At 46.6% G+C, this 57671-nt stretch carries 40 protein-coding genes, 2 rRNA genes and 1 riboswitch (1 of these 43 running past the window's edge); of the genes, 31 read left to right on the forward strand and 11 right to left on the reverse strand.

The window, feature by feature from the left end; genetic code table 11:
- The 5 genes from J2X75_RS15590 to J2X75_RS15610 form a co-directional block, all read left to right on the forward strand.
- Positions 1 to 94 (forward strand): 23S ribosomal RNA (locus J2X75_RS15590); the annotation flags it as partial.
- A 75-nt stretch (positions 95 to 169) separates the two neighbouring features.
- Positions 170 to 286, forward strand: a 5S ribosomal RNA gene (gene rrf / locus J2X75_RS15595).
- Positions 287 to 473: 187 nt separating this feature from the next.
- A complete protein-coding gene (locus J2X75_RS15600; RefSeq protein WP_017690540.1) occupies positions 474 to 1097 on the forward strand; it encodes a deoxynucleoside kinase in 624 nt (207 codons plus the stop codon).
- Complete coding sequence (locus J2X75_RS15605; protein ID WP_192132572.1) at positions 1094 to 1750, forward strand: deoxynucleoside kinase; 657 nt, start codon at positions 1094 to 1096, stop codon at positions 1748 to 1750. Before J2X75_RS15600 ends, J2X75_RS15605 begins: the two co-directional genes overlap by 4 nt.
- Positions 1751 to 2078: 328 nt before the next feature.
- A complete protein-coding gene (locus J2X75_RS15610; RefSeq protein WP_310337685.1) occupies positions 2079 to 2561 on the forward strand; it encodes a hypothetical protein in 483 nt (160 codons plus the stop codon).
- Between the two features lie 555 nt (positions 2562 to 3116).
- On the opposite strand, the gene J2X75_RS15615 is transcribed toward J2X75_RS15610, so the two are convergent.
- From J2X75_RS15615 to J2X75_RS15645, 7 genes are all read right to left on the reverse strand, one after another.
- The gene (locus J2X75_RS15615; protein WP_307539762.1) at positions 3117 to 3860 is read right to left on the reverse strand and encodes a MerR family transcriptional regulator; all 744 of its coding nucleotides are present in this window, start codon (positions 3858 to 3860) and stop codon (positions 3117 to 3119) included.
- Between the two features lie 495 nt (positions 3861 to 4355).
- Complete coding sequence (gene thiE, locus J2X75_RS15620; RefSeq protein WP_310338477.1) at positions 4356 to 5021, reverse strand: thiamine phosphate synthase; 666 nt, start codon at positions 5019 to 5021, stop codon at positions 4356 to 4358.
- A complete protein-coding gene (gene thiD, locus J2X75_RS15625) occupies positions 5021 to 5833 on the reverse strand; it encodes a bifunctional hydroxymethylpyrimidine kinase/phosphomethylpyrimidine kinase (protein ID WP_310337687.1) in 813 nt (270 codons plus the stop codon). The genes thiE and thiD overlap by 1 nt, the downstream gene beginning before the upstream one ends.
- Complete coding sequence (gene thiM, locus J2X75_RS15630; RefSeq protein WP_310337688.1) at positions 5830 to 6642, reverse strand: hydroxyethylthiazole kinase; 813 nt, start codon at positions 6640 to 6642, stop codon at positions 5830 to 5832. The genes thiD and thiM overlap by 4 nt, the downstream gene beginning before the upstream one ends.
- Before the next feature lie 990 nt (positions 6643 to 7632).
- The gene (locus J2X75_RS15635) at positions 7633 to 8706 is read right to left on the reverse strand and encodes an ABC transporter substrate-binding protein (protein ID WP_310337690.1); all 1074 of its coding nucleotides are present in this window, start codon (positions 8704 to 8706) and stop codon (positions 7633 to 7635) included.
- 159 nt (positions 8707 to 8865) lie between these two features.
- Complete coding sequence (locus tag J2X75_RS15640; protein ID WP_397383741.1) at positions 8866 to 9678, reverse strand: ABC transporter permease; 813 nt, start codon at positions 9676 to 9678, stop codon at positions 8866 to 8868.
- Entirely contained in the window at positions 9665 to 10432 is a 768-nt protein-coding gene (locus tag J2X75_RS15645) for an ABC transporter ATP-binding protein (RefSeq protein WP_310337692.1), read from the reverse strand. The genes J2X75_RS15640 and J2X75_RS15645 overlap by 14 nt, the downstream gene beginning before the upstream one ends.
- A 176-nt stretch (positions 10433 to 10608) precedes the next feature.
- Positions 10609 to 10711: riboswitch (TPP riboswitch) on the reverse strand.
- Positions 10712 to 10860: 149 nt separating this feature from the next.
- Between J2X75_RS15645 and J2X75_RS15650 the strand changes: the two genes are divergently transcribed.
- The 15 genes from J2X75_RS15650 (at position 10861) to J2X75_RS15720 (ending at position 31484) form a co-directional block, all read left to right on the forward strand.
- Entirely contained in the window at positions 10861 to 11010 is a 150-nt protein-coding gene (locus J2X75_RS15650) for a hypothetical protein (RefSeq protein WP_310337693.1), read from the forward strand.
- Between the two features lie 70 nt (positions 11011 to 11080).
- Positions 11081 to 11779, forward strand: a complete 699-nt coding sequence (locus J2X75_RS15655) for an aspartate/glutamate racemase family protein (RefSeq protein WP_310337695.1) — start codon at positions 11081 to 11083, stop codon at positions 11777 to 11779.
- A gap of 131 nt (positions 11780 to 11910) precedes the next feature.
- Positions 11911 to 12786 (forward strand): radical SAM/SPASM domain-containing protein, encoded by an 876-nt coding sequence (locus tag J2X75_RS15660; protein ID WP_105601077.1) that lies wholly within the window; start codon positions 11911 to 11913, stop codon positions 12784 to 12786.
- 265 nt (positions 12787 to 13051) lie between these two features.
- Positions 13052 to 15886 carry an S-layer homology domain-containing protein gene (locus J2X75_RS15665; protein ID WP_310337698.1) on the forward strand — a complete coding sequence of 945 codons (2835 nt, stop codon included), beginning with the start codon at positions 13052 to 13054 and terminating at the stop codon, positions 15884 to 15886.
- A 338-nt stretch (positions 15887 to 16224) separates the two neighbouring features.
- Positions 16225 to 16893, forward strand: coding sequence for a pectate lyase (locus J2X75_RS15670; RefSeq protein ID WP_036606151.1), 669 nt, complete (start codon positions 16225 to 16227; stop codon positions 16891 to 16893).
- A gap of 512 nt (positions 16894 to 17405) precedes the next feature.
- The gene (locus J2X75_RS15675; RefSeq protein ID WP_036672660.1) at positions 17406 to 17999 is read left to right on the forward strand and encodes an ECF transporter S component; all 594 of its coding nucleotides are present in this window, start codon (positions 17406 to 17408) and stop codon (positions 17997 to 17999) included.
- Entirely contained in the window at positions 18000 to 19571 is a 1572-nt protein-coding gene (locus J2X75_RS15680; RefSeq protein WP_310337706.1) for an ABC transporter ATP-binding protein, read from the forward strand. It begins immediately after the preceding gene.
- Positions 19546 to 20340 carry an energy-coupling factor transporter transmembrane component T family protein gene (locus tag J2X75_RS15685; protein ID WP_310337707.1) on the forward strand — a complete coding sequence of 265 codons (795 nt, stop codon included), beginning with the start codon at positions 19546 to 19548 and terminating at the stop codon, positions 20338 to 20340. Before J2X75_RS15680 ends, J2X75_RS15685 begins: the two co-directional genes overlap by 26 nt.
- Positions 20341 to 20446: 106 nt before the next feature.
- Complete coding sequence (locus tag J2X75_RS15690) at positions 20447 to 22750, forward strand: outer membrane protein assembly factor BamB family protein (RefSeq protein WP_310337708.1); 2304 nt, start codon at positions 20447 to 20449, stop codon at positions 22748 to 22750.
- Between the two features lie 131 nt (positions 22751 to 22881).
- On the forward strand, positions 22882 to 23691 hold the full coding sequence (locus J2X75_RS15695) for a methionine ABC transporter ATP-binding protein (RefSeq protein WP_310337709.1): 810 nt from the start codon (positions 22882 to 22884) through the stop codon (positions 23689 to 23691).
- Positions 23688 to 24359, forward strand: a complete 672-nt coding sequence (locus J2X75_RS15700; protein ID WP_310337712.1) for a methionine ABC transporter permease — start codon at positions 23688 to 23690, stop codon at positions 24357 to 24359. The genes J2X75_RS15695 and J2X75_RS15700 overlap by 4 nt, the downstream gene beginning before the upstream one ends.
- Positions 24360 to 24423: 64 nt before the next feature.
- Positions 24424 to 25263, forward strand: a complete 840-nt coding sequence (locus J2X75_RS15705) for a MetQ/NlpA family ABC transporter substrate-binding protein (RefSeq protein ID WP_076213139.1) — start codon at positions 24424 to 24426, stop codon at positions 25261 to 25263.
- Positions 25264 to 25726: 463 nt separating this feature from the next.
- Positions 25727 to 27685 carry a methyl-accepting chemotaxis protein gene (locus tag J2X75_RS15710; protein ID WP_310338482.1) on the forward strand — a complete coding sequence of 653 codons (1959 nt, stop codon included), beginning with the start codon at positions 25727 to 25729 and terminating at the stop codon, positions 27683 to 27685.
- Positions 27686 to 27756: 71 nt separating this feature from the next.
- Positions 27757 to 28062 carry a PAS domain-containing protein gene (locus tag J2X75_RS15715; RefSeq protein ID WP_036672654.1) on the forward strand — a complete coding sequence of 102 codons (306 nt, stop codon included), beginning with the start codon at positions 27757 to 27759 and terminating at the stop codon, positions 28060 to 28062.
- Between the two features lie 194 nt (positions 28063 to 28256).
- On the forward strand, positions 28257 to 31484 hold the full coding sequence (locus tag J2X75_RS15720; protein ID WP_310337717.1) for a hybrid sensor histidine kinase/response regulator: 3228 nt from the start codon (positions 28257 to 28259) through the stop codon (positions 31482 to 31484).
- Between the two features lie 21 nt (positions 31485 to 31505).
- On the opposite strand, the gene J2X75_RS15725 is transcribed toward J2X75_RS15720, so the two are convergent.
- Together J2X75_RS15725 and J2X75_RS15730 are read right to left on the reverse strand one after the other, a co-directional pair.
- On the reverse strand, positions 31506 to 32180 hold the full coding sequence (locus J2X75_RS15725; RefSeq protein ID WP_307539723.1) for a response regulator transcription factor: 675 nt from the start codon (positions 32178 to 32180) through the stop codon (positions 31506 to 31508).
- A gap of 134 nt (positions 32181 to 32314) precedes the next feature.
- Positions 32315 to 33178, reverse strand: a complete 864-nt coding sequence (locus J2X75_RS15730; RefSeq protein ID WP_091015984.1) for a helix-turn-helix transcriptional regulator — start codon at positions 33176 to 33178, stop codon at positions 32315 to 32317.
- 138 nt (positions 33179 to 33316) lie between these two features.
- On the opposite strand from J2X75_RS15730, the gene fabF reads away from it, so the two are divergent.
- On the forward strand, positions 33317 to 34549 hold the full coding sequence (fabF, locus tag J2X75_RS15735) for a beta-ketoacyl-ACP synthase II (protein ID WP_310337720.1): 1233 nt from the start codon (positions 33317 to 33319) through the stop codon (positions 34547 to 34549).
- Positions 34550 to 34676: 127 nt separating this feature from the next.
- On the opposite strand, the gene J2X75_RS15740 is transcribed toward fabF, so the two are convergent.
- Positions 34677 to 35906 (reverse strand): nitrate/nitrite transporter, encoded by a 1230-nt coding sequence (locus J2X75_RS15740; RefSeq protein ID WP_133386829.1) that lies wholly within the window; start codon positions 35904 to 35906, stop codon positions 34677 to 34679.
- A gap of 424 nt (positions 35907 to 36330) precedes the next feature.
- Between J2X75_RS15740 and nirB the strand changes: the two genes are divergently transcribed.
- From nirB to J2X75_RS15780, 8 genes are all read left to right on the forward strand, one after another.
- Complete coding sequence (gene nirB / locus J2X75_RS15745; RefSeq protein ID WP_310337722.1) at positions 36331 to 38499, forward strand: nitrite reductase large subunit NirB; 2169 nt, start codon at positions 36331 to 36333, stop codon at positions 38497 to 38499.
- A gap of 39 nt (positions 38500 to 38538) precedes the next feature.
- Entirely contained in the window at positions 38539 to 40671 is a 2133-nt protein-coding gene (gene nasC, locus J2X75_RS15750) for an assimilatory nitrate reductase catalytic subunit NasC (RefSeq protein WP_310337724.1), read from the forward strand.
- A 335-nt stretch (positions 40672 to 41006) separates the two neighbouring features.
- Positions 41007 to 41432 carry a hypothetical protein gene (locus J2X75_RS15755; RefSeq protein ID WP_310337726.1) on the forward strand — a complete coding sequence of 142 codons (426 nt, stop codon included), beginning with the start codon at positions 41007 to 41009 and terminating at the stop codon, positions 41430 to 41432.
- A gap of 24 nt (positions 41433 to 41456) precedes the next feature.
- Positions 41457 to 46427: a DUF4132 domain-containing protein gene (locus J2X75_RS15760; protein ID WP_310337728.1), complete on the forward strand. Its 4971-nt coding sequence runs from the start codon at positions 41457 to 41459 to the stop codon at positions 46425 to 46427.
- 590 nt (positions 46428 to 47017) lie between these two features.
- A complete protein-coding gene (locus J2X75_RS15765) occupies positions 47018 to 49729 on the forward strand; it encodes a glycoside hydrolase family 3 C-terminal domain-containing protein (protein ID WP_310337730.1) in 2712 nt (903 codons plus the stop codon).
- A gap of 148 nt (positions 49730 to 49877) precedes the next feature.
- Positions 49878 to 51443: a glycoside hydrolase family 30 protein gene (locus J2X75_RS15770; protein ID WP_310337732.1), complete on the forward strand. Its 1566-nt coding sequence runs from the start codon at positions 49878 to 49880 to the stop codon at positions 51441 to 51443.
- A gap of 153 nt (positions 51444 to 51596) precedes the next feature.
- Positions 51597 to 52061: an acetyltransferase gene (locus J2X75_RS15775; RefSeq protein WP_397383749.1), complete on the forward strand. Its 465-nt coding sequence runs from the start codon at positions 51597 to 51599 to the stop codon at positions 52059 to 52061.
- 46 nt (positions 52062 to 52107) lie between these two features.
- On the forward strand, positions 52108 to 53094 hold the full coding sequence (locus J2X75_RS15780) for a WXG100 family type VII secretion target (RefSeq protein WP_310337737.1): 987 nt from the start codon (positions 52108 to 52110) through the stop codon (positions 53092 to 53094).
- 266 nt (positions 53095 to 53360) lie between these two features.
- On the opposite strand, the gene J2X75_RS15785 is transcribed toward J2X75_RS15780, so the two are convergent.
- A complete protein-coding gene (locus J2X75_RS15785) occupies positions 53361 to 54149 on the reverse strand; it encodes a formate/nitrite transporter family protein (RefSeq protein ID WP_017690511.1) in 789 nt (262 codons plus the stop codon).
- A gap of 381 nt (positions 54150 to 54530) precedes the next feature.
- Here J2X75_RS15785 and J2X75_RS15790 point away from each other — a divergent pair, with 381 nt between their 5' ends.
- Both J2X75_RS15790 and J2X75_RS15795 read left to right on the forward strand, forming a co-directional pair.
- Positions 54531 to 56921 carry an S-layer homology domain-containing protein gene (locus J2X75_RS15790; protein ID WP_310337740.1) on the forward strand — a complete coding sequence of 797 codons (2391 nt, stop codon included), beginning with the start codon at positions 54531 to 54533 and terminating at the stop codon, positions 56919 to 56921.
- Between the two features lie 36 nt (positions 56922 to 56957).
- Positions 56958 to 57671, forward strand: the 5' end (the start) of a protein-coding gene (locus tag J2X75_RS15795; RefSeq protein ID WP_310337742.1) for an Ig-like domain-containing protein. 3630 nt of this gene lie beyond the right edge of the window; 714 of the gene's 4344 nt are visible here — the first part of the coding sequence; the start codon lies at positions 56958 to 56960; its stop codon lies beyond the right edge, outside the window.

Below are 57671 nucleotides of genomic sequence, written 5' to 3' on the forward strand. Positions count from 1 at the left end.
AGACCCCTTGAAGACGACGAGGTAGATAGGCTGGGGGTGGAAGTGCAGCAATGCATGGAGCTGACCAGTACTAATCGGTCGAGGGCTTATCCAATAGCAAGTGATAATTCGCATGTTTCGTTTCGAATCTAGTTTTCAGAGAACAACACTCTGAAATGTAAGCTACGCGTTTGGTGGCGATGGCGGAGGGGTTCCACACGTCCCCATCCCGAACACGACCGTTAAGCCCTCTAGCGCCGATGGTACTTGGACCGCAGGGTCCTGGGAGAGTAGGACGCCGCCAAGCAATCTAAAGACACACTTGATGATATCGAGTGTGTCTTTTTTATGTTTTAATGTAATTCATAATTTCCGATTTGACTTGTTATATACATAAAATACTGGCGTTCCAATCCTTAAAGCTGTGATACAATAGGTGAGGTCTATATAGAAAACGGAAACACGCATAAGTACGAGGAGGAACAGTGAACACGATGAAATCAGCCCCGTTTATTGCCGTGGAAGGTCCGATCGGAGCGGGGAAAACAACGCTGGCAACGATGCTTTCCCATGAATTGAATCTTCCGTTAGTTAAAGAAATCGTAGAAGAGAATCCATTTCTGGCTTCCTTTTATCAGGATATCGACGAGTGGAGTTTCCAATTGGAAATGTTTTTTCTGTGTAATCGGTTTAAACAACTGGAAGACACGGGCGCTCATTATGTAGAGCAGAATACCCCAGTCATTTCAGACTATCATATCTATAAAAATATGATTTTTGCCGATCGTACCTTAAAGGGAACGAAACGGGATAAGTATCGTCAAATCTATCATCTGTTAACAGATGATCTGCCAAAGCCCAATCTGGTGCTCTATATTGAAGCTGAACTGGATACGTTGATGTACCGCATTAACAAGCGTGGACGCTCATTTGAGCAGGATATGGACCCGGCATATATGGAACAACTGATCGCTGATTACAAAACAGGCATGGACTATCTGGCGAATAGCTCAAATCCACCAGTAATCATTAAAGTCAATGCGGAGCAACTCGATTTTGTGGAACATCCTGAGCACTTCAGGCAGATTGTTAATCAGGTAAAGGAGTATATCATATGAATAACTATGGCATTCCATCGAATGCATTAATTACGGTAGCAGGTACGGTTGGGGTGGGTAAATCCACGTTAACGGCTGCGCTTGCACAGCGTTTGAATTTCAAGACTTCTTTGGAGCAAGTGGATCATAATCCATATTTGGAGAAGTTCTATCATGACTTTGAGCGTTGGAGCTTCCATCTGCAGATTTATTTCCTGGCAGAGCGCTTCAAGGAACAGAAGAAGATTTTTGAACTAGGTGGGGGATTCGTTCAGGATCGTTCCATCTATGAAGATACGGGCATTTTTGCACAAATGCATGCAGATCAAGGAACCATGTCTGCTACAGATTTCGAGACATACAGCAGTTTGTTTGAAGCGATGGTAATGACACCGTATTTCCCACATCCAGACGTGCTGATCTATCTGGAAGGTAGTCTGCCTTCGATTTTAAACCGAATTACGGAACGTGGACGCGAGATGGAGATTCAGACGGATCGTTCGTACTGGGAGCACATGCACGAGCGCTATTCCGTGTGGATTGATCAGTTTACGGCTTGCCCTGTGCTACGTCTGAACATTGATGAGTATGATGTGCATGATCCGGCATCGGTGGATGCCATTTTGGCACAGATTGCTGCTGTCATTCAGCCTTCCAAGGAAGTACAAAGGTAAGATAGAGAGAGCTTTTCAATGTAGTTTTCTCGGTTACATTGGTTATATCTATGATACAGATATGGACAACATCCCTTCTACGGCAATTATGCTGTTGGAGGGATGTTTTTTTATGTGCCAAGGGAATGATTATGAGATGTTTGTGGATAAAACTAAAATGATATATTCGAGCGAATAAGGAAATGGATGCTTAATATATCTTTTCTATTATATAAATACATGGTCACCAAAAGTAGAAAAATGTTGAATAATAGGTCTTTTTGTGGTTTCATAGGAAAGGTGAATTCTGGAAAAGAAGCATATGCATGACTCAGGAGGGAAAGACAACGTGGAAGAGAAACAAGGAGTTAAAATCGGTATGCCGATCATTGGTGGTTTAATTGCAGCCATTCTGGGAGGCATCGTATGGGCAGCTATTGCTGCAATGACCGAGTATGAGGTAGGATTAATTGCGATTTTGATTGGAGCACTCACAGGCTACGCGGTTGTGTTGTTCTCCAATAAACGAATTGCGACAGTACATAAGATTATTGCCGTACTGTTTGCGCTCGTAGGCATTTTGTTGGGGAAATATCTGACGGTGGTTTATTTTACTTCTGAACTGTTTGGTGATGTAAGCGTGATGGAACTCGTGTTTGATAGCGAGATGATCAGTGCGTTTGTGGAAACCTTCCAGGAATATTTCAGTCAACCGATTGATTTGTTATTCATCGTGCTTGCGATTGTATCTGCATGGCAGATTCCTGGCCGGATGGCGAGAACTAGTCTAGCTACGGATGCATCTTCATCGGAACACGCGCCAAGAGCTTAATCGGATAGACGCTGGACGCTAGCAGCAAAATGAAGGACGTTTGACAGAAGAAACTTAATGCTCATCATCCTAAGCATCTGGTGAAGTTATATCGAAGGACGGGGAGCAGAACGTAGTAAAGAGCATCTACTTTAAAAGATATTCATAAAGTACTCAGAGTGAGCAGCAGTTAGGCATGTTCACATTGCGGCTGAGTTACTTGCATATACAAAAGGGACGATACGCCTTAGGGCGTACGTCCCTTTTGTATATCCACTGGGTAGTAAGTGGGATACGGCTCATAACTGTTGCAACAACTCGGATCGATTTAAATTACTTACCACTTAACCCTAGTATATATCCAACATGTTCATAAGGTTAATTACAAGAAAGATGTGGTCACTCCAGAAGGTAGGTCCAAATATCCCAAGGGTCATTTACTGCGAATAAAGCTGATGACGAGAATATTTTACCTTTACAGGACAGGGGTGTAACTTCCAGACTATCGTTTACAGTGCACATCTGAAGGCATATGAGAGTTGAATAATACTGTATGTGGTTGAAGACAGGTCTATATTATTTGTTTTGGTCAGCAAATACAGCCATGGCATCTCTCATAAATACTGCCAATCCATCGCCAAACTGATCAATATTACGTGTGAAACGTTCATCGTCCACGTACATCTGACCAAGTCCTCTGAAGGCTTCAGGTGAGTAGCTTCCCATTTGATTTAGCCAAGTGTACCACTCTTGGATGCCGGCCTGTGCCTCCACAGATGCTGGTTCTGTGTGACGAAGTGAAGCCAGACGTTTGTAGATTTCGTTCATTTGTTCGGATAGAGCCTTCTGATCTGTGGTTGATTTACTGTGCAGCGTCTGATTGGCGTGATCGACGGCATGGTCTCCCCAACGTTCCCGCGCTTCTTGTTCATACGGATTCTGGCTAAAATCAAATCCTTCGAATTGTTCTTTGGCTGTCATTTTAATTTCTCCTCTCACGTGTAAAACCGTTCTATCAATGGTAGCAATCATCTGGTCCAAGCGTTGGCGCTTCTCCAGCAGTATAAGTCGATGCATTTTAAGTGCTTCTTCCGGATTGAAGGAGGGGTTGGTTATAATGTTTTTGATCTCCTTCAGAGAGAAGTCGAGTTCCTTGAAAAACAGTATCTGCTGCAACCGTTCCAGGTTGGCATCTGAATATAATCGATATCCGGCAGAAGTCACTTCGTCCGGGGTTAATAGTCCGATCTCATCATAATGATGCAGTGTGCGCACACTGATCGAGGCAAGTTCGGCAACTTCTTTTACCTTCATGGCCATGTGTGAAACCTCCTTACAACATCGATTCTACAGTGTCACGTTACGTGAGAGTCAACCGTTGAAAATGAAAAAACAAGATGCGAGCATGGAGGCTGCATCTTGATCATGGATTGGTGACTAAGTATGACTATATAAGTTGAACTAAAGATTATTTACACAGACACTATGATGACAGAATAACCTTCCAATCGCTGTTATCCCCAGATTTTTTTCGATCCCCCTTTCTCAAGGGAAAATCCGGGGATAAAGGCGAACGCTTCGCTTTTTCAGGTTTTTTCTGTCCTCTCCGTTATCGTGTAAATGATTAGTTCAACATATATAAATTATTGTATCATTCAGTCACTGTAGGGGAGCGGATGCGCTTCTAAGTCGAAGACATAGACTGCCGCACCGCAGGGGGGAGGCTCCTCTGTTATGGAGAGGAGAGCGAGCGGTTATGGGCTGCACCATGTATTCGGTGCAGCCCACGGGGCTGGCAGTGCAGGGAGAGCAGGGCTACGCCTGCATCCCGCGCACTGCCGCAGCGAACTGCACAGCCGCTGCGCGCACATCGGCCGCGCCCGCGATGGCGGAGATGACGGCTACGCCGTCGGCTCCAGCCGCCATCACGGCGGCCGTGGTATCGGGCGTAATGCCGCCGATACCCACAATCGGAACTGCGATGTCTGCGGCGCGCAGTTCCGCCACCCCTGCGGGGCCCAGCACAGCGTGGGCATCCGCTTTGGAGCGCGTCGGGTACATGGGCCCGACGCCAAGGTAGTCGGCGCCCGCCTGCACCGCACGGCGCGCCTCATCCACAGAGTGGGCGGATACGCCAAGCATCCGCCCATCTCCAATGCGGGCGCGTACTAGCGCCGCGTCCGCATCTTCCTGGCCGACATGCACTCCGTCGGCCTCCACCGCTACAGCCAGCTCCACATCATCGTTCACGATGAACGGGACCCCGTGCTGGCTGCACACCTCGCGAAGCCGCATCGCAAGCGTGATGCTAGCTTTGCCAACCAGGGCGCCAGTTCCCTTTTCGCGGAACTGGAAAAGCGTGATGCCGCCAGCAATGGCCTGGCGCAGCACTTCTACAGGGTCTTGCGTTGTATTAACGCTGCCCATCACCAAATACACCTGCATCGCGCGGCGTACCGCTTCTACATCCCAAGGGCGCATCACTGCTCACCCCGCTGTCTGCGCTGATACGCAAAATGATTTGTCGGCCCATGCCCGGCCCCAATCCCCAGCTCATCTTCGATAGCTGCCTGAATGAATGCTCGCGCGGTCGTAACGGCAGCCAGAATAGGTGAACCCTTGGCTAACTCTGCGGTAATGGCCGCAGAGTACGTGCATCCTGTTCCGTGTGTATGACGTGTTACCACACGAACATTCTCCAGGTAATGAAAAGACTGCCCATCGTAGAGCACATCCACGATCATGCCACTTCCTTCATCATGACCACCTTTGACCAAAGCATACGTTGAGCCCATCTGTACAATCCGTCTTGCGGCTTCTTCCCGCTGACTCAGATTCGTGATAGACATCTCGGTAAGCAATTCCGCTTCCGGAATATTAGGTGTTGTGATCAGGGCATGGGGCAACAGCTCCGTAACCAGCGCTTGTACAGCTTCCTGCTGGAGCAGAGGGGCACCGCCTTTGGCGACCATCACGGGGTCGATGACCAGATTAGACCAACGGTAATGCTGCCATTTCTCAGCAACTAGCTGAATAATCTCAGCACTATATAACATGCCGGTCTTCGTTGCGGTTGGTTGAAAGTCTTCGCCGGTCGAGTCCAATTGCTGGGCAATGCCATCGTAAGGGATGGGGAAAACGCCCTGCACACCTGTGGTATTTTGGGCAGCAATAGCGGTGATAACGGTCATGCCGTATACGCCAAGCTCCTGGAATGTTTTCAAATCAGCCTGAATTCCTGCGCCGCCCCCATTATCGGAGCCTGCAATGGTTAGCGCTTGAGCAATGCTCATATTGCACCTCCACGGATCTGACGGATTTGTGCGCGTTCTGCCAAGAGGTCTGGTGTTACTTGTGCCAGTTGATTCAACAATTCAATCTGGAAGCTGCCCGGCCCCTGATGAGCTGTCCGCTCTGCCGCCAGTTCAGCTGCTACACCATAAAACGCGAGCGCTTCAACAACACTGCCTAGAAGATCGGCTCCTGATTCCGCTATGGCTGTAAAAGCACCAATCACCGAACTGAGCAGACAGCCAGCACCTGTGACCTGAGTGAGCAGGGCATGACCATTACTCGTAAGGAATGTGGATTGTCCATCAGTAATGATATCTTCTTTTCCGGTAATGACCACGACACAGCCAAGTTTATGCGCTGCCCGCTCCGCAATGCCGATTCGGTCGCCCTCACCTGATCCTGCGTCCACACCTTTAATACTCCAACTCTCGCCGATGACATTAGCGACCTCTGCCACATTGCCGCGCAGTACCGTGAGGCGAAGCTCACGAACGAGCATCTGCACGGTTTCTGTACGATAGGTGGTTGCACCAACTCCAACCGGATCAAGCACCACAGGCACGTGATGCGCATTAGCCGATTGGCCTGCCAGACGGATCGCCTGAACGACTTTGTCATCGAGTGTACCGATGTTGAGTACCACGGCTCCTGACATCTTGGCGACATCAGCGACCTCTTCATGAGCATAGGCCATAAAAGGGGACGCACCTAGTGCAAGCAGACCATTGGCTGTGAAGGGAGCCACGACAAGGTTGGTGATATTGTGTACCAGCGGATTTTGCGTACGAACACGTTCCAGATAAGACATATAATTTCCTCCTTGTTATGAAGTAACCCCATCGGTAGAAGACCGATATGAAGGGTCACTCAGCAGAATAATAGGATATGAGTCTTCTTGTTGAGTAGGGGCGCAGAGTGTAATGACAACGAGAGGCATTAAGCATAAAAGCAGAAACGTAAGATATAAATCAATTTCATAACTCACTAAAAATGGATTTTTGTACCTGAATATAGATGAATTGAATCATTCTGATCGATATCTAGCCTTGATTGAAATAGCTAAAAGGTAGATTCAATATAAAATGTAAATTCGCAGATAGACAACCGTACAAATACGAAACAGTACAAAACGAAACGATACAAAATACAGAAAGTGAACCCAGGGTCTTTCTCCAAACTCAGGCAAGAGATAGTGTGATGGATGTTAGCGTCTAACCAGTGTCTTGAAGTCCAGGCTGGTCGATACCCAACTGATTGGGGCACGACTGGTCAGACGATGTTTCTAAAGAACACAGGACGTCTTATTTGGCTGTCAGGTCCTCCTTTTGAAATGTAAGGAACATCAGACACGTTATTTCCCAGAATCTCCGGACCAAAACGCTGCAAACAGCTATTTATTCTGATATAACATGTTTCAGGTTCTTTAGATTTCTGCAACCGCTCCAAATCCCTGAATAGGACGCCTCAGATTCGTTAGCGGTCGCAGCATGCTCTGTTTCGATCAAGTTAAGGAGCGTCTCAGCTCCCAGTAGGCTTGAAGATAAGCGCTAATGTACATTACCAAATACATATCAAAAAGCAGGCCAAACGCATCTCAAGCTGCCCAGATGCACATCAAGCCACTTAGGCTTGTTATAAATTCTGATCCTACAATGCTTGCTTCAGGGCTATTCCATTTCACAAACCTTCATGCATCCGATCCTATATTTTGCTAAAATTTGTTTTTAACCCCTTGCTTTCATTCTGTTTGTGTCCAGGGTCCAGTTACTTTTCCTTCATTCACGTTGCTCTCCTTTATTTACTCTCCTTGCAGATTAATAAAAGCATTCTCGGCTTTCACTGATTCAGGAATCAAATCCTGTTCAACGAGCCATGCACGTACATTCTCCCAGGACGCCATTTCCTGCCGGCCAAACGGTTGGCCTTCTTCATTCATGAGTGGCAGTAGAATAGCCAGGCTTTTGGTTTCGACCTCCGGGTCAAGCGGAGACGTTTGATTCTCATGAGCGAGCAGAATATTCAAGGCTTCTTCTGGATGTTCAGTCACATATTTTTGTCCTTCCTGGACCGCTTTGACGAACCGGGTAAGCTGTTCTTTTTTTGCTTGAATGCCAGCTTCACTCGCAGTCAGGACCAATTCATAATAATCAGGCACACCATAGTCGACAGGGTTAATTGATTTCATGGAATGTCCTTCTTTCTCCAAAATCAATTGTTCATGGTTAATAAAACCACCCATAATTGCATCCGCTTGTCCGGAAGCCAGCGAAGGAATCAGATCGAATCCAACGTCGACCAGATTCATGTTGTCGGGATTGCCGCCATCATGGCTAATCATTGTACGTACCATCGCTTCATACAGTGGAATCGAAGAATAACTGACAGTTTTACCGTCAAGATCTTTGGGTGAACTCACGTTGCCATTTGCTTCGGTTAACAGATGAACAAGCGGGTGCCGAACAACAGCAGCAATGGATCGTACAGGAATGTTCTCGCCACGCGCGAGCAAGATTTGGGGCTGGTAGCTTAGAGCCAGATCAATTTTACCGGCAGCAACAAGTTTGAGTGAATCATTGGTATCCGCAGGCATCTGAATTTCGACATCCAGACCTTGGTCTGCAAAGTATCCTTTTTCCTGAGCAACATAGATGAAGGAATGTACTGCATTTGGGTACCAGTCAAGCATGATGGACAGTCTATCTTTGGTGTCTGATGCTGCTTCTGTTGTAGACGGATCTGTTTGCTGTGTGTTGGTTGCGGAATCTGTTGTTGGCGTATTTTGGCTGGTGCCCGCGGGGCTGCATCCGTTAACAAACAGCAACAGGATTATGAGCATGATAGGGAGCAGGGAGTATATGCGTTTGTTATTCATAATGGAAGTTCCTCATTTCATTGTTTAAGGTTTGGTTTGTAGGAAATGAACAGCAGGATGTTAACGGGCAACGTGATGACTGAAACATAATTGCTGATATGTGAAAAAAGTGTTTGGAAATCATACTTCCTATAATTAAATCGGGTTCACTCTCGAAGATTATCCAGTCTTTCTTTTGCCTCTATGCCGCCGTGTGTTAAACCGTTTCTCCAGCCAGGCAATCAGTACAAACAAAACGATCCCAAGCAGGGATAACAGCACAATAGCAGCAAACATCGCATCCGTGTTCATGTTGCTGGACATGCGGCGGCTGAAGTATCCGAGACCTTTGCTGCCACCGAGCCATTCGCCAATCGTTGCTCCAACCACGCAGTACACCACAGACATCTTTAGCCCCGAGAAAAAAGAGGGAAGTGCCAGTGGAACCTGGAGTTTGCAAAAAATATCCCACTTGCTGGCGCCCATGGTGAGCAGCAGTTCACGCTGCTCTGGATCGCCTTGGCGAAGCCCATCGTAGGTGCTGACCACAATGGGAAAGAATGCGATCAGGAACACCACGGCGACTTTGCTCCACAAGGTATAACCAAACCACAGGATGAATACAGGGGACAGGGCAATCAGTGGTATGGTCTGACTGATCACGATGAAGGGATACAAGGCCTTTTCAATCGATCGGTTCATATGCATGCCTGTCGCTAGCGTAATTCCAGTCACTATGGACAAGCCAAAACCAACAACAACCTCCATCAAGGTAGCAGGCAGATGGGTAGCCAGCAGGAGGTAGCGATGCTCATACAGGGAGCTGGCAATCGCCGTTGGGGCTGGAATGATGAAGGAGGGCACCCATCCCATACGCACAATCCACTCCCAGAAGACAAGCAGCAAGAGCAGGAGCCAAAGAAACAGACCATAACGGGCAAGCCAACGCCTTACGTTATCCTTCATGCAGTTTCCCAAGTTACCTTCTCGCATGCAATTGTTCCTCCAGTCGTCGTCTCATCTGAACGAGCGCCGGTTCATAGATCATGTCCGAATGTCTTGGACGTGGCAAAGGTACCGTCAAATCCTCAAGCTGTTGGCCTTGGCGCCCCGGAGTTAACAGGATAATCCGATCACTGAGCAGCAGCGCCTCTTCAATGTCATGCGTTATGAACAACACGGTTTTGCCAAAGCCCTCCCACAGTTCCAACAACCAGCGATGCATCTCCCGTTTGGTTAAGGCATCGAGTGCGCCGAATGGTTCATCCAGCAGCATGAGTTGGCCACCTGTCAGCAAAGTACGAAGCAGCGCGACACGCTGGCGCATGCCACCCGACAGCTCGTCTGGGTAAGCATTCGCGTAGCCGGATAGGCCAAATCTGTCGAGCCCAGCCAGAATGTCCGCGCGAATTCTTCCCTTATCCTGCCGCTCTGGAGCAAGTTCAGCGGGGAGCATGCAATTCTCCATGACGGTTCGCCAGGATAACAGGAGGTCCTTTTGTGGCATGTAGGCCACCTGCCCCAGTCGCTTTCCTTCAGGGACCCAAGGAATTTCTATGGTTCCGTGGGTTGGCTCAAGCAGGCCTGCCAGCAGCTTGAAAAGGGTGCTTTTACCGGAGCCGCTGGAGCCGATGAGCGAGACGAATTCGCCGTTGGCTACACGCATCGACACATTGGAGAGCACGGGGGAATCCCTTTTTCCCGGGAAAGCGTAGCTCATGTTGTGAATGGTTATGTTATTATCCATCTCGTTTGGTTCCCCCTTGTTATTCCAAATTCAACTTCAAACTGCGGGATCTTTAATTACACCTTCTGATATGCCCGCAGAACGCGAAAAAGACCCACCCATTTCCGGAGAAATGAGTGGGTCTGTAAGTTCAATTCACATTAAATTTCATCATCAACATGAAAAAATCCGCTTACTGAAAGGCCGCTCCACTTCCCTCCGCTGGTATGATCCAGATCAGGTTCAAAGGGTCCGAATCATTCGATTCGTCTCAGCCGTAAGGCTCCCCTAGTGCAATGTTCAAGATATGCAGTTGTGTGTTCAGCATATATCACATGCAAGTGGAATGTAAAGGGGGCGCTCGGAAAGAATGTGAGTACTGATCTTGGCTTTCCGCGGATTCATAATACGCTTCGTCCAAGACAATTACGACATGGGAGGGAATATGATTGAGTAAACCAAGCAGCCGTGAAAATGGTTCCGGTCAGATTATTCGGATTGTACAGCCAGATCATTCGGGTAGAAGCAATAATTCGTTGCCGGAATTGCTCCAGGTCCCTCTATTCCTCTTACTGGGGCAGGTTTATTTAATCAGATAGATACGGTACAATATCTATTAAATTTCTATATGTTGCTTTCGGAATGTATTAAATGGAAGGGGGAGTGTATATGAAAACGATTGGTCTTATTGGTGGAATGAGCTGGGAGTCATCGTTAGAATATTATCGAATTATTAATGAAGAAGTGAAAAATAAATTGGGAGGACTTCATTCAGCCAAATGCATTTTATATAGCGTGGATTTTGAAGAAATCGAGCGTTATCAGGCTGAAGGTGATTGGGAAAGTGCTGGTGAATTATTAGGGAATGCTGCTCAGTCTTTGGAAAAGGCAGGAGCAGAAATGATTGTAATTTGTACAAATACGATGCATAAAGTGATTAAACATATTGAAGAAAAAGTGCGTTTACCCATTGTACATATTGCTGATTCAACAGCAAATCAAATTCATAAGTCCAAAATAAGTACGGTTGGTTTACTCGGCACAAAATATACGATGGAACAAGACTTTTATAAAAAACGAATTGAATTTAATGGTATTAAGGTTTTGATACCGAATGAAGAGGATAGAAAAGTTATCAATAAAATAATATATGAGGAATTATGTTTAGGGAAAATTGAGCCCTTATCAAGGGATTATTATAAAAAGGTGATCCAAAGGCTAGTTGATGATGGAGCTGAGGGGATCATATTAGGTTGCACCGAAATTGGATTATTAGTAAAAGTAGAGGATTCAGAAGTTCCATTATTTGATACAACACGTATTCATGCGATTGAATCTGTTAATTTGGCACTAGCCAAATCATTTTGACACAACCAGATAAACCAGTTCTCTGATTTACCTCGGCTCATGAACCCGATATAATAGGGATGGCCCGTATAGGCCGGATCACAAAATGCAGGTGGGATTGTTCTCCCTCCTAGGCAGAATGGGGACCCAAGTTGAAAACGTTCAAAAAAGTATATATTGAGATCACGAGTATCTGCAATCTGGCTTGCAGCTTCTGTCCACAGACGCAGCGTGCCAAAGGATTCATTGACCCTGAAGTCTTCAACAATATACTGGAACAAGTTAAACCACACACCAATCATATTTATCTACATGTCAAAGGTGAACCCTTGTTGCATCCCAAAATAGATCTGTTGCTCGATTCCGCACATGAGAAGGGACTCAAGGTGAACATTACAACGAATGGTACACTATTGCCCAAGACTCAGCATAAATTGCTTGGCAAACCGGCACTGCGGCAGATGAATTTCTCCCTGCACAGCTTCGATGGGCATGAAGGTTCAACCGACCGTGACGGATACCTGAGCAACATTTTGTCCTTTGTACACGAGGCCGTTAAGCACAATGTCATCATCTCATTCCGACTGTGGAATCTGACGCAAGATAACTTCACAAATGCTCAGATGAATCGAAATCGGGAGACCCTTGAAGTATTGGAACGTGAGTTCAATCTGGACTTCCGCATTGAGGAAAAAGTAGTTCCAGGCAGCGGGGTCAAAATTGCCCCGAATGTATACCTCAATCAGGACCATGAGTTCCAGTGGCCAAGTCTGGATGCACCTGAAGATGACGGCAAAGGCTTCTGCCATGCATTGCGTGGTCAGGCAGCTGTGCTTGTGGATGGAACGGTGGTTCCATGCTGTCTCGATGGCGAGGGTGTAATTAACCTGGGTAATGTGCACGAGAAGTCATTCTCGGAGATTATTGAGGGTGAGCGAGCGAACAATCTGGTATATGGCTTCTCCAGGCGGGAAGCTGTGGAAGAGTTGTGTCGAAAGTGCGGTTATCGTCAGAGATTTGGAGCCTAGGATATATAAATTTACTTAAAAACGAACCTACCGAAAATATTTGTTTCGGTAGGTTCGTTTTGTCTTTATTGCGAAATTATTTAGATAATAAGAATTGAAATCAATTCAGGATAAAAACTTTTTTGTAAAATCATAGTCTATTAATCTTGTTTTTATGAATTTGCATGGTATTATTATCCTATTGATTAGGAGGTGTATTAGTTCTAAAGATTCATATATTAGTGGATTTACCAACCAGAAGCCTACTGAGGAGTGTGTTTTAGTTTTGAATTCAAAATGGAAAAAGTTTAATCACAAACTATCGTTAATGCTTTCTACGTCGCTGATTGTTTCTATGTTATCTATCAATTTATCTGTATCGGCAGAAATGGCTACATCTAAAACTTCTTTTACTGATATTGATAATTCGTATGCCAAAACGGAAATAACCAAATTAGTAGAACAAGGAATACTCACCGGATTTACTGATGGGACATTTAAACCTTCTGATTCCGTAACACGAGCTCAATTAGCAAAAATTATGGTCGGTGCGCTTAATTTAAAGCCTGATAATGTTGAAGCAAGTCAATTCAGAGATGTAAAGGAAGATCAATGGTATGCCGGATATGTAGGTGCACTTGTCAAATCTGGAATTGCTCAAGGTACCTCCAAAGATAGCTTTTCACCTAATAAAAATGTGACAAGAGAAGAGTTGGCTGTATTTTTTGTTAGAGCCTTTGGTTGGGACAATCAAGATGTAACGAGTCAAACATCCAAACCTCAACTCTCAGATTTGGGTCAAGTATCTCACTGGGCGAAAGATTCTGTAGCACTAGCCTATCAATCTGGTTTTATCAAAGGATTAGTTCAAAAAGATGGAACAGTAAAATTTAATCCATCAGGCATAGCGGATCGCCAGGCGCTAGCGAGACTTGCATATGAGTTTGTGATTAATAAGTCTACATATGATAGTTACATGGCTCCTGCCAAGACAGAGATTGATACTGAAGATTCAAATGAAGCAAAACCTGAAACAGCAAAACCTTCTGAAGGTAACAGTAAGGGAAATAGCGGTAGCAGTTCCGGAGATAAAGGGAACGGAAGTAACAACGGTGGAAATAGTGGAGGCGGGGAACAAGCCCCTAGTAATAATCTCTCTGCTCCAGGTACATATACTCTTGGTAATGTAACTGGAAATGTAACTATTAGTTCCCAAGGTGTCGTTCTAAAAGACACCAAAGTAAATGGTAAGCTGAAGATACTTGAGTCCGTAGGAAATGGTGACGTGACTCTTGATAATGTTAGTGTCACGGGAACTACTGAGATTCAAGGCGGAGGACCAAATAGTATTCATGCAGTGGACTCGGTTCTTGCAACAGTGATTGTTGACAAAGCGGACGGCAGTATTCGTTTGGTCCTGGAAGGTGGAAGTGATGTTCAGCAGATTGAGATTAGATCTGGTGCAATCGTACAGAATGTCTCCACGGGTGATGTCGGACCGATTGAAATAGCAGAGTCGATTCCCCATAATTCTTCGGTAGTGCTCAGTGGAAGCTTCGACTCTGTTATGGTTCATGCAGAACAAGTTTCAGTGGAGTTCGGAGATAATTCCACCATTGAAAATCTCGAGGTGTTCCAAGAAGCATTGAACACAATCTTTAAAATTAACCATGGTGCTGTAGTGAATCGGGCTATATTAAATGCAATCGTACAATTTTCTGGAGCGGGAACATTATCTTCAGCTCTGGTCAATGTAGAAGGTATTGATTTTAGTCAACTTAATCAACCCCCAGCTATTGAGGTAGATCCTACAGTGACTAGTATAGTTTATTCACCTCAAGAGACAGAGTTTTCAGCAATTGATTCGACCCGTCAGATCGTATTCACGGGTATAACTACCTCAGCGATCAAAGATATCACTTCCATTGCAGAATGGAATGTCGAGGATAGCACCATTGCCATTGTTGACTCAGGCAAGATTCAAGCTAAAGGTAACGGTACGACAGTGGTAAAAGCCAAATATGGAGATTACGAAATCAATGTTCCAGTAACCGTTGCAGTCTATAACGAAGGAACAGTCTATCCGACACTCAAAGGGATTCAAGTTACAAATGGAAGTGTAAAGTTGAATTTTTCTGAGGGTTTGGAACCTTCTGAACTGACTGCAAATGATTTCCTAGTTCGTGCCTATTTTGATGGGGCGGAACAACAATTGAATAACTTGCAGTACCGCAATGGCGAATTTACTTTTGATGCTATTGATAGCTATGGTGCCACATTGTACATCACTGTGGAGTCAGATGTTAATAAAACACATTTTGCAGGAAGCCAAAGTGGTGCAATCAAACTTACAGGATTCGGTGGCCACATCAAGGATGTAGCTGGAGCACCGGTTGCAGATTTAAGTATTTCGTTTAGAAAAGGCTTGGACAACAAAACAGGTGAAATTGTTGGAACTGTCAAAACGAATACTCAAGGAAACTACTATATCAATCTTCCCCCAGGCATCTATACAGGTGAACTTGGAGGTGGAGATACAAAATATATTACAACTTATCTCATTGGTGTCTCAGCAGTAAATGTGGAGAATAAACGTGAGAATCAAACTGCTATTGAAATACCTACACAAGATGAAACACGCTTCGTGTTAACTTGGGGTAAAGATCCAGTGGATCTGGATTCACACCTCGTAGGTCCAGCAGGTGATGAGGGAATGTTCCATACGTTCTACTCTGATAAACAATATTATAATAATGGCGTACTTATGGTTGATTTGGATTTGGATGATGTAACGTCTTACGGACCTGAAACGACAACCATTCGTCACTTACTTCCTGGAACGTACACATTCTATGTTCATCATTTTTCTGGATCAAGCACAATCAAGAAATCTGGTGCCAAAATTGACGTGTTCCATGGTGCTGTAGCCACTCCAAGTGCAACGTATACTGTAGCAGATGCCAGTGGTAATGAAAGATACTGGGTCGTTCTCAGAATGATCGTTTCTGAAGAGGGTGTGGTTACTTATGAAACAGTAAATGAATTTACCAACGTTGATCCACTTACTTCACTTCAACCATCGGATGAAATTAACGAAGATGAATTGGAAACTCTAGAATAAATAGAGTATTTAGATTAGTTTTAAATGTATCATGTAGAAACCCTGTCTTAAAAAGACTAAGGGTTTTTTTTTCGTGTCTAAATCTTTTGGTGGCTTAAATAGAGCATATCCAAGTTGATATCGGTACATAACAAGTAGATAAGATACCGCTAAGCATGCTGAAACATCAGGCTCTATGCTGGAAAATACAAACGTGATCTAATGATTATTCTAGTTACCTTCCTTATTTGGTAGGATTAGGTTGTGGGTCGGACAGAGGTGCACCTCTGACGATCTTCCAGGACAAGCTCAGGCTTGTACAATACCAAATAACGAGAGAATAAGGGAGGAATAAAGTAATGAAAAAAATGTTGACATTGTTGCTGTCCGCTGGTTTGGTTGCTTCTATATTTGGTGCCGTTCCGGCTGCGGCTGCACCTACCGTTGTAAATTCAACCATTGTGGTTCCAAAGGGCACGACCTATGACGGCCAAGGTAAAACATTTGTAGCCAATCCTTCCACACTGGGCGACGGATCTCAAGCAGAAAATCAGAAGCCAGTCTTCCGTCTGGAGGCAGGGGCCACGCTCAAAAACGTAAACATTGGATCACCAGCTGCTGATGGTGTTCACTGTTATGGAAACTGTAATATATCGAATGTAGTCTGGCAGGACGTGGGCGAGGATGCACTGACATTGAAGTCGGCTGGAACGGTTAACATTACCGGTGGGGCAGCGTATAAGGCTTATGATAAAGTGTTCCAGATGAATGCAGCCGGGACGATTAACATCAAAAATTTCCGTGCAGATGATATTGGCAAACTGGTTCGCCAAAATGGTGGAACTTCCTTCGCAGTTAACATGACGCTGGATAACTCCAACATTTCCAATGTAAAAGATTCGATTATGCGTACAGACAGCAGCACATCACAAGGGAAAATTACGAATACCCGTTATTCCAAAGTACCAACGTTGTTCAAGGGGTTTGCTTCAGGGAAAACGAGCCAGTCTGGGAACACGCAATATTAAGAACAGGGATACCTTGGAATACGGATTGAAGGCGTGTACGGATAAGGTAGCCATTTCACATCATGAAGTATGTCCAAAAGGCATCCAGGGGGATGCCTTTTCCTATGCCAAATTTTGATTTTTGTAGAGACCATTGCTACAAATACCCAACTGATGTACATTAGAAGCAATGAAATAAGTGAACCGGGAGCTCAATGAAGTTGGGCTGAGAGAGTGGCCTTGTGCCGCTGACCGTACATCTGATCTGGGTAATGCCAGCGTAGAGAACATGGAATTACAATATGTAAGGGTGAATTGTGGGAATGAACGTGGATGAACAACAGACCTCTTTGAACTTTGGTGGTGTATCTGCCAGGGGGGAGGGGAGCTGGTTGATATTCCGTCTTTGCGTCAACCATCCAATACATCATTGTGAGGATTGTACACTGTACGTAAGGCCTGCCCGGAACCGGGGAGGCTTTTTCGTTTATTTTGATAACCCCCATAGGGAACAAAGGAAGGACGTAGAGAACATGGCAACAACAGCAGGCAACAAGCGATTGAAACTAACGGATATTCTGGTAACCATCGTGATCGCAGTAGTGTTTGGGGTGATTTACAAGATATGGGGACCTACATATGACTTGATGAAACCATTTGGTGTTCATGCGGAGCAGATGATCTACGGCATGTGGTTTATGGCGGGCACGTTTGCTTTTGTTATCATTCGTAAACCAGGCGTGGCTATTCTTGCCGAAGTTGCGGCTTCAACGGTAAGTGCTTTTCTGGGCAGTGAATGGGGCATGTCCACACTTGTATACGGTCTGTTGCAAGGATTGGGAGCCGAGATATTCTTCGCAGCATTCCTGTATCGCAAAACCAATCTGTTTGTCACCTGTCTTGCAGCCATAGGAGCCGCAGCGGCTTCGCTTTTGCTGGATTATCAGTACGGGTATATTGATTCACTCTCGGCCTGGAATTATACGTTATTTATCGGATTCCGCTTCATCGGAAGCATCTTGATTGCAGGAGTGTTTGCTTATTATCTCGCCAAAGCATTGGAACTGACCGGTGTAACACGCTCACTCAGACCAGTATCCAAACAAGATTATGAGGCGCTGGATTAGATGAGCGTAGAGGGGAATTCGCAAGCGGTAAGTGTGACAAATCTAAGATGCAAGTTCCCGGGAGAGAAAGCCTTGGTATTTCAAGGCTTGTCTCTTTCTGTGCGTCAAGGAGAGAAAGTGCTGTTGCTTGGCCCGAGTGGCTCCGGTAAATCGACGTTATTGCAAATTTTGAGCGGTCTGATACCACGTTCGGTTGAGATTCCGATGAAATGTGATGATATTCAGGTTCCCGCCAAAGCAGGAGTGGTCTTTCAAGATCCGGATACCCAGTTCTGTATGTCCTTTACGGATGAAGAGATCGCATTTGTGCTGGAAAACCGAAATATTCCGCGTGAAGAGATGCCTGCTCTGATTAAATATTATCTGAAACAAGTGGGATTATTCTTTGAACAGAATCGTGTATTGATCCAGTCCATGTCTCAGGGGATGAAGCAGCGTCTCGCGATTGCTTCGATGCTTGCCATGGACCCGGAGGTATTGTTTTTGGATGAACCCACTGCACTGTTGGATGATGAGGGCACTTCCCAGGTGTGGGATACCGTCAAACGCATCGCCAGTGACAAAACGATCATCATCGTTGAACACAAAATTAATGAGATTGTGGATATGGTCGACCGAATTATTGTGTTATCACCTGAAGGAAAGATCGTGGCGGATGGGCCAGCACAGCAGGTATTTACGCATGAACGGGGCAAGCTGAAGGCTTATGGAATCTGGTATCCGGGTGTGTGGGATGAGCACGAGCAGGCAGCTAAGGAAGAAGAGAGAAGTGCTTCTGGAGAGCTTCAATTGTGTGTGGACCACGGCATCTCAAGTTTGGAAGCACAGCAATCGTCTGGTTTATCCGATACACCGGGTATATCCCCCATATCTCACGTCTCATCCATATTACCTGTATCACCCGCCTATCAGCCTGCACTGGACTTGCAGCAGTTCACCGGATGGCGTGGGAAAACCCCTTTCATTCAGGTGGAGTGGGCCAAGGTATGGCATGGAGACTGGATTGGTATTGTCGGAGTTAATGGAGCAGGCAAGAGTTCATTGTTGTTATCTCTGATGAATATCCTGAAAACAACAGGTCATTATGAGGTGGAAGGTCAGCCTTCTGGCAAAACGGAGCAGCTTGCAGATCGAATCGCGTTTGTATTTCAGAACCCGGAGTTTCAATTTGTGACCAACACGGTCGCGGAAGAAGTGGAATTCTCATTGCTGGGGGGCAGGCTTACAACGGAGGAAAGACATGTCAGAACTGATCATATGCTGAATCAATTTGGACTAATCGACCTGTCCGAGCGCCATCCTTACCAATTATCGATGGGGCAGAAACGACGCTTAAGCGTTGCCTCTGCACTGGTGAGAGAGCAGCGAATACTGCTGTTGGATGAACCTACTTTTGGACAGGATGCCCGAAATACGTTTGCCATGTTAGCACAGCTGGAGCAATTGCGGAGAGAGGGAACAGCCATTGTTATGGTTACCCATGATCGTGAAATTGTAAAAAGATATTGCACCCGAATCTGGACGGTGGATGAGGGGAGGTTATCTGATGCAACTGTCGTTTCCTCACCGTGAAACTTGGCTTCATAACGTCAATCCGGGATTAAAGATGATCATTCTGACGATGATATTTGTCATCGTTATCCTCATTCACAATCTGAATGTAATGGCCAACGTTGCGGTGGCGATGATGCTATTACTGTGCTGGACAGGTCATCCGTGGTACAGATTGATACTGTATGCATCACCATTTATTCTGGTTTTTATCTCCACGTCTACAGGCATGATGATGTTTGGTAAGGGCGAGACCACATGGTATAAGTGGGGATTGATCCACATAACCGAAGAGAGTTTCTATCGCGGTCTACACTTGGGTTTTCGCTCGCTGACTATGGCCGCGGCTGGGTTACTCTTTGGTCTTACGACCAAGCCTGTGAGACTGTTTTATTCCCTGATGCAGCAGTGGCGGCTTCCCGCAAAATATGCCTATAGCTTTCTGGCCGCGATGCGCATGATCCCGATTTTGCTGGATGAATTCCAGACGCTCCGTTACGCTATTCGTATTCGTGGAACACGGCAACGCGGCTCTCGCTGGAATGTGTATGGTACACTCAAGCGTTACGCTATTCCGCTGCTGGCACAGAGTATTCGCCGTGCACAGCGAATGGCGGTGGCGATGGAAGCGAAAGGATTTACGGATGGCGCGAGCCGAACGTATTACATTCAGATGGGCTATTCGCGAGCTGATCTGTGGTTTGTATTTTATTATATGCTCACCTTAACAGCTGCTTATTACATCGGGGTTACCTTTCCTTATCATGCTACGATGGTGGATGTAAGGTAATATTGGGAGATAGATAGAAATATAATATATTGAGGCAAACGGTAACTTTTTCCTTTTTACTGCGTCTCTATTGGAAATAACTTCTAATGGATGGGGATGAACGAGAGTGAAGACGGGTCCTGACTGGCAGAGAACGGGGTACAAATGGATTACCATGACAGGATTATCAGCTGTGCTGTTGACGGGCTGGATGCTGCTGGATTCCAAGATGGTTGTGCTTGGAGGACAAGCTTTGGCTACAACGCCACAAGCCTTGGGTGCAAGTTCTCAAGTCTTATCAACACAGTTGGCCTACAAACAAGGAGAACCCGTTACGCTCATGAATGACATACCTTTGTTCAAAAACAGAAGGGACGGCAGTGTGGCTGCTGACCAGCTGGGAATTGAATACTATACAACAAAAAACGAAAAGTATACGTTAGCCTCGGTTCGAGGCGAGTGGGTGCAGCTTAAGTCAACCGATCATGGAGACTTTTGGCTGCCAAGTTGGTATGCCCTGAAGGAGAGCAGAAGCATGACGGAATCAGCTCCCCAAAACTTCACGCTCCGATCAGGCAGTAAGCTGTATCTGGCTCCGGATAGTTCTACAACCTGGTCTTTTGAGAAAGCGCTAACAGATAAGGCTGTTATTGTTGCAAAGTGGAAAGGCTGGTATGGGGTCTCCATTGCCCCACGAGTCTGGAATAAAGAATCCTTCACGTATCGGCCAGGACTCTTCTGGATCAAGTCACAGGCTATAGAACAGCGGATGAATGTGGCGGATGGTTGGTTCCAACAGGATACATCGCTGCCAACTTCGGTTATACGCCATCTGACAGATATTAAGCTGAACAAGGCAACCACCTCCAAACAAGTGGCTGGGTGGTTAGGCGAGCCGGATTGGAAAGAGAGTTCAAGCAATCTAAATTTCACGGGTTATTCAATGAGTATTGGACAGACCTGGAGATATGAGCGGGAAGATGCGCAATTTCTGGTCACATTCAACAAGAATGGCAGACTGGTCAGAACACGCTGGAATTTAGCACAGGATAATCGAAATGCTGTTGTTTCCGATTGGAACATCAGTCGGGCGGATGAATATGGGTTCACAACAAAAATCTATGGTACAACACTGCCAACGACAATCCCTTGGAAACCGGTATGGACCAACCAGGGGGATATTAACTACACTTTTTTACAAGCAGCCACGGATGAGGTGCTCCTGATGAAAGGAGATGACGGTGGATTTAGCGGGGATTACTACGAAGGTTCCATATATGCCCTTGACCGACATTCCGGCCAGCAATTATGGGAGATCAACGGGGGCTTTGGAAGACAGCAGGCAGAGGTGGATGCAGAGCGCAAAAACGTTACAATCTACACCGATTATGACTCTGATAAGAAAAAATACGTGGATCGTATTCGTCATCTGAACTTGAAGAACGGAAAGGTCATGTGGACGTATACTCCTAAGCAAAATTTTAGACTAAATGGCATCACCGCTGCGAAGAACGTTGTGGTTGTAGATAACCCGGTTGTTGAGAGCTCAAGCAACAGTTGGTTAACGGTTCTGGACAGTGCAAATGGAAAAACATTGTGGACGCGAAAACTGGCTACGGGTTATGAATTATTGAACAAGAGTGCAGATGACCCCTATGTGTTGTATTGGGAAAAGAATAAGCTGACTGCAGCCGATCCGCAATCGGGCCGAACCGTATGGAGCTTGAAGGCCAAACGATCCACCATAGAACAATTTGTGAATGATCCATATTTTGATGGAATCGAACGTCGGGATCCCTTTGCAATCACGAATGCTGAAAGATGGCTATCACTAGACAATCAGTGGCTTCTGCTTGATCTGAACACGGGGAAAAAGCTTGCCCAATTTCCTGCTCGGGCAGGACAGAGATTTGAGGAGCTGAATGATGGCATGTTGTTGATCCGTGAGAACAAAAACGGCGATCATTACGGAGAATATGAAGATTTTACAACCACCCTGTATGATGCCAAGACAGGCAAAACACGCTGGACGCTCAAGGGCAAGATTGAACGAGGACTGGTGGAAGAGGATCAGTTGTATGTGATTAAGAATGGCTATCCGGCGGCTGTGGATTATAAAACGGGGGAGACACGTTGGAATGCCAAAGATGCGATTGCAACACTAAGGCATCCGACGAATCAGGGAAGTTATCTGGTCATTGATGATCAGTTGCTGCTGCCCATGGATGAGAATTGGTTGGTATTGAATAAAAACAATGGAGCCTTGTTAGGTCGTGTACATGACGTGGTGATGGGAAACCCGGAGCATCGCGACCGGGATGCGAAGAATGGAACGATCAACCGGATGGGCAATGAAGTGTATGTGGGTTCGTCCAACGGACGTTTTCGCGTGTATGAAGCCAGCCGCCTTCAGGAGGCAATTTCACCTTAAAAGCTTGTCTCATCAGGGATGTTGATTTATTATAAATGAACAGGATTGCTCGCGCTCCGGTTATCGGCTGTGCGGGCTTTCTTCATGTGTTCTTGAAGAACCATGCATGATCATTCACGGGAGGACTCTCCATGATCTCATTATATGGTGTAAGCAAACGTTATAACGAGCGCGGTTCCCGTGCAGATCAGGGATTCGAAGCATTAAGCTCGGTGTCCCTCGAAGTGGGACAAGGAGAAATACATGGCATCATCGGATCGAGTGGTGCAGGCAAATCCACACTTCTGCGGATGCTCAACGGACTGGAAAAGCCGGATGATGGTGAGGTTGTTGTGAATGGGCAGCACTTGACCCAGATGAATGAACAGAGTCTGCGTCAGGCACGAAGATCCATTGGCATGATCTTTCAACACTTCAATCTTGTCAGTAACCGAACGGTGAGTGGCAATGTCTGCATGCCATTGGAGCTTGCGGGTATGCCCCGTGCGCAGCGAGTCGAACGTGGACTTGAGGTGCTGCGGTTTGTTGGACTGGAAGACAAAGCGGGTCAATATCCTGCTCAGCTTAGCGGAGGACAGAAGCAGCGTGTGGCGATTGCGCGAGCGCTGGCCAGTCGTCCGGATGTGCTGCTCTGTGATGAACCGACCTCTTCGCTTGATCCACAGACCACGAATGGTATCCTGGATGTGCTGCGACATATCAATGAAACGCTGGGCGTGACCATTGTTGTAGTAACGCATGAGATGGAAGTGGCTCGCAGACTATGTCACAGGATATCCGTCATGAAGGATGGGCGACTCGTTCGTACGTTGTCTAAAACGGAAGTGAGCAGTATCCCCGCTCCGCAGCCTGATCTGCTGACCTCCTTGCTTGCGGGTGACGAATATGGCATGGCAGGTTCGTCTCTGTTCCGTCAGGCAGAACAGGAGGACAAGTCATGAAGTTACCTGAGTCTGTGCTGAAGTATCAGCATGAGATATGGCAGGCGATCGGAGAGACTTTTGTCATGGTGGGCATCTCCATTGCGGCAGCTGTTCTGATCGGGTTACCTCTGGGTACTCTGCTATACTTATTCCGGAGAGGACAACGATATCAGAATCAAACGCTGTCCTTTGTACTCGGTAGTGTCGTCAACATCATTCGTTCGTTTCCATTCTTACTGCTGGTTGTATTCATGATTCCATTCACACGGATTGTTGTGGGAACGTCCATCGGTACGCTGGCGGCAACCGTGCCACTCTCGGTCATTGCGATTGCCTACTACGCCAGACTGGTGGAACAAGCGTTGCTGGATGTACCGAGGGGAGTGGTTGAAGTTGCTGCTTCCATGGGGGCATCGACGATGCAACTCGTGGTGAAATTCTTGTACGTGGAGGCACGGTCTGGTCTTGTACTGGGACTCACGACAGCTACGATTAGCTTCATCTCTTACTCGACGGTGATGGGTATTGTAGGTGGCGGCGGGGTTGGTGATTTTGCCATTCGCTACGGTTATCAGCGCTTCGAAACGGAGATTATGGTATTTACGATCATCATTATGATTATCCTGGTACAGATGATCCAATTCACAGGTAGCAGACTGTCCCACTGGCTGGATCGCAGATCCTGAACGGTTGGACCGTGCATTATTACGAATAACCAATACAGATTATACGATGAGGGGTAGACATGAAATGAAAGCAAAAATGATGCTTATGTTGCTTGCAGTAATGCTGGTTGTAGCTGCTTGTGGCAAAAAAGAAGAAACACCTGCGGCGGAAGGAACAAAGGAAGACACACAAGCTGCACAAGAAGTTACGTTGAAAGTAGCTACGTTGATTCCACCGATGACAGATGTGCTGGATATTGTTAAACCGCTTTTGAAGGAAGATGGCGTCAACTTGGAAGTTGTTGTGTTGTCAGATAACGTTCAACCAAATACGGCACTCGCGAATAAGGAAGTGGATGCAAATTTCTTCCAACATGTGCCTTACATGACCCAGTATAATGAAGCAAACAATGCCAATCTGGTGGCTGTACAGCCTATCTATAATGCCATCTATGGCGGCTACTCCAAAAAGTACAAAACGATTGAGGAATTGCCAGAAGGTGCAACGATTGCAATTGCAAACGATCCTTCCAACATTGGTCGCTCTCTTGTGATGCTGGAGCAGAACGGATTGATTAAGCTGAAAGAGGGCGTAGGTTTTAACGCCACACAGGCAGACATCACCGAGAATACAAAGAACTTCAAGTTTGAGGAAGTGGACTTGTTGATGCTGGCTCGCATGATGGATGATGCTGATCTGGTAGCCATGACACCGGCATATGCCAGTCCGCTCGGTCTTACACCGAAGAAGGATGCATTGTTAACCGAGAAGGATGATTCCCATTTTGCCATCACCATGGTTGCCCGTGAGGATAATAAGGACTCCGAAGCGATCCAGAAACTGGCTAAACGTATGGCGGGTCCAGAGGTCAAAGCCTTCTTCGAAGAGAAATATGCAGATATTGCGATCCCGGCATTTGAATAGAGAATACGTTGGTCCAATGTAAATAACCTTTAGATCTGAGCGATAACGCTTGGATCTTTTTTTTGTCATCTGCATGCTTATTAATAAGTATTTAGAAAGTTAACAATTTGGTCATATCCCCGGAACACTTTATTTAATAGTTTTTTCGTATAATTTGTTTGAAAATAGTTCTTTAGGATTATAAATGAAGAGATTTGTTCGAGTTTTTTAGTGTAAAGAGTGTTTTTCACAAGAAGTGAGACCTAGTTTTTTGAAAAGATGGTTTACAATCTATGAGAGCTTTACAAGAGCTAAATAAGTTGTATGAATCATTCAGCGATTGGCAGGTTGTTCTGTCATCGGAGTGGCAAGTGTAAATAATCACTAATTCAACTTATAAGTAGATCAAGTAAAACTAAAATTAATCTGGAAGAGGTAGAGAAATTTGTCCCAAAAAAATAGCAAATCGACCTGGTTCAACAAGATGCATAAGAACTTTAAGACCAAGCTGGTGGTGTCCTTTATTGCTTTCCTGGCCATTCCTTCGTTAAGTATTGGAGTTTTATCGTATAACAGTGCAAAAGATGAAGTGGAGAAGCAAATTTTACATAGTGCGATGGAAAATGTGAACCTTGCCAGTGCAACGATAAATCTTTCAGTCAATACCAAGCGGAATCACATTGAATATTATGCGAATACACTTGCAGAGCAATTACGTCAAGATGATGCAGAGGTTCGGGTTGTGAACGAATTGAAGGGGTACGCTGCACAGAACAAAGACATCATCACCATAGGTGTGGGCACAGAAGCCGGTGTGTATCTGATGTCCTCTGATGCAGAGATGCCCAAGGATTACGATCCCCGAGTAAGACCATGGTATACCGAAGCAATGGGAAATCCAGAGCAGGTCATTGTTACAGACCCTTATATTTCTGCCGAGACAAAAGAGATCACCATTACGATTGCCAAGGCACTGGAAGACCAATCTGGTGTGGTCCAATTGGATCTCAATCTGGCGGACATTAGTCAATTGGTTAGCGGAATTAAAGTAGGAGAAAAGGGACATCTGATTCTGCTGGATGCCAGCGAAAAGTATATCTATCACCCGACGATGCAACCTGGAACAGATGCAACAGAAGATTTTTGGACTCAAGTGTATACGAATGAATCCGGTAACTTCAACTATACCTTTGATCAGATTGATAAGGTCATGTATTACGCCACGAATGCATCCACGGGATGGAAGGTCGCAGGCACCATGTTTTCTTCTGAAGTAGAGGATGCTGCTGCGCCTATTCTGAATCGAACGATTATGGTCATCGTTTCTTTTCTTGTCATCGGGATTTTGATCATCTGGCTGGTGATGCGATCAATTGTTAAACCGATTCGTCAGTTGAAGGTTCAGGCGATTCAGGTGAGCGAAGGGGATCTAACCCAGACCATTACAAGCACAAGTAATGATGAAATAGGTGAACTGAGTGAGGCTTTTGGCAAAATGCAGAGCAATCTGCGTGTGTTGATTCAAAATGTGGAGAACAGCGCCAGTCAGGTAGTCATCTCATCGGATGAAATGACTCAGAGTGCGGAATCAACCAGTGCAGCCAGTGAGCAGGTAGCGCGAGCCATTCAGGAAATTGCGAGTGGTGCGGAGAAACAGACCCAGGGTATTGAACATAACCATCAGGCCATGAATGAAATTACGATTGGTATTACAAGAATCGCCGAACGTTCCATACACGTCGCTGATTTGGCGAAACATACAACCGTACAAGCAGAAGAAGGCGGCAACACCGTCAAACAGACGGTGAGTCAGATGCAATCGATTCAAGAGACGGTAGAACAGACAAACCAATTGATTCAGGCGTTATATGAACGATCACACCAAATTTCAGCCATCACGGAGTTAATCGGAAATATAGCCAAACAGACAAACCTGCTCGCGCTGAACGCATCCATTGAAGCTGCTCGTGCAGGTACACATGGCAATGGATTCGCTGTTGTAGCAGCAGAGGTTCGCAAGTTGGCAGAGCAATCCGGGCAGTCCGTCAATGAAATCACCGTGCTGACTACGGCGGTACAGGAAGATATGGCTGCTTCCGTTCGCATGATGGAGAAGGTGACTTCAGAGGTTGGAGAGGGCATGGACATCTCTACAGAAGCGATTCGGAAGTTTGAACGTATTCTGGATAGCATGCGGGAAACGACACCTCAGATTGAAGAGATTGCTGCCACGTCGCAAGAGATCACAGCAGGTGTACAGGAAGTATCTGCTGTATCCAATGAGTTGGCAGGCATTGCGTCAGGCAACGCCGCAACTTCCGAAGAAGTGGCCGCTTCCTCAGAGGAGCAACTGGCAGCGATGGAGCAGATTTCTTCATCGGCTCGTGGCTTGTCTACCCTGGCTGAAGAGCTGCAGCGCCTGATTAGACAGTTTAAGTATTAAACGGGATCGTAGAAGAGAGTAACACACAGGGACAGCATCACATCATGTTTCATTAGAGGGAGTGGACAACCATGCAACTGGAACTCAAAGCCTTCTTACTGCTAACGGATGCGGTCATGATTACAGATGAGGAGGGTGTGATTCTGGATGTGAATTCCGTTTATGTAACCAAAACAGGATTCTCACGGGAGAGCACCATAGGTCAGCCTGCCCGATTGCTAATGGATACCCACTGGAGAGGAAATCAGACCTGGTCCGGCGTAGCCAAACTGATGAAGGCCGATCAGGAAGTGTGGGAAGCCCAAGTTACGATTACATCGGTTCATTTGGATGATTCTCTTTTTTATATCAGCATATTTAATGATGAATTTTCATGAAAAAAAACCGTTGTTTGGTGATAAGGGTATGTTAGCTGAAAGTAGTAATTATTTTCAAAAAAATGGTCAATATCGTCAATTGAATAAGGGAGTCCGGCATACTATGATTTGTGTACTGGGGAACTGCGACCATGAATCTGACAACATTCATTGAATGCATGAAATCCTGAAGTCGTAATGTGGACGGTGACCATTTGCTACGCGATCTTGTATTAAATTTCACGCTAATTTTGATCTTTGTTTTCCTAATTCATCACTATCTGAACCATACAAATGCTACCCGTTCAACATCCATCACGACTCGGATCATTATTGGTATTACGCTGAGCATGTTGGGCACGGCGCTCTATTATTTCTCTATTGTGCTTGAGGATGGTACATTGTTGAATTTCCGGGCCAGTGTGTATCTGCTTGCTGCTTATTTTGGTGGGAGTGGATCTGCTTTCATTACTTTTGCATTCATGTGGATTTTTCGGATTAATATGGGGCGTAATCCCTTGTTGGAGAACTGGCAGTATGCGTTGACAGAGTTGTTATTTGTTGTAGCCATATGTCTGATCTTTAAGTATATCAGGGGATTTATGCAGAAGTGGTTATACGGAGCGTTGCTGCTGATTACTGTGTATGAACTTTCTGTACTAAAGACCTATTCTCCTTCTCTGTTAATGATGGGGCAGATTCTCTTTTTTCAATGTATCTGCCTGCTGTCCGTTATATTATTCTTGTATTATCTGAACCAAAATCATCGATATAGGAGATTGGTCATTCAGAGGGATCAGGAAATGCTGGAGATGCTTCGTATGCAGCCGGGTTTTACTTTTAAAATCCGAAAACAGAACGGAAAATTCGAGTATCTTGTGCTTGAGGGAGAGATGCTCTCCCAACTGGGCTTGGATATGAGTAGTCTGAAGCAAGATTACAAACTGGGCACATTGGATATTTTACCTCAGGAAAAGGTAGAGTTTCTGCGAAAGCAGTTTAACCGGGCATGGGAAGGGGAATCTTTTTTTTACGAGATTGAGCATGAAGGTTACTATTCGCTGGTGAAAGTTCGCCCTCTGCGAGAAGAGGGTGTGGTGAAATATGTCGTGGGATATGGACTCGATATCACGGAACACAGAGCAGTTAAACGAAGGATTCAAGAAAGTGAAGAGCGATATCGAACACTTGAGCGAGTGTCAGCAGACTTGTTTGTCGGTTTGGATAACAACAGATGTATTGTGTCGGTTAATCAGAAATTTCTGGATGTGCTCGGTCTCGGCAGGCAGGAAGTGATTGGGCGTCAGCTTGAAGAATTGTTGTTCATTGAGCAGCTGGAGAACTGGTTATTCGTTTTCCAAAAAGCCTTACATCACAATATAGCACAGGATACGGAACTGAGTTTCATTATTGGAAAAGGTCTTGAGCAGCATGTTCGGGTTCACCTATACCCTGTTAAAGTATTAAACTCGAGTGAGAAAATTAAGGCAGTCATTCATGACATTTCGGATCACTATAGACGTGTTAAGGCCGACAAAGCAAGCCAGGCGAAGAGTGAGTTTCTCGCATTCATGAGCCACGAGATTCGTACCCCACTGAGCGGCATTATCAACTTTTCGTTGTTGCTTCAACGAACAGATCTATCTCCACAACAAAAGGATTATTTGAGTAAAATCAATGCGTCCTCCCAAACCTTGCTTGCCCTCGTAAATGATATTCTTGATTTTTCGAAAATAGAGGCAGGCAAGCTGATGTTGGAGAAGGTCTCTTTTTCACCAGAGGAAGTGATCAAACGTGTGGCAGATCAGATTGGTGTGGCTATTGGGCACAAAGCTATCGAAGTGATCTTTACAACCGATCCCGATCTGCCATTAACGGTAATTGGTGATCCGTTCCGACTTGAACAGGTGTTATTGAATCTGCTCAGTAATGCGATTAAATTTACGGAGCATGGATATGTAACGCTGCAGGCAGAGGTTCTTTCATTGGAGGCGGAGCGAGTTCATGTCCGTTTTGAGGTAGAGGACACGGGAATCGGAATGTCACCCGAACAATTGGAACGACTCTTTGTCCCGTTTACTCAAGCGGAACCCTCGACGTATCGAACATATGGTGGCTCTGGTCTTGGGCTGGTCATCTGTTACCTTCTGGTCACCTCTTTGGGAGGAAGCTTGCGGGTGGATAGTGTGCTGGGAGAGTACAGTCTGTTTTCATTCGACTTGATATTTGAACTTGCAGATTCGGAAGAAGAAGAGAGTTTTTCCCTGCAGACACACCCTCTCCTATATGGTGCGAATGATGTGGTTATCATTGAAGATGATGAACGGATGGGCGCAAATCTGAAGCAGCTGCTCTATTCATTCGGGATGAATCCGACGCTGTATACTTCCTTGAACCATATGATGGAGAGTGATTGGTATACTCCTGAAGCCGAAGGGACAAGTTCGATGTTGATCATGTTGGATATGGATGTAGAGGAGACCGTCAACGGATCGTCATGGGACAGTTTCATGAAGCGAATGAATCGAACCAAATTTCAAATGGTGGGTTATACCCATGCTTTTAGTGAAAATGCCCTGTGGAGTGAGGAGAGATCCTTTCGCCCGAATCTCATGATGATCAAACCGATTACACGTCTGGGATTATTCGAAGTCTTACTTGCACTTCAGGGTGAAGGGCCATTGGAGAAAAAGCGGTTGATAGAATACGATGAATCTTATTTGCTTAAATCCAAAGGGCACATTCTGATTGCTGAAGATCATGAAATCAATCAACTGGTCATTCGGGCCATGCTGGAACATACCGGATTCAAGGTGACGCTGGCAGATAGTGGCACAGAGGTTTTGAAGAAATTGAATGAACAAACATGGGAACTGATTCTGATGGATCTCTATATGCCAGATATGAATGGAATTGATGCAGCGCGATACATTCGCAAGATAAGGAAATATGATCGTACACCCATTATTGCGCTTACAGCGAATAGTTTAAAAAGCGACCATGAATTATATCTTGAAGCAGGCATGAATGCCATACTGACTAAACCCATACATGAACAACAGCTCGCGGACATTTTGGAAATATGGATTGATCTAAAAGGCATAAGGGAGATCAATGGAATTGATGCAGATAAGGCGATCAGACAGATGGACGGCAAGCCACATATTCTGCAATATGCGCTCACGAAATTCAGAATGGAGTATGGCTCGTTTCAGCAAAAACTGGCGATTCAGCTTCAGCAAAAGCAGATTGCTGATGTAATTCGTAGTGTTCATTCTCTTCGAGGCGTAGCTGCGAATCTGCATGCGGTGGACCTGATGTGTGCGGTTCTCCAATTGGAATCGCTCCTGTCCCGTCCGTTATTCAAAGATGAGGAACTGCGTTCGGTATTGGAGAAAGTACAACAGGAAATTGATAAAATTACCGAGTCCCTGCCATGGTGATCGGAATGAAGCTGTGTTGTTTTAAGGTGTGAACTTATATCCTACCCCCCAGATGGTTTGAATGTATTGGGGGTTTTTTGGATTGTCCTCAATTTTTTTGCGAAGCTTGGTAATGTGCACATCGATGGTGCGATCATTAATGTAGGCATCAATACCACGAATGGCTTCAATCAGGGCATACCGACTGTAGACTTTGCCAGGATTGAGGATAAACAGCTTCATGATCTCAAATTCGGAAAATGTCATCTCCACGCGCTGGTTATTCAACAGAACAGTTCTTCGGGCCAGATCGAGAGATATTCCGGTTTCCTGTTCAGTGACAACAGAGCTGTTCAATATGGAGTAGCGGCGCAAAACGGCCTCAATACGTGCCTTCAGCTCCTGCATGCTGAAAGGCTTACATACATAGTCATCAGCCCCATCTGTTAATGATCGAATCCGTTCAGAAACCTCAGTTAACGAAGAGATGACAATGATGGGGATTGCCGTATGTTGGCGCATGAGAGAACAAGGATTCTTATTACCCGAATCAGGGAGCATCAAGTCAAGAAGCAGGATATCAGGCCGCGCTTGAAGCTGTAGAAGACCATCTCTTGCGTTATCGACACGTATAACATCATACCCTTCACCTTGCAAATACAAGGATAATGTATCGCCTAACATGTTGTCGTCCTCTATGATAAGCACTTTCGTCATGATATTCCTTTCTGAACCCCCTTCTTGTAGAAGGACTAAGATCCATGAATTACTTCATATACCTGATATTTAAAACATGCAACATGAGGATGTCAAGACTCTAACATGACTCCAAGAAGGTGAGAGACTCCGATTTAATGCTTGCCAAGATGTGGATCAGCTTCACGCTCGATCAGGCGCATCAGTTTGCGCTCGGTAGCGCTCTCTGGCGCAGGGGTGTAGACACTGCAACGCAGATCGGAACTACCCTGAACCTGCAACGAAGTCAGATCAAACAACATTTTGCCTGCTTTGGAATGCCTGAATTCGATTAAAACGTCCGGGGCACTGCTGACGCTGCTTTGTTTCCAAAGGGTATGAAAATCGGGATGTCTGTTCATCATGTCATCCAGAAATAAATTATACCATTCATCATCAACGTACTGGCCATAGTAAGCACGAAAAATCGCCAGAAATCCGCTCACAAAATCCTCCCAGTTCACCGCGAGCCTGCGAAACTCCTTTCGATCAAATAACAGACTGATCATATTCCGCTGTTCGGGGGCAATCTGTTCAAAATCCATAAAAACATGCCGGGCTGCATCATTCCAGCCGACTATGTAACAACGCCGATCCGAGATCACGGTAGGACAGTGATGAAGTTCTTGCAGAATTTTCTGCAAGGAAGGGTGAAGTTGAACTGGTTCTTCTTCCAGTGTGGGCAGCTCCGAGTGATGCTCCATGGCGAGCGAAAACAGATACTTTCGTTCATCTGCAGTAAGCCTCAGTGCTGAAGCAATGTTATCCAACACGGAATGGGATACCTGAATATCCCGACCTTGTTCAAGCCAGGTATACCATGTTGTACTCACTCCTGCCAGTTGGGAAACCTCTTCTCTCCTCAGCCCAGGCGTTCTTCTCCGACTTCCAGTGGGTAAACCGACCGATTCGGGAGAAATTTTGGAACGCTGTGTTTTCAGAAAAGTGGACAATGCCTGTAACCTGATATCGTAGTTCAATCCATCACCTTCAATCCTCGTTATCATGGTAGTCATTATACTATTATAATTGACAACTTGTAATAGGATATTCAAAAGTGCACTATTAGTGGCAGAGCGTAAGAGTAAGGTAGACAACAGCGCTGAAGGAGGATGGATATGGAAAGAGTCGTGATTACAGGTATGGGAGTCATCTCTCCTTTGGGAAATGATGTACATACATTCTGGAATGGATTAATTGAGGGGAGATCAGGTGTATCACCTATAGAACATTTTGATACAGCTTCGTACAAAACCAGAATCGCTGGTGTGGTCCGTGATTTTGATGGTGAAGAGCGTTTTGGACGCAAGGAAGCAAGGCGCATGGATCGATTCGTTCAATTTGCTGTTGCTGCTGCGGATCAGGCTGTATCGCAATCGGGTCTTGTGATGGATGAACTGGACCGTGAACGGGTAGGTGTATATATTGGTTCAGGCATAGGAGGAATCCAGACATTGATGGAACAAGGCAAGGTCCTGTCAGATCGGGGACCTGCGCGAGTCAGCCCAACACTGGTACCTATGATGATATCCAATATGGCGGCAGCTATGGTCAGTATGAGGTTTGGTTGCTGGGGACCGACATTATCGCCAGTAACAGCTTGTTCCATTGGAAATACAGCCATTGGAGAGGCTTTTCGGTTAATTGGTCATGGCGGAGCCGATGTCATTATTGCTGGCGGGACAGAAGCGGCTGTAACCGAGGTGTCGCTGGCAAGCTTTGGTAATGCGACAGCATTATCAACAAGAAATGAAACTTTTCAAACAGCAAGTCGTCCATTTGACGCAGGGAGAGACGGTTTTGTCATGGCGGAGGGTGCTGGAATTCTGGTTGTGGAATCACTGTCTCATGCACTGGGGAGAGGGGCAAATATTCTTGCCGAAGTGATTGGATATGGTGCCAGTTCAGATGCGTATCATATGGTAGCTACCCACCCGGAAGGACGGGGTGCATATCTGGCGATGAAAGCATCACTGAAAGAGGCTCAGATTGGACCTGAGGACATTGATGTGATTAACGCTCATGCCACCAGTACGGAGGCAGGTGATCTGTCTGAGACAAGAGCGATTAAGCAACTTTTCGGGACAGGTGCCTATGATATTCCGGTCACAGCGAATAAGTCCATGACGGGACATATGCTTGGTGCAGCAGGTGGTGCGGAGGCGATCTCACTTATTCAAAGTCTGCGGCATGGCATCATTCCTCCAACCATCAATCAGGAAGAGAGGGACCCTGAATGTGATCTGGATTATGTACCAAACGAGGCAAGAAAAGCGGAGTTGCGGATTGGGATGTCTAATTCCTTTGGCTTCGGCGGTCATAATGCGGTTATTGTTCTTCAAAAATATTAATCTTAAGTAGAAAGACAGCCGTAACCAAAGGAACAGCGCTGCCTGATGGGGCAACGCTGTTTCTTTGGTTACTTATGGATCACTCGTAAACACTGTACCTTGGTTAACGGCCGAGTGGTTGTACGCCTCAGGAAGAGAGGGATGTCGAATCGGCCATGCCTTTGTTACCTCGGCTCAGCCAGCTTACACGCCAGCGGGATTGCATGAAGAGAACAAGGAACAGGGAAGCTGCTGCAATCAGGCTAAGAATGACAAAACCTGGCGTGTAGGATTGATAGCTACTGTACAGTTGGCCGAGAATCAGCGGCAGTGCATACCCGCCCAATCCGCCAGCGGCACCTACAATACCTGTCATCAGGCCAATCTCATTACCGAAGCGTTGGGGAACCAGTTGGAACACCGAACCATTTCCGGCTCCCAGACACATCATACCGAGGAACAACATGACTACCACAACAGGAAGTGGTGGCATGAAGGATACACCGATCAACATGATACAGGCTCCTGTGTACAGGAAAGTTAGCATGCGGGTTCCGCCAATTTTGTCCGCCAAGTACCCCCCAACAGGTCGGAAGAAACTGCCTGCGATTACACAGAAGGTGGTAATGTCAGCGGCACGAACAGGAGAGAGCCCATACTGGGTGTTGAAGAAGATGGTGAGATAGTTACATAATCCAACGAAGCCGCCAAAGGTCACACAATAGAAGGCACAGAATACCCAAGCATCTTTTTGTTTAAGCAGACTTCCGTATTGAGACAATTTCTTGGGTTCAGGCCGGTTAGGGCTATTTTTGGCAAAGATAGAAAAGAGGATGAATACAATAGCGATCGGTATAATAGCAAGTCCGAACACAACTTCCCAGCTGCCAAAATGCGTAGCCAAGCGATTGGCAAACAACGTTGCGAGTACGGTTCCGCTGTTACCCGCCCCGGCAATACCCATCGCCAGACCCTGATGCTCTTTGCCATACCATTGGCCTGCCAGAGGTAGCGCAGCGGCAAAGGAGGCGCCTGCGACACCGAGCAAGAGTGCCACCACGTACAGTTGGCTTAAAGAGTCGACCCATAACCAGCCGAGTAATAAAGGAACTAAGGTGACGAGCATCCCGATCTGTGCGGTCAGTTTCGGACCAATATAATCAGACATGAACCCAAGCACAAGGCGCAGGATGGAGCCGCCGAGAATAGGCAATGCGACCAGATTGGCCTTTTCCAGCGGAGTCATCGGATAATCCAATGCAATGACAACTGCGAGTGGACCCAGCATTCCCCATATCATAAAACTGATGTCAAAATACATAAACGCCCCGAAAAGGGTGGGCTTATGCCCGCTTTTCCAAAAACTTTTGCTCTCCATCATCCATCATCGCTCCTCATCCAATTGAGATCTTCGTGATTTGTCTATGTGCTTGTTAAGGCAGAAAAAGGCCGCAATTCGTCCAGATATGAACGATTTGCGGCCCCGTTGCCGACAGGCGGTACACGTCATTGTGTTCCCGCATCTGAGTTGATCACAGCACTGTGATTTTGATTCAAATTATAATCAAGAGAAAATGTATATGTCAACAAAAATTACATGTGATTTTAGATAATTCGTTTTTTAATCGTTATTCGCATTTTTATGTTAATTTAGTTGACATTAGATTCAGATTCCCTTAATCTGAATCTAATATGAATCTACACAAAGGCGTGTGGATTCCGGAGGCAACGGTGCCCTTTTCCGAATCATGGAGAAGGGATTTTTCTGTTTATTTTCAGGTGAGATAGATAGGGGGCAGCCCATGAGTAGAAGCAAACTGGTGATTATCGGGAATGGCATGGCTGGAATGAAGTGTGTCGAAGAGATTATCGCACTGGAGCCTGATACGTATGAGATTGTAATCTACGGTAATGAACCCCGTCCCAACTACAATCGGATCATGTTATCGAAAGTATTGCAGGGTGAGCATTCGTTACAGGATATCATTATCAATGATTGGAGCTGGTATGCCGAGCATCAAATCCGGCTATGCGCAGGTGAAACGGTGCACCGCATTGATACCCGTGGAAAATATATAGAGACTGAATCCGGATTAAAAGAAACCTATGATGTCCTGATTCTGGCGACAGGGTCTTCACCTTTTATCCCACCGATTCCGGGGATTGATAAAGAGAGGGTCATCTCCTTCCGAACGATTGATGATTGTACGCGCATGTCTGATTATTCCAAAACATATCGCAAGGCCGCAGTCATTGGTGGCGGATTGCTTGGGCTGGAGGCTGCGCGCGGGTTGCTGTATCTGGGAATGGAAGCTGTGGTGGTCCATAACGCACATTACATTATGAACCGACAGTTGGATGAGAAGGCTGCCGCGATGCTTCAACAGGAGCTTGAAGACCAGGGTATGTCCTTTCTTTTGTCCAAAAATACGCAGAAAATTACCGGACGATCGCAGGCGCAGGGACTGCTGTTCACAGATGGTTCCAAGCTTGAAGCTCAGGTTGTCATTGTCGCTGTAGGAATTCGGCCAAATGTGGATCTCGCCAGACGAAGTGGAATCGCTACGAATCGGGCAATCATGGTAGATGACTATATGCGCACCAGTGTACCGGATATATATGCAGTTGGGGAATGTGCCGAACATCGGGGAATCAGTTATGGTCTGGTGGCTCCTTTATACGAACAGGGGAAGGTGCTCGCACATACGCTCTGTGGACAGGAAACGCCTGAATACAAAGGATCTATTCCCTACTCACAGTTGAAGGTATCAGGGGTTGATGTTTTCTCGGCCGGCGAGATCAGTGGGGAAGGCATGCAGACTGCAATTCAACATCTGGATGGCATTCAAGGCACATATAAAAAAGTGCTGATGCAGGCTGGCAAAGTGCGTGGTGCCATTTTATTTGGAGATACAGCGGAAGGAACGGCTTTGCTTGGACTGGTGCAACGAGGTGCGGATGTAGCGGAATTGGCTCCGCGTGAAGGGGCCCCGGACCCGGCTGAGATGGCTGCTGCGGCATTACCAGCTCAGGAGACCGTATGTGCCTGCAACAATGTGACCAAGGCTGCCATTATGAAGGCGATTCAGGAACAGGGCCTCGAGACGGCAGATCAGGTGAAGGAACAGACGAAGGCTTCTGGTTCATGCGGTGGCTGTCGCCCGATGGTGGCTGCACTGTTGAAACATACGCATAACCTGAAAAATAACGGGGGTACTGGAGTGGAAGCCACACCAGATAAACCTGCTCCAATGCCTGTGTGCAGTTGTACGGCGCTTGGGCATGCAGAACTGAAGGAAATGCTGGATGACTTTGTTGATCAGGAGACAGACCTAACCTCTATCTTGAAACAACTGGGATGGGGGTCGGAGCGTGGCTGCGCGGTATGTCGTCCAGTGATCCACTATTACTTGCAGTTATCCGGTGGAACGATAGTTGCACGAGAGATCGAAGGGCACTCAGAGGTTCAGGTACGCTGGGATGATCAGATCCCGCTTTCATCCTATGCAAGAGATGCTAGGGGGTTGGCTGCACAGCTTCGTGCGAGTTGGATCGGCGCTGTGATGCCGTCGCCGGTGAATATGGGCGTCGCACCAGGGCACGGTTCGTTGGTGAGCGCACTGGTGCAAGATATCGGCTTGCTGGCTTCACCAGCTGGGTGGGAGATCTATGCAGGCGGTCATGCAGAGCATCCGGTCAAACAAGGTGGCTTGCTCGGGGTGGCTGAAACAGAGGTGCAAGCGGCCACACTCGCATCAGCCTGCCTTCAATGGTATCGCCAAACCGCTTGGTATGATGAGCCGTTATGGGCATGGACGGAACGATTGGGATTCATGTCGATTCGGGAAACGCTGCTGGATGACCAACTACAGAAGGAACTTGTTGCGATTCATCATCATGAGCGGGATGTGGCTTCAGCATCCCCGATGAAGCAATTTCTTGAATCTCCCGCGGTGCAGGGCACCGTCTGAAATGGATCAGTATTACAGCTGAAAGGCAGGGATGGGAAAATGGAATTATCGATAACTTCGGAAATGGCGGCATCCAAGCTGTATGTAAAAGAAACACAGTGTCCATATTGCAGTGTGCAATGCAAGATGACAGTTGAAGAGTTGGTTGCACCTGTTGCAGGCCAGAGCCGAGCGGAATATACGGTCCAAGGCGTTCCGAATGAAGCCTCTCAGGGCAGGTTGTGTGTGAAGGGTATGAATGCTCATCAACATGCGCTCAGTGGTCAACGATTAATGCATCCGCTGATTCGTCGCAATGGCGAGCTTGAACCCTGTTCTTGGGAGGAAGCCATTCAGACCATCGCAGAGCGGTTTCAGGACTTGAAAGATTCATACGGAGCAGATACGGTCGGAGTCTACGGAGGCGGATCTTTGACAAATGAAACAGCCTATCTGCTCGGTAAGTTCGCCAGAGTTGCATTGGGGACGAAATACATCGACTATAATGGACGGTTCTGCATGTCAGCTGCGGCTTCAGCTGGAAGTAAAGTGTTCGGGATGGATCGTGGATTGACGTTCCGTCTGTCCGATATTCCCAAGGCAGGTTGCATAGTACTCGCAGGTACCAATATTGCAGAATGCCAACCAACCCTGTTGCCCTACTTCAATAAGGCGAAGGAGAACGGGGCCTTCATTATCGTTATTGATCCACGCAAGACGGCAACCGCTGCCATTGCCGACCTTCATTTGCAGGTGAAGCCTGGCATGGATGCTCTGCTGGCAGATAGCATGTTGAAGGTGATTATGGATGCCGGATTGGTGAAGCCTCATTTTATAGATGAACGAACGCATGGTTACGAGCAATTGATACAAGGGTTGGCTGATCTGCAACTCGAACAGGCGGCACAAGCATGCGGGGTTGATCTGGCGTTGATTCGTCAGGCGGCGATGGCATACGGTGAGGCAGAGACAGGCATGATCATGACAGCACGTGGTGTGGAGCAGCAGACGGATGGGCATATGGCCGTCAGGCACTTTCTGAACTTGGTGCTCGCGACTGGCAAAATTGGCCGAGAAGGATGCGGATATGGTGCCATCACAGGTCAGGGGAACGGGCAAGGCGGACGGGAGCATGGGCAGAAGGCTGACCAACTGCCAGGCTATCGATCCATTGAAAATGAAGCCGATCGTGCCTATGTGGCATCCGTCTGGGGTGTGGACCCTGCAAGTCTGCCTGGTAAAGGGGTCTCGGCCTACGAGATGATGGAGAAGGTCCATGATCAGGAGATTCGGGCGTTGCTTGTAATGGGCTCCAACCCGGTCGTCTCCAACCCCAATGTGCGTTTGGTGGAAGAAGGTCTGCGCAAGCTGGACTTTCTGATCGTGGCAGATATGTTCCTGTCGGAGACAGCACGCATGGCTGATCTGGTTCTCCCGGTTACATCTTATATGGAGAATGAAGGTACGCTGACCAATCTGGAGGGGCGTGTTCTGCTCCGTGAACAGGGGCGGCCTGCGCCGGGAGAAACGCTCGATGATTGGTATATATTATGCCGGATTGCCGCGCAATTGGGTAAAGCTTCTTATTTTGAATATGACACTGCTGAGGATATCTTTAATGAGCTTCGGGTGGCGAGTCGTGGCGGGGTGGCTGATTACTATGGCATTACCTATGAGCGTTTGCGTAAAGAGAAAGGGGTATACTGGCCGTGTTCTGCCCTGGAGGATCAGGGAGAAGGACTGCTGTTCGGTGAACGATTCGCTCACCCGGACGGCAAAGCGGCATTCACATTTGAATCCAGCCCGGGCTGGAATGATATATCTTCGGAGTTCCCCTTAATTCTCACCAATGGGCGTGTGTTACCTCATTATCTTACAGGGGTGCAGACACATCGAAGTCCGGCACTGGCAGCTCGTGAATTGGAGAACTTTGTTGAACTTCACCCGGCTACCGCTGCCCGTTATCGTATTCACGATGGAGAGTGGGTAGAGATTCAATCGACGTACGGAAGCTTCACGGTTCGTTCGCGCATCAAAGATTCGATTCGGCAGGATACCTTGTTCGTGCCGATGCATTGGGGCGGCATTCAGAATGTGAATCGGGCCACCAGACCAGAGCTAGATCCGTTCTGCCGGATGCCTGGGTTCAAGACAGCAGCTGTAACCATTCGACCGTTGCGATTGGTCAGATGATTCATGCAGGTTTCAGTTTTTAAAGGTTCTCAGGTGTCATAAGCTGTTCTAATAGTAGCTTAGCGGCTGCGCAGTCATATTTATATGAGACTGTGCGGTTTTTTTTGCGTATATGTACGCAAGTAGGCCATAGTTCCGTGGTTCCACGTAAACATGAGGATTGGCTCATGAATATGGATTGAATTTTAGTTATGATGTTCATCAGGGGTACATATGTACGTATTTTTGGTTTTATTTTGAGATAGGTCGTCATTTCGAGTTTAGGTTATTACGCATCGTGGTATAGATATCGGGGCTTATGGAAGTTTCTTCAAATAGGGCAGGACAGAGGGGGCATGACAGTGAACGTATGGATAACGGTAAAAAGTCTGGGTAAGCGCAAGCCGGTACTTGCCAAGCAAGCTGCCGAACTTCCGGAAACAACTCATACGTTAAGGCAGCTCATTGAGAACATGGTGGCTCTGCAAGTAAAAGCGCTTCAGGACAAGAAACAACAGGCTGAATTGCTCGCCTACCTGATGCCGGATGATATTGAGGCGCAGGGAGCGGCGGGAAAAGTCGGGTTTGGCGCAGTATACAATGAGGGTGTTCCTGATCTGAATGTTGCGATGGAGACAGCTATAACCGCCTATGAGGATGGATTGTATAAAGTATTTCTCAACGATGAAGAATTGCAGGAACTAGATGAGTCACTTGTTGTAAAAGACGGAGATAACGTGGTATTTATTCGTTTTACAATGCTTGCCGGACGTCTGTGGTAGAGAGTGATGAAGGAGGAGAACAGGATGAATCAGGAAGAGCAAGTACAGGTGTATATCGATGGATTACAGGAAAGAGCCAAGTCGTTAACAGGGGTACAGCTTGAGCTGGCAGGCTATGTTGTGGAGATCGCCGGATCTACGTATTTGCGTGGAGACGAAAAGATGTTTTTAAATACTGATAAGTTGCTTGGAAGGTTGTTTGCAGAAACGCAGAAACCATTATTCCAGCCACTATTGGATGTGCTCCAGCATCTGGCGAGCGAGTCATTGGTTGCACGATTCCGTTATATTGCAGAGCGTGCGACTCGTTTCCCATACAGTAACAACTATGAACGCCGGCCTTTTCGCACATCCGATCCGGAGCAGCATGTAGAACAAGTCATCCGTAAACTGATGGGATTGTTCCGTATGGAAATGAAAAGTTTCTCCCTGGAAGAATATGTGTCACTTCGTGAGTACAAGTTGGATTATCTGCATGAGATCCGTTGGGTTCTGGCGGATTGTATCGCTTATGAACTGGATCATCAGGGCGGAGATATGAAGCAGGCACTGCATGATATTATCTATGGTGACAATCAGACGGCGTTGTTAACCCATGAAATGATCAAAGGCATATTCATGAGCGATCAGGCGGATGCCTATCAGATGGTGGGTGAGCTGCTCGTTGCAGCAAGGTTGCAGGAAGGGCTGCGCCAAAGCATTGTGGAGCGGATGGATGAAGGGACACTGGAAGCCTATATTTACATATTAAAAATCATTATCGACAACAACTTGATTCGCTTCAGTTCCGTGGTAAGAGCGCTTGCCGTATGGACGGGGATCGGCATAGAAGCAGCCAACCAGCGTGTTGCCGTACAGTTGATTGAACAGGCCTATCAGGCGCTTGTGCAACCAGAAATACGCGAGGCCTGGCAACAGGAAGCTAACGCCAACAAACTCTTTATCAGTCTGTGGGCGACAGCGGTCATTGAAGAGAATGAATTGAAGAGCAAGATCATCGAGATTATGGATCAAGGTCAGTTATATCAGAAGATTGTTGCCCAATATGTACTGGCTAACAGCCAGAACCGAGAGCTTCGTTTGGACATTGCACGTCGTTATCTGGAGGCGCAGGATACCGAGTTGATGCACTGGATTGTGAGCAATTATGATGCGATGTATATGTACAACTGGAGTTTCGAGAATGGAGAGAATCAGCGTAGCGTCTACGTGTGGCCATTACCTGCTCTGGGAGATAAGGCCTTGCGGCGTAAGGACTTTGATCGGTTCAAACAGATGCTGGCTGCCATTCCAAAAGGCGGGTCAGGTGGACCATCGGGTGTACTTGAGTATGTTCACTACCAGATCGATACGGATGATGTAGTCAAGAAAATGTTATATTTGGCTGCATATGATATGGACCCGGAATGGATCGGGGAGGTCATCGCAATCAAGGACCGATTGAGCGCGGAACTGCGCGGAGAACTGCTGTCCCAGTTTGTTCAGCATCCTGATAATGAGGTACAAAGACAGTTTGTGTTTGAGAGTTTGTCTGATAAAAGCATCAGTAATCGGGAGAGTGCACTCGCCAAAGCGAAGCTGCTCACGTTGACGGTTGATGAGATGAAACAGATGGAGGCGTTGATGAAGCTCAAAACAGGCTCACTTCGTCAGAAGGTCATCCATGTATTGTTACTGCAACCCGTGGAACAATTGGCGGTCTCGCTGAAGCAACTTTTGGAGGCCAAGAGTGAACTGCAGCGCTTGGGTGCGCTCGAATTATTGACCGAGATTGCGGCAGATCCAGAGCGGATAGATCAGCAGGAGCAATTGCAGCCATTGGCGCAGCTGATTGAGACACCCACTGCCAAGGAGCAGAAACTGCTGGATAAGCTGACCGATCAGGGGAGTCGTTACACAACCTCTAATGGATTTGGTTTATTTGATCCGAAGCGACGTGAGCCATTGCTGGATGAGAAGCGTGATCTCAAGGGCCATAATCCGAAGGATATCTTTACACTCTCTCTGGATAAGACCAGACCATTTCTGGAGGGACTTAGTGAATTAGTGCATGAACACAGGGATTATGAGTACCAGGTGGAATACTACGCTGGCTACAAAGACACATTGTTAATCGGAGCGAGTCTTCGCTCCAAGGTTCCGTATGGAGAGCGGAATGAAATGAAGCAAATGGAACAGTTTCCGCTTCATGACGTATGGGAGAACTATATTCAACATGCCGGGTTTAGCAGTGTGGAACTGATGCAGTTGTATATGGGTATACAGCTCGGGGATTTCAATGGCAAATTGAGCGACCATTACAGTTACTTCCATGATCAGTATGGTTATGAAGAACTGCAAAAGATTCCGTTACTGGAAGGCTGGCGCAAGACATTTGCCGAACAGACCTATCCTCTGGATGATATCGAAAAGCTGCAGCAGATGCTGGATTCGTTAACGTATAAGGATCAGGTAGTGGCGCTGATATCGGCGGCATTTCTGGATAGCGATCCGATCGACACGTTTGAGATAGCTGAGAAAACCTGGGCCTCCATCATCGCGAGTGTGCCTGCTGATCGACTCGAGAAAGAGTCAGGCATGCTTCATATTCTGACTGGACCTTGGAATTATGTAGTTCGTGGCAAAATCCATGACGACAACAGCTTCAAACGTTTCTTTCAGACAGCTTACCAGTTCACCAGTCTTGTAGAGAGTAGTCAACCGCTGTCTTTACTGTCACTTGAAGATTTTCTGCGTGCGTTCCAGTTGAACCTGATTGATGAACAGGAGATATATCGACAGGTTCTGGTCGGTGGGAATCGTCTGATGTTTATTCGGAACTTAACATCCACTCGTACAGAAGGGATCGCAAGTGATCCGAAGCTGATTCACTTACGGGATACGGTCGTTAATCGGATTCTGGAGATCGAGCTGACCAGAGGAGAACTCTCTACAGAAGTAAGTACACTTGCCATGAAACTGGAACGAATTGAAGGCATGGAACACTGGGTACATCTGGTCTCGGCGATGGATCAGGATACATTTGTCCGTGGATATATCTATAGCTATGGAGACAACACAACACGTAAAGAGACGTTTAGCTATCTAATTCAGAATTGTCATCCACGGGAGGGAGAAGATGAGAAGCGTCTTGGAGCATTGCTCCAGAAGTATCCGGTGAATGAGAAAAAATTGCTGGAAGCAGCCATGTACGCCCCGCAGTGGATGGAGATTGTTGCGAAACATCTGGGATGGGAAGGTCTACGCAGTGCAGCCTGGTACTTCCATGCCCATATCAATGAACGCTTTACTGCGGAGAAAGAAACCATCGTGGCCCACTATTCTCCAATCTCACCACAGGACTTTAATGAAGGTGCGTTTGATATTGCCTGGTTCGAGGAGGCTTATGCTGCTGTCGGGGAGGAACGGTTCAATCTGTTATACGATTGTGCCAAGTACATTTCCGGGGGAGCTAATCACCGCAGATCCCAATTGTTCGCAGATGCTGCACTGGGCAAGCTTCGTCTGGACGACATGCGTGATTCCGTGTCAGATAAGCGAAACAAAGATCATTTGTTAACCTACAGTTTGATTCCATTCGCGGCTAATCGGGAACAGGATCTGCGTGAGCGATACGACTTCATTCAGAAGTTTCTGATGCAGAGCAAACAATTCGGTGCACAACGCCGTGCCAGTGAAGGTGTGGCATCACAGATTGCACTGGGCAATCTTGCTCGTAATGCAGGTTATGCCGATGTTACGCGGCTGATGTGGGACATGGAAGCACGTAAGTTGGATGAGATGAAATCTTTCTTTGAACCTCATGCATTGGATGCTGACACGACAGCGCAATTGGTCATCGATGAGGAAGGCCAACCCGAGATGGTTATCGTTAGCAAAGGCAAGACACTCAAATCTGTACCAGCTCGGTTCAAAAAAGATGGATATATCGCTGAACTGAAAGAGCTCAAATCGGATCTGGTGGATCAGTATCGCCGGGCACGGCAGGAGCTGGAACGTTCGATGACTGCTGGAACGTCCTTTACACGTGAGGAAATTGCCAGTCTGATGCAAAATCCGGTTATACATCCGCTGGTAAGAACACTTGTATTCCAGTCAGGTGACAAGACGGGACGATTCGATGTAGCATCCAATGGTTTGGTTGCTCCAGGGCCGGAGGGTACGAACCATACACTAGCGGAACAGGATCAACTGTTGATTGCTCATCCGCTTCATCTGTATCAGAGCGGAAGCTGGAGTGAATTCCAGCGGGATCTGTTCACCCGTCAGGAGCGTCAGCCGTTCAAGCAGGTATTCCGTGAGCTATATCTTCCTAACGAGGACGAATTGGCTAATGGTACGGTGTCCCGCCGCTATGCCGGGTATCAGATTCAACCGAAAAAAGCAGTAGCTCTGCTTAAAGGACGCCAATGGACTGTCAGTTATGAGGAAGGTCTGCAGAAGGTAAGTTACGAGCACAATCTGATTGCGAATCTTTATGCCATGGCAGATTGGTTCTCACCAGCAGATACGGAGGCACCTACCTTGGAGACGGTGCAGTTCTACGATCGTAAGAGCTACAAACCTGTAGCGCTGCAAGATGTACCGCTAACGTTCTTCTCGGAAGTCATGCGTGATATCGATCTGGTGGTCAGCGTTGCACATGTGGGAGGCGTAGATCCGGAAGCCAGCCTGACAACAATCGAGATGCGTCACGTTATTGTGAACGAGTCTTTGCGTCTGCTGAAGATCGACAATGTACGTTTGGACGGGAATTACGCAAGAATTGATGGTGAATTGGGTGAGTATGCTGTTCATCTGGGGAGTGGTAATGTGTTCAAACAAGCCACAGGTGCACTTCATATCGTACCAGTGCACAGTCAGCATCGGGGTCGAATCTTCCTGCCATTCCTTGATGAAGATCCGAGAACGGCTGAGATTCTGTCCAAGGTGATGTTGCTTGCCGAAGATAAGAAGATCAAGGACCCGCAGATTCTTGCACAGTTACAGAACTAGAAGTGATTGAACAGAAGTGAGCCGCCCCTCTTGGGGCGGTTTTTTATTTGTTACTCTGGAGAAATTCCAACATAAAGGCAACTGAAGAACCTGTTAAAAGGGACCTCAGTTGCTTTTAAATTTTTGGATATTTCAATGGACCGGATTGGTTCCGGTTTCAATTAGACTTAGGACCCAGAGCGTGTTGGCATATTCCTTAATCTGATAATTAATTGCATTAATTGGTTGAATGGGAGTGGGTCGAACTGACTGTTTTTAAAAGTAAAGAATTTGTTCGAAAGTAGTTACGGAAATGTAAATAATTCGTTTTCTTGTTTTGTTATCTGAATTATTAATATGGTGATTCCAAAGAACTAGGCTTGTTCTAATCGGTCATTTACCAAATTTAAGGGGATGTAATTCATGTTCATGTCGGCTATCGTTAGGAAGCGAAATCTGCTGACTTGCTTGCAGGCTGCAGTTTCAGAAGCCATGTGCAGGACGACCTGAATGCTTGAAAGACTGGGATCAAGCCAGTTTGCATTCCCTTGTATACATGTATTCAATATGTGCACAAGAAAAATGATCAAGAGAGAAGGAGAACTTACAACATGAACAGAAGACTCAATCTGATTTTCCTCAAACGATGGTTTATGTTATTAATCATCGTGGCGGTTGCGGCTATGCCGCTGCACGCCTTCGCCGCGGAGGCGGATTCTGGGGCCAATCGGCCTTGGATGAACACATCTCTATCAGCGGAGGAACGTACCGAGCTGCTGCTCAAGGAGATGACGCTGGAGGAGAAAGTTGGATTCGTAACCGGTAAAGTAAATAACTATTATGGTTTCTATAATGATGGACTGGAGCGCCTCGGCATTCCGGCATTACAGATGGCAGATGGACCCGCAGGAGTACGTGTGGCAAACCCGGATGTACAGGACAAAAAGTCCACGGCATTGCCTGCACCCATCGCGCTTGCCGCTTCCTGGGATACCAATCTGGCCAAGAAATATGGCGATCTGATCGGTCAGGAAGCACATGATACAACACATAATGTAGTGCTCGGCCCTGGGCTGGATATTGCACGTACACCATGGGGTTCCCGGAACTTCGAATCTCTCGGGGAAGATCCTCTACTGGCTTCCGGCATGGGTGCAGCGTATGTGAACGGGATTCAAAGTAATCCGGTTATCGCTACAGCGAAGCACTACATCCTGAACAACCAGGAGACGGAACGTTTCACGACCAATGCAACAGCCAGTGAACGTGCGATTCAGGAAGTCTATGCACGTCCGTTCCAGGCGATGGTCGAAAAAGCGGATCTCGGTTCAGCAATGTGTTCATTTAACCAGGTGAACGGTACATATGCTTGTGAGAACAAAGAGATGCTGACCAATGTCCTTCGGGATCAGTTTGGCTTCGAAGGGTTTGTCATGAGTGACTACGGTGCAAACTTCAGCACAGCCAAATCCGCCAATGCGGGTCTGGATCTGGAGACACCTGGAGAGCCGTATGGCAAATGGGGAGACAAATTGCTGGAAGCCGTGAACAATGGCGAAGTCAGCGAGAAAACCATTGATGAGAAGGTTAGACGCATTTTGCTTCAAATGTTCGATAAAGGGCTGTTCGATAACCCTGTAACGAATACACAAATCAATGCCAAGAAAGACGGCAAACAGGCACGTGAAATTGCAGAAGAGAGCATGGTTCTTTTGCAAAACAACGATAATGTGCTGCCGCTGTCCAAGAAAAACGTGAAATCCATCGCTGTCATCGGTCCGGATGCAGATAACGCATCTGCTGCTGGTGGAGGTAGCAGTCTGGTTAATCCGACGTATACTGTAAGTCCGCTTCAAGGAATTCGTAACCGTGCCGGTAACGGTGTGGATGTAAAATATGCTGCCGGAACGGATCCTATCTCCGCAGGAGATGCATTTAATGGACCATCCGCCGTACCTTCTACTCTTTTATCACCAGCGGATGCTCAGGAAAGTGAAAGAGACTATGGTACAGATCGCGCGGAATACGGTCTGCGTGCTGAATACTGGACGAATAAAGATATGGAGGGTAATCCTTCTTTGGTCCGTACGGACAATCAGGTCAACATGAATCTTGGATTCTACAACTATGAAGGTTTTAACGCACAATCTTCCAAGCTTCCAGTGACACCAACGAAATTCAATGCCAAAATGTCTGCTCGTTGGACAGGGGCGATCACAGCACCTCAAACGGGTGAATATAAACTGTCCCTGACCAGTCTAGGTTCTGCAAAACTGTATGTGGATGATAAGTTACTCGTAGACAATCAAGGTGAAACATTGAGTACAACGAAGAAAGAAATCACATTCAAAGAAGGCGAGTCCCACAATATTCGAATTGAGTATCGTACGGATTTCCCGGTACAGACCAATCATGATATGGGTGCACAGGTTCGTTTTGGCTGGGAAGCTCCAGAAGACGCTGTGGATATCAAAATGCAAAAAGCAGTTGAGCTGGCGAAAAAATCCGATGTTGCCGTCGTGGTAACTCGTACGTATGACAGTGAAGGTTACGTCGACCGTTCCGACCTGGAGCTGCCGAATAACCAGGAGCAGTTGATCCGCAAGGTAGCTGCAGCCAATCCAAAAACGATTGTGGTGCAAATGAGTGGTCGCGCTGTTGAAATGGATTCCTGGCAAAAAGAAGTGCCATCCATCGTTCAGGCTTGGTATGCAGGTCAGGAACAAGGTAATGCAGTGGCACGTGTGCTGTTTGGTGATGTGAATCCATCCGGTAAGTTGCCGGTGACGTTCCCATCAGATGATTCCCAGACCCCGGTATCCACTGCGGAACAATTCCCGGGTGTTAACGGGGTGGGCAACTATTCCGAGGGTATCTTTGTAGGGTACAAAGGATATGACAAAGAAGGCATGACACCGGCGTTTGCTTTTGGACACGGACTGTCGTATACCGATTTTAATTATCGTAATCTGCATGTGAAGAACACAGGCAAAGGCGACAAAGCAACTGTAGAAGTATCTCTGAACCTGCGCAATACAGGTAAAGTTTCCGGTGCAGAAGTTGTACAGGTCTATGTTGGCAATCTGCCAACTAAAGTTGAAACGCCAGAGAAGCAGCTTGCTGGTTGGGCGAAGGTAGATCTGAAGGCAGGCAAGCAGCAGCGGGTCAACATTCAACTGGATCGCAGCGCATTGTCCTACTGGGATGAAACATCCCATGAATGGGTAATGCCTAAGGGTAAAGTCCAAGTGTATGTTGGCAGTGCATCGGATGATATCCGTCTAACAGGCAGTGTGAATATCGGAAGCAAGTCCGGTAAATAAAGTTCAATTAGGGAGATTGGAAGGTGTTCTCCCAGTGAAGTTAGTTATTTGTGTCAAATGCAGTTTGTTCTAATTCATATAGATTAGGAAAATGAGTCGTGGCCTAGTGGCCGCGGCTTTTTCCACAATGGAAGGAGAGTGAAGCGTAATGTACATAGATTGGCGAGAACATCCCAAACGATGGATCATCCTGTTAATCGCTGTTTGTTGTGTCAGTGTAGGAATCTGGCTTATCTTCAACCGAAGTGAACAACCTGCTCCGCCACCGGTTGTGGACAAACAGAGAACGGCCGAAGTCTGGCTAACCACGGGAGATCAGCAAAATCTGCTTACACCACAGAAGCCCATTCCAATTACAGATCACCATGATGCAGAACCAAGTTCTTCAGTTTCTTCAACGCAGGAGTCAGACATTTCTTCGTCAGCGTTCACCATACGGATCGACCCGGACAAGACGTATCAGACTATGGATGGATTTGGCGCAGCGATGACAGGTTCGTCGACACATCTGATTAATCAGCTTCAAGATGAGAAGCAAGAGCAACTGCTGAAGGAACTGTTTACAACGGAAGGGCTGAACTTGGATATGGTGCGTCATACGATTGGTGCCTCCGATTATTCGGTAGATGAATCAGGTGTGGCTTCAAGTTATACCTATGATGATATCGAGTCCGACACGGACTATGAGATGGAACACTTTTCGATCGAAAAGGATCAGGAAGTCGTGAATATGCTGGAGCATGTGACTGGGCTCAAACCGGATCTTAAAGTGCTGGGCACACCGTGGACGGCCCCGGCCTGGATGAAGTATGGGGAGAAGACCACTAACGGTTGGTATCTGGATTATAACGATCCCCAGGTGTATGAAGCGTACGCGAGATATTTTGTGAAATATATCAAAGCTTATCAGGCAAAGGGCATTCCCATCTACGGGATGACGTTGCAAAATGAACCGGAGTTCACCTCGGATAAATATCCGAGTATGAGTATGGGCGCCGAAGAACAAGCCATGTTCATAAGGGATTATCTAGGCCCGGCGCTACAGGATGCAGAACTGGACACACGAATCATCGCGTATGATCATAACTGGGATCAGGCGGTTGAATATACCGGTAAGGTGCTTGGTGATGAGCAGGCCACTGCATATATCGATGGATCTGCTTTTCACTGTTATGCAGGTGATCCATCTGCCATGTCGGAAGTGCATGAGCGCTTCCCGGACAAAAATATCTATTTTACCGAATGTAGTGGTGGGGAGTGGAGTCCTGATTTTGGCGAGAATCTTATCTGGCAAATGTCCAATCTCATCATTGGTGCACCTCGCAACTGGGCGAAAAATGTGCTGCTCTGGAACATTGGACTTGATCCGCAAGGTGGACCCACGAACGGTGGCTGTGAGAACTGTCGTGGGGTTGTGACGATTGACCCGGAGCGTGATGAAATCACCAGAAATGTCGAGTATTATGCGTTAGGCCACATCAGCCGTTATGTGCGTCCGGGAGCTGTGAGAGTTGAATCCACGCAAGAACAGGGCAAGATCGAGAACGTAACCTTCCGCAATCCTGACGGAACGATGGCGCTGGTTGCAGCTAACACGGGTGAGGTAGAAGTTTCCTTTGATGTAGTCATGGGCGGAGATTCGTTTCAATATATACTGCCTTCCCAGTCGGCAGCAACCTTCCGTTGGAAGCCAAAAACGGGGGTAGAACGTTGACTCAAGATTGGAAATTATGGGTACAGATTGAATGATGGACATGGTAAAATAAATGTAGAATTATTTCAAATATGATGTATTAAACAAGTCCGATCCTAGATCGGGCTTTTACATAACCTTTTACTTTTAATAGAAAAGGAGAATACGTTGGACATGTTAGTCGTTGCATATCGGGAACAGGATCATGACAAGTTGGTTGGAATCTGGGAGAGTGCTGTGCGGGCAACCCATACGTTTTTGGAAGAGCATCACATTCAGTTCTACAAAAAAGTGGTGAGTGATGTGTTGCAACAAAAACAAGTTGAGATTTGGGAAGTGCTCAATACGAAGCAACAACCCGTGGGTTTTATTGGTGTGGATGATAACTTTATCGAGATGTTGTTTGTAGATCCGAGCCAACACGGACAGGGTCTGGGACGTCTTCTAATAGACCATGCCTTCGAAATCAAAGGCCGTCACCTCAAGGTGGATGTTAATGAGCAGAATACTGGGGCAGCCCGATTCTATGAAAAGATGGGATTTGTACAGATGGGGCGGTCTGAATTGGATAGTTCCGGTAATCCGTTTCCACTGTTGCATCTGGAGATCAAACAGGAAGAGGCCGAGAGATTGTCGTAATGGATAGACCATGAGTTATACATGACCAGGATGAGGAGTGTGCAGGATGACACAGATCAAGGTGACACCGGAACAACTGGAGACAGTCAGTGGGCAGTTCGCTCAGGCACATCAGCAATTATCGGGCTTCATGTCCACATTGGACGGCAAGATGAGTGTCATGCGCAGCAACTGGGATGGCATGGAGCGTGAGCGTTTTTATAACGATTATTCAACGGCTCAAGGCACGATGAAATCTGTTCTGGAACTGGTTCTGTCCATTCAGTCGGAGCTTAAGAAAATTGCCGAGCGTTTCCGCACGACAGATGAGGAGGCGGTGAGCCAGGCAATCATGACGGCGCTGACCGCAGCGCGGGCGCTATCAACCATGGGCAAAAATAAAGGCGATGATCTGGACAAAACGCCAGGTCCACCAAAGAACATGGATGAATGGGATGAGAAGGATGCCGAGAAATACCAGAACTATGAGGAAATGCTGAAGAAAGCCAAAGAGATGGGTGACGTAGAACTGGCGCAGCAGATTCAGGCCAGCATGAACATCATTCGGCTTCAGTATGAAGATGTAATCTATCAGACTGACCCCAACACGGGCAAGACGTTAAAAATAACCGAGGATTCCATCGTAGGTACGTATCAGGTGAAAAGCGACAAGGGCGAAACGACCACCATCAGTCTGGATAAACAGGGCAATGTGGTGGACTATACCAAAGATACGGAAAAGTATAAGTATTCGGAGCAAACGCACACCACCAGTCAAGGCGAGCATCTCTTTGGCAAAGCAGCACAAACGGCTACAGCCTACGGCATTGGTCTGCTGCTCACAAGCAAGACGGGCTCTGCCTTCACGGAACATGCGACAGGACTAGGTTCATCCTTCGTCGCGGACAAATTCCTGTTCTCCGTGCCGGAGGAAGGCGAGACACGTACGATGATCTACCGTACCAATAAGGAAACGGGCAAAATGGAAAATATGATCGTGGTCACGCGTGGCGACAACGATATTGAATATACTCCGTGGCGGGATTACTTCTAAGCCACGGATGGAATTCGCAGGCGGGCAACGCAGGGCTACCTGATTGCGGCCTGCTTGCCGACCCGCGGGATGGGGGCCATGTGTGTTCATGTGACACATGGCTAAAAGCAAGGGGCAGGCGGCTTATCCGTGAGCCTGCCCATAGAGAAACACCCCGGCAACCTTCTCCCTGAGATGGGAAGGTTGCCGGGGTGTTTTGGATTCTCCTTACCGATTAGCCACGGTCAACGGACCGGGCTGTAAGGAGGGCTTTTTTTTGCCAGAGATTAATGTGTCTCTTCATCCAGAAACGGTTTGTTCACCGCATAATACATGAAGCCCATCAGCAGAACACCACCCACCAGATTACCCAAGGTCACGGGAACCAGGTTGTGAAGCACACCTTCAAATGAGATCGTCCCCGGGTGGTTAAGCACAAGTGCAATCGCGAACGTACACATATTGGCAATGCTGTGCTCGTATCCCGAGATGAAGAAGCAGAATACAAAAAGCATCATGGCAAACATTTTGGCTCCATTCTCCTTCATGAACATCGGGACAAAGAACGCCATACATACAAGCCAGTTACACAGGATTCCCCGGAAAAAGAGCTGCATGGTCGGAACTTCCATTTTGTGCTCCACCACGCTTAACAGAAAACCGTTCACCTGAGACGAGTCGAACAATCCGGTCAGATAGATTAACAAGGCAAACACAGCTGCGCCCATCAGGTTACCGCTATAACTCGCAATCCACAGCTTGATCACTTCGAACCAGCGCAGTTTTTTGCGTAGCGCCGCATACGTGTAATAAAACGTATTGCCCGTGAACAGGTCACCCCCGCCATAGGCGATCAGAATGATGGCCGCGCCAAACGTAATTGCCGCCATCGGATAGGTAAACGGGGACTGCTCCATATAAAAGAAGTTACCTGTCTTAAACGCCACGATGACGCCGAATCCGATAAACATACTGGCCAGCATGGAGCGTGCGAGGTACCTGATTAAACTTTGTTTGTAAATCTTGTGTTTCTTCAGAGCTAGTTGTTCCACGTTGCGTAAAGCTTCCGTTTCCATAATTCTCCTCCAATAGCTAAGTTGAATGATTGCATTAACTTACAAATCTCACCAAGTTCCTTTTATTATAACGATTTTTGAGATAGTAACACGCTTTTTCAGAAAAAGATTAGTTTTAATTTATTAAAGTTTTAACACAGAAAAATATAATATGTATCAATATTATTTGTACTTTTTGATTAGTTATTTGCACATTTTTCTTGTGCCAAAACCCCAAAATTTATATAGGACAATGTATTCCCATGTTAAGCGAAATCAGTGTGGATTCCTTCTGTATAAGCTCCTTTAATCTGGATTTTTTTCTAGTTATTTTGTTCAGAAATTGTTCAGAAAATCTTGATAAGCTATGTGCCGAAAACGAGTTTATTGGGAGGAACAAATATGAATCAGGATTGGAAGAAAGTGTTGCTGACTTCACTTGTAGTAGGCATGTTGTGGGGAACTCAATTTGTCAACGCAGCAGAGCAAACTGGAGAATCAACAGACTCCATCTCGTCGGTTTTTACAGATCAGACCGATATCCGCTCGACCTCTCTTCAGGCCGTAAAGGAAGCAGTAGAGAAAGGATTAATTTCGGGTTATCCAGATGGATCATTTCACCCAGACCAGCCTTTGACTCGAAGGGAAATGGCCGTGTTATTAGCCAAAGCATCACAATTAGAGATTGATAAGACCTCCAACACTGGACTTAACCATTCAGATTGGGCGACTCCTTATATTGAAGCAATTCGTCAAATGGGATGGATGACCGGAGATGCAACAGGCAATTTCCGTGCTAACGATCCGATTCGTCGGGAAGAGCTTGCTTCCATTTTGGTAAGAGTGACAGGAACACAAGGAGCAAAAGGAGGACAACAACAGACACTTACAGATGAACCCACGGTGAGTGGCTGGGCTAAAGAACAGGTACATACGGCGTTGAAATTGGGGTTATTGGATTCAAATGAGGGGAAATTTGAATCCAAGGCTCTGGTGGAACGGCAAGATATAGCGAAGGTTCTCGTAGATGTTTTCCAGACGGGTGAGCGAACAGCTTCTTTGACTGCCTTGGACGGAGATGTTGCCTATATGGATGGACGTCCTTTTGTGATCAGTCAGGAATTACAAAGCATCTTGAATGATGAGAACAAAGAGGCATTACAAAATGCTGTAATTACTTATGATGCACGTACACGTAACCTGTCTGCATTATCAGAAATCCAGATTACCCAAGCAGGCACACTTCAAAATTACGTGACATTGAATTTGGTCGGTACCTCCTATCAAGGTGTGGTTACAGTCTCTTCAAATCACGTTGCTCTGAAAGCTGATACCTTGTCCAAGGTTGTATTAAAACCAGGCGTAAGCGCTATAACGATTGATGGAGATATCGATGCGATAACCGTAGATACGACTGACAAAGTCACTGTTCTTGGAAGTGGGACTTGGAAGGAAGTTGTGTTGAACGACGTGAAATCCTTTATTCAATTACCGGAAAGTGTGAAAACAAATACAGTTATTCTTCCAAAAGGCGGAGTAAGCTCACAGATCATTCGCAGTACACCTGCACTGACTGTGCCATCCAGCAATACAGCGACAAGCAGCCCCAATTCTGGAACAGGATCTTCAACACCAGCTCCTACACCGACTCCCACGCCGACACCAACTCCAGAACCTGAGCCGCCGGTTATTGTACCTCCGTCTCCCGAGAATCAACCACCTGTTGTTCAGTCTAGCATTTCTGACATGATGGTATATCTCGGAGAGGGAATGCAAGAGATTGATCTCGGTGCTGTATTCACTGATGCGGATGAGGATGAGCTGAGCTATGAGATTACGGAGATCGATCCTAACATCGCTACAGCGGATATTCACGGTTCAAAATTAAAAATTGTGGGCGTTGCTATAGGCCAAACCCCGGTTACGGTGAAAGCTGCAGATGGAAAAGGAGGAAGTGTATCGGCTTCATTCATTTATGTGGTCAAACCGGTCTTAATTCCACCGCCATTTCCACCAATCATCATTCCACAACCACCAATCAACCATGCTCCTGAAGTGGTAAAAACACTGCCAACTGTTGGAGTTGAATTGGGTACCATGAGCAAGACGGTTGATTTGGCTGATGTGTTCACAGATATGGATGGCGACATTCTAACGTATACAGCACAATCTTCTGATCCAGCTGTGGTAGAAGTGAGTGTCCAAGGAGATATATTGACTTTAGATCTCAAGAACGTCATTGGTTCCGCAACCGTTACCGTTAAGGCTACTGATCCCGCTGTTAAAGATGTTGAGACGACATTTACGGTTAAGGTGGAGGACCCGGATGCAGGAAAGGGTCTGTTTATTTCCGAGGTGGTCTGGGGAGAAGGCACTACTCAGGCGATCGAACTGTATAATCCAACGTCCAAACCAATTGAACTCAGTTATTTTGAGATTAAACGTAGTGATATTGATGATCCTATTACGTTTGCTTCCCGAACAACCATTGCACCTTATAAAACGTTGGTCATTGCCGATGACTCTACAGATTTCCCGATCAATGAGGACGAAATCTATTATATGTCCTTTAATTTTGATATTGTTCAACCCAAAGACATCACTTTGATACTCTATCAGATTAGCGATGGAGAACCCATGGATACAGCCATCTTGAAGCCTGCGCAATCTTTAACAAGAACGTCAGGTAATGTTCATGGTGATGCAAATTATGACGGGGCACGGTGGATCCAACAAGGAGAGAACTATTACAACGGTCTGGGTAACTACACATCCTCACCTTCCATTCCTTAATTTTCGAAATATCCCACATCATGAAGGAGAACCTCTATGCCAAAAATAAGAAGGACTGTGCAGCTCGCTTTGATTGCGTTGCTTCTTTCCAACACTGTACCCGTATCTGCACAACATGATAAGTCAGAGGCACAGACTGTGTCTGTGTCTGGCATATCCTCAGCTCATCATAACAATAGTAAGTTGAACGATGTTATGAATAGGGCCTTATCCATGGGATTCATCAAGGGAGATCCAGATGGAAACGTTCGTGCATCTGATCCAATCACCCGTCAGGAACTTGCAGTTGTTCTTGCTCAAGCTCTGGGTCTCACACTGGACAAGTCAGTTTCAGCATCTTTTACGGATGTGAAATCTACTAGCTGGTCAGCACCTTCCATTCAGGCGGTCAAGAAGGCGGGGATTTTGCAAGGAGATGCAACAGGGCGCTTCCGTCCACAGGCCCAGATCACTGGACAGGAACTGGTAACAGTTCTGGTAAGAGCCACGGCTTTGGCTAAACAAGAAGTTCAGGGGTATCCCCTTCCTTCAGATTGGAAAGGAGCGAGTACGTGGGCTGCTCCATATATTCGAACTGCTGAGAAGGCTGAACTTCTAAGCGAATATCAGGGAGAGAATAAAGTTAAACAAGGGCTTGTTCGGGGCGAAGCCATAGGCATGCTGCTGTCGGCGATGTTCCCGGAAAACCGCTTGTCTGTCATTCAGTCAATCGAAGGAAAGCAGATTCAGATCAACGGTGTTATTTATCAG

Origin of the sequence: Paenibacillus sp. 2003 (assembly GCF_031455635.1) — a bacterium.
GTDB classification, from domain to species: Bacteria; Bacillota; Bacilli; order Paenibacillales; family Paenibacillaceae; genus Paenibacillus; species Paenibacillus amylolyticus_B.

Coding starts and splice junctions, on each gene's coding strand:
- J2X75_RS15600 (WP_017690540.1), top strand. CDS start 474: ATGAAATCAGCCCCGTTTATTGCCGTGGAAGGTCCGATCGGAGCGGGG.
- J2X75_RS15605 (WP_192132572.1), top strand. CDS start 1,094: ATGAATAACTATGGCATTCCATCGAATGCATTAATTACGGTAGCAGGT.
- J2X75_RS15615 (WP_307539762.1), bottom strand. CDS start 3,860: ATGGCCATGAAGGTAAAAGAAGTTGCCGAACTTGCCTCGATCAGTGTG.
- thiE (WP_310338477.1), bottom strand. CDS start 5,021: ATGCGCCCTTGGGATGTAGAAGCGGTACGCCGCGCGATGCAGGTGTAT.
- thiD (WP_310337687.1), bottom strand. CDS start 5,833: ATGAGCATTGCTCAAGCGCTAACCATTGCAGGCTCCGATAATGGGGGC.
- thiM (WP_310337688.1), bottom strand. CDS start 6,642: ATGTCTTATCTGGAACGTGTTCGTACGCAAAATCCGCTGGTACACAAT.
- J2X75_RS15635 (WP_310337690.1), bottom strand. CDS start 8,706: ATGAATAACAAACGCATATACTCCCTGCTCCCTATCATGCTCATAATC.
- J2X75_RS15640 (WP_397383741.1), bottom strand. CDS start 9,678: ATGCGAGAAGGTAACTTGGGAAACTGCATGAAGGATAACGTAAGGCGT.
- J2X75_RS15645 (WP_310337692.1), bottom strand. CDS start 10,432: ATGGATAATAACATAACCATTCACAACATGAGCTACGCTTTCCCGGGA.
- J2X75_RS15655 (WP_310337695.1), top strand. CDS start 11,081: ATGAAAACGATTGGTCTTATTGGTGGAATGAGCTGGGAGTCATCGTTA.
- J2X75_RS15670 (WP_036606151.1), top strand. CDS start 16,225: ATGAAAAAAATGTTGACATTGTTGCTGTCCGCTGGTTTGGTTGCTTCT.
- J2X75_RS15675 (WP_036672660.1), top strand. CDS start 17,406: ATGGCAACAACAGCAGGCAACAAGCGATTGAAACTAACGGATATTCTG.
- J2X75_RS15680 (WP_310337706.1), top strand. CDS start 18,000: ATGAGCGTAGAGGGGAATTCGCAAGCGGTAAGTGTGACAAATCTAAGA.
- J2X75_RS15685 (WP_310337707.1), top strand. CDS start 19,546: ATGCAACTGTCGTTTCCTCACCGTGAAACTTGGCTTCATAACGTCAAT.
- J2X75_RS15695 (WP_310337709.1), top strand. CDS start 22,882: ATGATCTCATTATATGGTGTAAGCAAACGTTATAACGAGCGCGGTTCC.
- J2X75_RS15700 (WP_310337712.1), top strand. CDS start 23,688: ATGAAGTTACCTGAGTCTGTGCTGAAGTATCAGCATGAGATATGGCAG.
- J2X75_RS15705 (WP_076213139.1), top strand. CDS start 24,424: ATGAAAGCAAAAATGATGCTTATGTTGCTTGCAGTAATGCTGGTTGTA.
- J2X75_RS15710 (WP_310338482.1), top strand. CDS start 25,727: ATGCATAAGAACTTTAAGACCAAGCTGGTGGTGTCCTTTATTGCTTTC.
- J2X75_RS15715 (WP_036672654.1), top strand. CDS start 27,757: ATGCAACTGGAACTCAAAGCCTTCTTACTGCTAACGGATGCGGTCATG.
- J2X75_RS15725 (WP_307539723.1), bottom strand. CDS start 32,180: ATGACGAAAGTGCTTATCATAGAGGACGACAACATGTTAGGCGATACA.
- fabF (WP_310337720.1), top strand. CDS start 33,317: ATGGAAAGAGTCGTGATTACAGGTATGGGAGTCATCTCTCCTTTGGGA.
- J2X75_RS15740 (WP_133386829.1), bottom strand. CDS start 35,906: ATGGAGAGCAAAAGTTTTTGGAAAAGCGGGCATAAGCCCACCCTTTTC.
- nirB (WP_310337722.1), top strand. CDS start 36,331: ATGAGTAGAAGCAAACTGGTGATTATCGGGAATGGCATGGCTGGAATG.
- nasC (WP_310337724.1), top strand. CDS start 38,539: ATGGAATTATCGATAACTTCGGAAATGGCGGCATCCAAGCTGTATGTA.
- J2X75_RS15755 (WP_310337726.1), top strand. CDS start 41,007: ATGACAGTGAACGTATGGATAACGGTAAAAAGTCTGGGTAAGCGCAAG.
- J2X75_RS15760 (WP_310337728.1), top strand. CDS start 41,457: ATGAATCAGGAAGAGCAAGTACAGGTGTATATCGATGGATTACAGGAA.
- J2X75_RS15765 (WP_310337730.1), top strand. CDS start 47,018: ATGAACAGAAGACTCAATCTGATTTTCCTCAAACGATGGTTTATGTTA.
- J2X75_RS15770 (WP_310337732.1), top strand. CDS start 49,878: ATGTACATAGATTGGCGAGAACATCCCAAACGATGGATCATCCTGTTA.
- J2X75_RS15775 (WP_397383749.1), top strand. CDS start 51,597: ATGTTAGTCGTTGCATATCGGGAACAGGATCATGACAAGTTGGTTGGA.
- J2X75_RS15780 (WP_310337737.1), top strand. CDS start 52,108: ATGACACAGATCAAGGTGACACCGGAACAACTGGAGACAGTCAGTGGG.
- J2X75_RS15785 (WP_017690511.1), bottom strand. CDS start 54,149: ATGGAAACGGAAGCTTTACGCAACGTGGAACAACTAGCTCTGAAGAAA.
- J2X75_RS15790 (WP_310337740.1), top strand. CDS start 54,531: ATGAATCAGGATTGGAAGAAAGTGTTGCTGACTTCACTTGTAGTAGGC.